At 50.0% G+C, this 53,982-nt stretch carries 48 protein-coding genes; 35 read left to right on the forward strand and 13 right to left on the reverse strand.

Features of this window, described 5'->3' with window-relative positions; all coding sequences use genetic code 11:
* Positions 1-151 precede the first annotated feature (151 nt).
* On the reverse strand, positions 152-1,141 hold the full coding sequence (locus JOD20_RS23305; RefSeq protein ID WP_204757578.1) for an extracellular catalytic domain type 1 short-chain-length polyhydroxyalkanoate depolymerase: 990 nt from the start codon (positions 1,139-1,141) through the stop codon (positions 152-154).
* A 169-nt stretch (positions 1,142-1,310) separates the two neighbouring features.
* Here JOD20_RS23305 and JOD20_RS23310 point away from each other — a divergent pair, with 169 nt between their 5' ends.
* Positions 1,311-1,730: an RrF2 family transcriptional regulator gene (locus JOD20_RS23310; protein ID WP_204757579.1), complete on the forward strand. Its 420-nt coding sequence runs from the start codon at positions 1,311-1,313 to the stop codon at positions 1,728-1,730.
* Between the two features lie 113 nt (positions 1,731-1,843).
* Complete coding sequence (locus tag JOD20_RS23315) at positions 1,844-2,863, forward strand: NAD-dependent epimerase/dehydratase family protein (protein WP_204757580.1); 1,020 nt, start codon at positions 1,844-1,846, stop codon at positions 2,861-2,863.
* Between the two features lie 49 nt (positions 2,864-2,912).
* Here the strand turns inward: JOD20_RS23315 and JOD20_RS23320 are convergent, their stop codons facing one another.
* Complete coding sequence (locus tag JOD20_RS23320) at positions 2,913-3,938, reverse strand: fumarylacetoacetate hydrolase family protein (RefSeq protein ID WP_204757581.1); 1,026 nt, start codon at positions 3,936-3,938, stop codon at positions 2,913-2,915.
* A gap of 431 nt (positions 3,939-4,369) precedes the next feature.
* Between JOD20_RS23320 and JOD20_RS23325 the strand changes: the two genes are divergently transcribed.
* Genes JOD20_RS23325 through JOD20_RS23335 form a run of 3 tightly spaced genes read left to right on the forward strand, consistent with a single transcriptional unit; the run spans position 4,370 to position 7,866 of the window.
* Positions 4,370-5,875, forward strand: a complete 1,506-nt coding sequence (locus JOD20_RS23325; protein ID WP_204757582.1) for a CHAT domain-containing protein — start codon at positions 4,370-4,372, stop codon at positions 5,873-5,875.
* The gene (mobA, locus tag JOD20_RS23330) at positions 5,875-6,486 is read left to right on the forward strand and encodes a molybdenum cofactor guanylyltransferase (RefSeq protein WP_204757583.1); all 612 of its coding nucleotides are present in this window, start codon (positions 5,875-5,877) and stop codon (positions 6,484-6,486) included. Before JOD20_RS23325 ends, mobA begins: the two co-directional genes overlap by 1 nt.
* A gap of 24 nt (positions 6,487-6,510) precedes the next feature.
* The gene (locus JOD20_RS23335) at positions 6,511-7,866 is read left to right on the forward strand and encodes a glycosyltransferase family 4 protein (protein ID WP_204757584.1); all 1,356 of its coding nucleotides are present in this window, start codon (positions 6,511-6,513) and stop codon (positions 7,864-7,866) included.
* Positions 7,867-7,868: 2 nt separating this feature from the next.
* On the opposite strand, the gene JOD20_RS23340 is transcribed toward JOD20_RS23335, so the two are convergent.
* Positions 7,869-8,663: a carotenoid biosynthesis protein gene (locus tag JOD20_RS23340; RefSeq protein WP_204757585.1), complete on the reverse strand. Its 795-nt coding sequence runs from the start codon at positions 8,661-8,663 to the stop codon at positions 7,869-7,871.
* A 125-nt stretch (positions 8,664-8,788) separates the two neighbouring features.
* Between JOD20_RS23340 and JOD20_RS23345 the strand changes: the two genes are divergently transcribed.
* From JOD20_RS23345 to JOD20_RS23370, 6 genes are all read left to right on the forward strand, one after another.
* Entirely contained in the window at positions 8,789-12,184 is a 3,396-nt protein-coding gene (locus JOD20_RS23345; protein ID WP_204757586.1) for an adenylate/guanylate cyclase domain-containing protein, read from the forward strand.
* Positions 12,185-12,338: 154 nt separating this feature from the next.
* Positions 12,339-12,701 (forward strand): response regulator, encoded by a 363-nt coding sequence (locus tag JOD20_RS23350; protein WP_054533752.1) that lies wholly within the window; start codon positions 12,339-12,341, stop codon positions 12,699-12,701.
* 26 nt (positions 12,702-12,727) lie between these two features.
* Positions 12,728-13,594: a GNAT family N-acetyltransferase gene (locus JOD20_RS23355; protein WP_204757587.1), complete on the forward strand. Its 867-nt coding sequence runs from the start codon at positions 12,728-12,730 to the stop codon at positions 13,592-13,594.
* A gap of 188 nt (positions 13,595-13,782) precedes the next feature.
* Positions 13,783-19,416, forward strand: a complete 5,634-nt coding sequence (locus JOD20_RS23360) for a PAS domain S-box protein (protein WP_204757588.1) — start codon at positions 13,783-13,785, stop codon at positions 19,414-19,416.
* 49 nt (positions 19,417-19,465) lie between these two features.
* Positions 19,466-21,103, forward strand: a complete 1,638-nt coding sequence (gene thrC, locus JOD20_RS23365; RefSeq protein ID WP_204757589.1) for a threonine synthase — start codon at positions 19,466-19,468, stop codon at positions 21,101-21,103.
* Positions 21,100-21,480, forward strand: coding sequence for a response regulator (locus tag JOD20_RS23370; protein ID WP_204757590.1), 381 nt, complete (start codon positions 21,100-21,102; stop codon positions 21,478-21,480). Before thrC ends, JOD20_RS23370 begins: the two co-directional genes overlap by 4 nt.
* A gap of 78 nt (positions 21,481-21,558) precedes the next feature.
* Here JOD20_RS23370 and JOD20_RS23375 read toward each other — a convergent pair whose 3' ends face one another.
* Positions 21,559-21,951: a response regulator gene (locus JOD20_RS23375; RefSeq protein WP_054533757.1), complete on the reverse strand. Its 393-nt coding sequence runs from the start codon at positions 21,949-21,951 to the stop codon at positions 21,559-21,561.
* 527 nt (positions 21,952-22,478) lie between these two features.
* Here JOD20_RS23375 and JOD20_RS23380 point away from each other — a divergent pair.
* The 8 genes from JOD20_RS23380 to JOD20_RS23415 all read left to right on the forward strand — a co-directional run bounded on the left by JOD20_RS23380 (position 22,479) and on the right by JOD20_RS23415 (position 31,009).
* A complete protein-coding gene (locus JOD20_RS23380; protein ID WP_204757591.1) occupies positions 22,479-23,468 on the forward strand; it encodes a sugar phosphate nucleotidyltransferase in 990 nt (329 codons plus the stop codon).
* A 24-nt stretch (positions 23,469-23,492) separates the two neighbouring features.
* Positions 23,493-24,557: an AAA family ATPase gene (locus tag JOD20_RS23385; protein ID WP_204757592.1), complete on the forward strand. Its 1,065-nt coding sequence runs from the start codon at positions 23,493-23,495 to the stop codon at positions 24,555-24,557.
* 15 nt (positions 24,558-24,572) lie between these two features.
* Positions 24,573-24,812 carry a hypothetical protein gene (locus JOD20_RS23390; RefSeq protein WP_204757593.1) on the forward strand — a complete coding sequence of 80 codons (240 nt, stop codon included), beginning with the start codon at positions 24,573-24,575 and terminating at the stop codon, positions 24,810-24,812.
* 100 nt (positions 24,813-24,912) lie between these two features.
* Positions 24,913-26,688, forward strand: coding sequence for a peptide ABC transporter substrate-binding protein (locus JOD20_RS23395; RefSeq protein ID WP_204757594.1), 1,776 nt, complete (start codon positions 24,913-24,915; stop codon positions 26,686-26,688).
* A 158-nt stretch (positions 26,689-26,846) separates the two neighbouring features.
* Positions 26,847-27,851 (forward strand): ABC transporter permease, encoded by a 1,005-nt coding sequence (locus tag JOD20_RS23400; protein ID WP_204757595.1) that lies wholly within the window; start codon positions 26,847-26,849, stop codon positions 27,849-27,851.
* Between the two features lie 12 nt (positions 27,852-27,863).
* A complete protein-coding gene (locus JOD20_RS23405) occupies positions 27,864-28,862 on the forward strand; it encodes an ABC transporter permease (protein WP_204757596.1) in 999 nt (332 codons plus the stop codon).
* A gap of 36 nt (positions 28,863-28,898) precedes the next feature.
* A complete protein-coding gene (locus tag JOD20_RS23410) occupies positions 28,899-29,972 on the forward strand; it encodes an ABC transporter ATP-binding protein (protein ID WP_054533764.1) in 1,074 nt (357 codons plus the stop codon).
* Between the two features lie 17 nt (positions 29,973-29,989).
* Complete coding sequence (locus JOD20_RS23415; protein ID WP_204757597.1) at positions 29,990-31,009, forward strand: ABC transporter ATP-binding protein; 1,020 nt, start codon at positions 29,990-29,992, stop codon at positions 31,007-31,009.
* 73 nt (positions 31,010-31,082) lie between these two features.
* Here the strand turns inward: JOD20_RS23415 and JOD20_RS23420 are convergent, their stop codons facing one another.
* The 3 genes from JOD20_RS23420 to JOD20_RS23430 all read right to left on the reverse strand — a co-directional run bounded on the left by JOD20_RS23420 (position 31,083) and on the right by JOD20_RS23430 (position 33,851).
* A complete protein-coding gene (locus JOD20_RS23420) occupies positions 31,083-31,526 on the reverse strand; it encodes a hypothetical protein (RefSeq protein WP_204757598.1) in 444 nt (147 codons plus the stop codon).
* 328 nt (positions 31,527-31,854) lie between these two features.
* Positions 31,855-33,123 carry a beta-ketoacyl-ACP synthase II gene (fabF, locus tag JOD20_RS23425; protein WP_204757599.1) on the reverse strand — a complete coding sequence of 423 codons (1,269 nt, stop codon included), beginning with the start codon at positions 33,121-33,123 and terminating at the stop codon, positions 31,855-31,857.
* Positions 33,124-33,314: 191 nt separating this feature from the next.
* Positions 33,315-33,851, reverse strand: a complete 537-nt coding sequence (locus tag JOD20_RS23430) for a DUF305 domain-containing protein (RefSeq protein WP_204757600.1) — start codon at positions 33,849-33,851, stop codon at positions 33,315-33,317.
* Between the two features lie 239 nt (positions 33,852-34,090).
* Here JOD20_RS23430 and JOD20_RS23435 point away from each other — a divergent pair, with 239 nt between their 5' ends.
* Together JOD20_RS23435 and JOD20_RS23440 are read left to right on the forward strand one after the other, a co-directional pair.
* A complete protein-coding gene (locus tag JOD20_RS23435) occupies positions 34,091-35,410 on the forward strand; it encodes a two-component system sensor histidine kinase NtrB (RefSeq protein WP_204757601.1) in 1,320 nt (439 codons plus the stop codon).
* Positions 35,407-36,564: a sigma-54-dependent transcriptional regulator gene (locus tag JOD20_RS23440; protein WP_204757602.1), complete on the forward strand. Its 1,158-nt coding sequence runs from the start codon at positions 35,407-35,409 to the stop codon at positions 36,562-36,564. The genes JOD20_RS23435 and JOD20_RS23440 overlap by 4 nt, the downstream gene beginning before the upstream one ends.
* On the opposite strand, the gene JOD20_RS23445 is transcribed toward JOD20_RS23440, so the two are convergent.
* Complete coding sequence (locus tag JOD20_RS23445) at positions 36,561-37,427, reverse strand: SDR family oxidoreductase (RefSeq protein ID WP_204757603.1); 867 nt, start codon at positions 37,425-37,427, stop codon at positions 36,561-36,563. The genes JOD20_RS23440 and JOD20_RS23445 overlap by 4 nt on opposite strands.
* Before the next feature lie 152 nt (positions 37,428-37,579).
* On the opposite strand from JOD20_RS23445, the gene JOD20_RS23450 reads away from it, so the two are divergent.
* The 3 genes from JOD20_RS23450 (at position 37,580) to asnS (ending at position 40,991) form a co-directional block, all read left to right on the forward strand.
* Positions 37,580-38,629 (forward strand): phosphotransferase enzyme family protein, encoded by a 1,050-nt coding sequence (locus JOD20_RS23450; protein WP_204757604.1) that lies wholly within the window; start codon positions 37,580-37,582, stop codon positions 38,627-38,629.
* 185 nt (positions 38,630-38,814) lie between these two features.
* Positions 38,815-39,546, forward strand: coding sequence for a hypothetical protein (locus JOD20_RS23455; protein ID WP_204757605.1), 732 nt, complete (start codon positions 38,815-38,817; stop codon positions 39,544-39,546).
* 101 nt (positions 39,547-39,647) lie between these two features.
* Positions 39,648-40,991 carry an asparagine--tRNA ligase gene (gene asnS, locus JOD20_RS23460; RefSeq protein WP_204757606.1) on the forward strand — a complete coding sequence of 448 codons (1,344 nt, stop codon included), beginning with the start codon at positions 39,648-39,650 and terminating at the stop codon, positions 40,989-40,991.
* A gap of 281 nt (positions 40,992-41,272) precedes the next feature.
* On the opposite strand, the gene JOD20_RS23465 is transcribed toward asnS, so the two are convergent.
* Positions 41,273-42,223, reverse strand: coding sequence for an ADP-ribosylglycohydrolase family protein (locus tag JOD20_RS23465; protein ID WP_204757607.1), 951 nt, complete (start codon positions 42,221-42,223; stop codon positions 41,273-41,275).
* Positions 42,224-42,448: 225 nt separating this feature from the next.
* Positions 42,449-43,183: a DUF7873 family protein gene (locus tag JOD20_RS23470; RefSeq protein WP_204757608.1), complete on the reverse strand. Its 735-nt coding sequence runs from the start codon at positions 43,181-43,183 to the stop codon at positions 42,449-42,451.
* 209 nt (positions 43,184-43,392) lie between these two features.
* Here JOD20_RS23470 and JOD20_RS23475 point away from each other — a divergent pair, with 209 nt between their 5' ends.
* From JOD20_RS23475 to JOD20_RS23515, 9 genes are all read left to right on the forward strand, one after another.
* On the forward strand, positions 43,393-43,923 hold the full coding sequence (locus JOD20_RS23475) for a DUF4405 domain-containing protein (protein WP_204757609.1): 531 nt from the start codon (positions 43,393-43,395) through the stop codon (positions 43,921-43,923).
* Complete coding sequence (locus JOD20_RS23480) at positions 43,920-44,249, forward strand: hypothetical protein (protein ID WP_204757610.1); 330 nt, start codon at positions 43,920-43,922, stop codon at positions 44,247-44,249. The genes JOD20_RS23475 and JOD20_RS23480 overlap by 4 nt, the downstream gene beginning before the upstream one ends.
* A gap of 40 nt (positions 44,250-44,289) precedes the next feature.
* Positions 44,290-44,985, forward strand: a complete 696-nt coding sequence (locus tag JOD20_RS23485; protein ID WP_110516511.1) for a response regulator — start codon at positions 44,290-44,292, stop codon at positions 44,983-44,985.
* Positions 44,982-46,361 carry a sensor histidine kinase gene (locus JOD20_RS23490; protein WP_204757611.1) on the forward strand — a complete coding sequence of 460 codons (1,380 nt, stop codon included), beginning with the start codon at positions 44,982-44,984 and terminating at the stop codon, positions 46,359-46,361. Before JOD20_RS23485 ends, JOD20_RS23490 begins: the two co-directional genes overlap by 4 nt.
* Positions 46,362-46,415: 54 nt before the next feature.
* Positions 46,416-46,799 carry a VOC family protein gene (locus JOD20_RS23495; protein ID WP_204757612.1) on the forward strand — a complete coding sequence of 128 codons (384 nt, stop codon included), beginning with the start codon at positions 46,416-46,418 and terminating at the stop codon, positions 46,797-46,799.
* A gap of 175 nt (positions 46,800-46,974) precedes the next feature.
* A complete protein-coding gene (locus tag JOD20_RS23500; RefSeq protein WP_204757613.1) occupies positions 46,975-47,427 on the forward strand; it encodes a macro domain-containing protein in 453 nt (150 codons plus the stop codon).
* Between the two features lie 130 nt (positions 47,428-47,557).
* Complete coding sequence (locus JOD20_RS23505) at positions 47,558-47,884, forward strand: hypothetical protein (protein WP_204757614.1); 327 nt, start codon at positions 47,558-47,560, stop codon at positions 47,882-47,884.
* A 32-nt stretch (positions 47,885-47,916) separates the two neighbouring features.
* Positions 47,917-48,252 carry a hypothetical protein gene (locus tag JOD20_RS23510; RefSeq protein ID WP_204757615.1) on the forward strand — a complete coding sequence of 112 codons (336 nt, stop codon included), beginning with the start codon at positions 47,917-47,919 and terminating at the stop codon, positions 48,250-48,252.
* A 60-nt stretch (positions 48,253-48,312) separates the two neighbouring features.
* Complete coding sequence (locus JOD20_RS23515) at positions 48,313-49,134, forward strand: nucleotidyltransferase domain-containing protein (protein WP_204757616.1); 822 nt, start codon at positions 48,313-48,315, stop codon at positions 49,132-49,134.
* Here the strand turns inward: JOD20_RS23515 and JOD20_RS23520 are convergent.
* Together JOD20_RS23520 and JOD20_RS23525 are read right to left on the reverse strand one after the other, a co-directional pair.
* Complete coding sequence (locus tag JOD20_RS23520; RefSeq protein WP_204757617.1) at positions 49,131-49,952, reverse strand: hypothetical protein; 822 nt, start codon at positions 49,950-49,952, stop codon at positions 49,131-49,133. The two genes, JOD20_RS23515 and JOD20_RS23520, sit on opposite strands and share 4 nt — an antisense overlap.
* Positions 49,949-50,500 (reverse strand): sigma-70 family RNA polymerase sigma factor, encoded by a 552-nt coding sequence (locus JOD20_RS23525; protein ID WP_204757618.1) that lies wholly within the window; start codon positions 50,498-50,500, stop codon positions 49,949-49,951. The genes JOD20_RS23520 and JOD20_RS23525 overlap by 4 nt, the downstream gene beginning before the upstream one ends.
* 561 nt (positions 50,501-51,061) lie before the next feature.
* Between JOD20_RS23525 and xylB the strand changes: the two genes are divergently transcribed.
* Positions 51,062-52,561 carry a xylulokinase gene (gene xylB, locus JOD20_RS23530; protein ID WP_204757619.1) on the forward strand — a complete coding sequence of 500 codons (1,500 nt, stop codon included), beginning with the start codon at positions 51,062-51,064 and terminating at the stop codon, positions 52,559-52,561.
* Positions 52,562-52,608: 47 nt separating this feature from the next.
* Here the strand turns inward: xylB and JOD20_RS23535 are convergent, their stop codons facing one another.
* On the reverse strand, positions 52,609-53,145 hold the full coding sequence (locus JOD20_RS23535) for a hypothetical protein (RefSeq protein WP_204757620.1): 537 nt from the start codon (positions 53,143-53,145) through the stop codon (positions 52,609-52,611).
* A 370-nt stretch (positions 53,146-53,515) separates the two neighbouring features.
* Here JOD20_RS23535 and JOD20_RS23540 point away from each other — a divergent pair.
* Positions 53,516-53,982: hypothetical protein (locus tag JOD20_RS23540; protein WP_204757621.1), on the forward strand; the 467-nt coding region annotated here is incomplete at its 3' end.

Raw genomic sequence — 53,982 nt, forward strand, 5'->3', positions numbered from 1 at the left:
TGAAGGATGAAGGATGAAGGATGAAGGATGAAGGATGAAGGATGAAGGATGAAGGATGAAGGATGAAGGATGAAGGATGAAGGATGAAGGATGAAAATTCCCCGTTTTTATCGATCCTTCATCCTTGTTTGAGTCTATGAATTTGAGGTTACTACTGCTCAAGCTGATGCTGTTGCATAAATTCCCAAGCAGCGTCGGCGGCATAAAAATCACGGTTTTGGGGATTCTGGCGCTGATTCACGCGGGCTGCTTGCTCTAAACTTGGCCAGTTATGACCACCACCATCAATCCGATAGAAACGAACGAGGCTATCTTGGTAGCTATTAATGGTAACTGTACTGTTGTCTGCGGGATAAACATCAGGTAGTTGGCTGATGCTTGGGGCCGTGGTTATGCCTAGCATTTCAAGCCACAGTTGGATGGTTGCTTCGGCGGAAAGCACCATGCCTTGCTTACTCTCGCCAGGAATATCAATTGCGCCACCTGCATACGGCATAACTGGGTCGGCAGTGCCAGCCAAGAGCATCAATGGCGCAGGTCTTCCAATCGCTGTGCATTGGCTATTTTGAGCCATATACCCAGCGCTACCAACCACAGCTGCAATCCGGTCGGGTAATTCGATCGCAAGCCGCAGCGCCATCATTGAGCCATTCGAATGGCCAGTCGCATACACACGAGATTGATCAATTGGATACGCTTGGGCAAAATGGTCAATTAAGCTCCTGATAAATTGCACATCATCGCTCGTCGAAGGATTATCCCAATCAGCGCGGCAATCGTTCCAACGCCGATTCATGCCATCAGGATAGACCACGATAAAGCCATACTGGTCGGCAAGCGTGTTCCAACGGCCTTGGGTGGTTAAATTCATGGCCGAAGCGCCTGCGCCGCCGCCGCCATGTAACATAAAAATCAAGGCTGCTCCAGCTGGGTCTAGTTTGGCTGGCAGATAATAGCTAAAATGGCGAGTTTCCCCAGCAACGAGCAAATCTTCTTTGCTGTGGATTGTGCCTTCGGGATTTACTGTGCTTGGTTGACTGGTTGAGTTGGGTTCAAGCGTAGATTGGCGATTCACGCGACTACAACTCAGTAGAATAATACTTAACATAACCAAAATTGAAAAACGCAATAAACGCTGCATTTGCTCGATCAACCTCTTAGCTAAAAGAATGAGTTTCATCGTAGCAAATGCTTGCTTGCTGCAACATCACCTCTATAGGCGATTGTTGTATCCACTGAGCCAAAATTCATGCTTGACAAACTGGAAACTCAATATACAATATATCTAGTATAAATTATTGCTGAGCATTATGAGTTATTCACTGGCGTTTTCGCAGGCAATTGCCATCAGCCTCTACATCACCTATAAAGTCGAGGAACATTGCTACGATTTCGTGCCAACCCACGAAATTGCCGATTTTTTAGGGATTGCCAAGCCAAGCGTGGTCAAAGTTGTCCAAGCCTTGACCAATAATGGCCTGATTGAAACCCGTGAGGGTTCAAAAGGTGGTGTGCGGCTTACCCGCGCAAGCACAGCGATTACCCTGTTGGATATTTTTAATGCGATTGAGCAAGCGAAGCCCTTGTTTCGCGTCAATATCACCTTCAAAGAGCAAAAAGAATCGGCGCTCGCTGCTCGTCAACGTATGCTCGATAGTTTTCAACGCGCTGAGGATGCCATGAAACGCGAGTTGCAAGCGGTTTCTTTGGCCGATCTTTCGATCGATTGATTTTTTTGGGATAAACTAGCTCTACTTTGTATCTAGTTTATTGTGTTCGCCATGTTTTTTTATTTGAAACTCGATAAACTATTTATCTAGTTTGTTAATTGAAAGGAACTCTGATGAGTAAACGTGTGTTGGTCACTGGCGCAAATGGTCATTTAGGCTCGGTGTTAGCCCAAAGGTTGGTTGAACAGGGCTGCGATGTGCGGGCAAGCGTGCGTAATCGCAGCCAAATCAAGCCCGAGCTTGGCTACGAGCAGGTGTATGCCGATTTGATGGATATTAATTCGTTGCAGCAATCCTTGGTTGGCATTGACACGCTGTATCAAGTGGCTGCAGTATTCAAACATTGGTCGCGCAATCCGCAGCGTGAGATCATTCAACCCAATGTTGAAGGCACGCGCAATATTCTGCGGGCAGCGGCACAAGCTGGGGTCAAACGGGTGGTGTATGTCAGCTCGATTGCGGCGGTTGATAAAAATAATCCACAGCGCCAAATCCCTGCTGATGAAACCACATGGAACCAATATACCTATGGCAATCCCTATTATCAATCGAAAATTGCCTCGGAACAGCTGGCTTGGAAGTTGGCGCAGGAATATGGTCTGGATATGGTAGCGGGCTTGCCGGGCACAATTATTGGCGACCCCAATGGCCGTACCACGCCATCGCTAGGCATTTTGGAGCTTGTGTTGAGCAATAAACTGCCGCTTGACATCAATATGGATTTTAATTTCGTTGATGTGGCTGACGTTGCCGAAGGCTTGATTGCCGCTGAGCGCCAAGGTCGATCTGGCGAACGCTATATTTTGGCCAACGATCAATCATTGCCCTTGCGGCGCTTATTTGAAATTGGCCAAGAATTCAACCCTAAAATTAAAATCCCAATGCGGGTTTCCAAAAGCATTACGCGCGTTGCCGCTGGCATGATGGAATTGCTTGCGAATCTGACAGGGCGTGAGCCGCTGATTTTGCGTAGCCAAGTGGGCTTGTATTGCGGAGTTGAACAGCGCTTATCGATTGCCAAAGCCAAGCGCGAGTTGGGCTATAATCCGCTACCTGCGGTCGAAGCAGTGCGCAAAACCTTTGGAATTCTCGCCCAACAAACTCCCAACCAAGTTGCCGTAGGCCAAGCGTAGTTTGCCGAGACGTGGTGGCAGTTGGGTTGGCTGCCACCACTGTTTGCAATTAATCGCGTTCGACGATTGTGTTGCGCAAGATGCCAATCCGTTCAATTTCTAGCTCGACCACATCGCCAACTTCGAGCCATGGGCCTTCGCCGCGGGTGGTTTCGAGCAAGCATCCAGTGCCAACCGTGCCAGAACCAATAATTTCGCCTGGCAGCAGCGTCACATCACGCGAGGCATGGGCAATTAACTCGCCCAAGGTGTAGTAAATATCGGCAAACGAGCCACGCCCGCGTTCTTCGCCATTAACCCGCACAACCATTGCCAAATCGTAGCGGCCATCGCCCAGCGCTTTATCCTCAATTTCGTCGAGCGTGATCATTGCTGGTCCAAACGAGGTGGCAAAATCTTTGCCCTTGGCTGGCCCCAAGCCAACACTCATCTCGCGGGCTTGAATATCGCGCGCCGACCAATCGTTCATAATCATCAAGCCAGCAATATAATATTCGGCCTCATCTGGCTCAATATCGCGGCATGGCCTGCCGATAACCGCCGCAATTTCCAGTTCGTAATCAAGCTGGCTGGTGCGCGGCATCATCACATCAGTATCTGGCCCAACGACCGTGGTCGGATTGCCAAAGTAAAAAACTGGCATATCGTACCAAGAATTCGGTACGTCGCGGCCATGTTGGGCGCGAATCTCACGCACATGGTGCTCGAAAGCATAGAAATCGCGAATGGTTGGGGGTTGGGGAATTGGCGCTAATAAACGCACGCTATCTGGTGGGTAAATCACAGTTTCGCCGCCCAGTGAAAGCATGCTATTGATCGCATCGGGATCATCCCATTCGATGCCATCGCCGTCACCACCAAGCACATCAACAACTGCGGCAACGATCTGGATTGCTGCATCGATGCCAAAGCCATCGGCTTCATGTTGAAGCATGCTCATCAGCGACCAATCGTGGGGCAGATCCTCAAAAACCAATGCTGCTGCCGCTTGCAGATCGATAATGCCCATTGGCAGCCAAGCCCCGGCTCGAGCCTCCGAGCCTTCGCCATACCGTCGAAATGAAACAAATTTCATAAAAAGCCCCCGTTAATTGTGTTTCAATTATAGATGAAGTGTTAGAAGCGAGAACATAGAACTGGGGATCGGTTGTTGGGGATTGGGGATCGGGGAGCAGGGATCAGGCTATAGGCTTTTGGCTAGCGGGATGTTGCGGTTCTTGCGTGGCTAGGTTTTTAACGCAGAGCCGCGGAGCAAAGGATGAGGGATGAGGGATGAGGGATGAGAATTTGTGGCTAAAAAAAGACCTTGGCGATCTTCGCGCTCTTCGCGGTTTCGTCTTTCGTGGAATTCGTGGCTAAAAAACTTAACCTTCGCGCTCTTCCGGTTTCCAGTCTTCGTGTTCCTTCGTGCTCTTCGTGGATCAAAAATTGTACCCTTGCCCTGACAAGATCTTTCAGTGTATGATGCTGCTAGTTTCGCACCTTAGCGCCATGGAGTTGTTGCTGATGAGTAGTTATGCCGATTTTGAGCTGACGATCAATCCAAAAGATGCTGAACAGAGTTTTGTTGTGCATGGGCGAACAGCTAAGGGGATGCAAGATAGTGATAGCTTGATTTTGCCCATCGATGATCCACGCTATCAAGCCTTTCAAACAGCGCTTGACTATAGCACGCCGCTAACCGAAGATCAGGTAATTGATTTTGGAATTGTGCTCTACGAAACATTATTGAAGGGCAAGATTTGGGCACTATTTATGGCTGCCCGCGATGCAGCACGCTCGCAAGGTCAGTCGCTGCGAATCAAACTTAACATTGATGCGAATAACCCTGCCTTGGCTACAATTGCGACAATTCCTTGGGAATTTGCCTGCGATAATGCTGGCATCCCTTTGGCAACAGATCACTCGATTTGCCGCTTTTTGAGTTTCCCCGAAGCGCTTCCAGTGCTTAATTTAGGCCAAGAAAAATTGCGAATTGCCTTAGTTGGGGCCTTACCTGCCGAAATTGCCAGCACCCATCCGGTTGATATTCAAGGCGAATTGGCGGCAATTCAGCATTCATTAGCGCCATTGGTCAACCAAAATCAGCTTGAAATTATCGAAGAAACCCAATTAACTGCCCCCAAATTGCAACGCTTGCTTCGCGAACAGCGGCCTCATATTTTGCATTATGTTGGCCATGGCGATTTTCAAGGCACGACGGGCGCATTAATTCTTGATGATGGCAATGGCAAGAAACATCTTACAACAGCTCGCACCTTGGCAATGCTCTTGCGCAATAGTTCCGTCCATTTAGTTGTGTTGAATGCCTGTAAAACTAGCACTGTTTCTTCGACGGCCTTGTTGCGTGGCATTGCTCCAGCCCTGATGGCGGCCAATATTCCCGCAGTGGTGGCGATGCAATCGTCAATTTTGGATACAGCAGGCAAGGCCTTTGCCGAAGAATTTTATCGGGTTTTGGTTAGCGGTACGCCAATTGATGCCTGCGTCGCTGAAGGTCGTAAATCGATTATTACCTATGGTTTTGGCCAGTTGGATTGGGGCTTGGCGACGCTCTACATGCGGGCTAGCGATGGTTTGCTCTTTACGCCACCAAGTATCTCAGGCCCGAGTAATCAGGTTATTGCCTCAACCAGCGATCCGATCTCGCCAGCAGGCAATAGCGTCAGTAATCTGGCTGGTAGCGGCAATACCTATAATGGCGCTGTTAATTTTGGCACAATCCAAGCTGGGCATAATATTCAGGGCAATACAATTAATGGCGGCAATATTGCAATTGGCAATACAGTTCAGGGCAATTTGAATCAAACAAATACGCCAAATCAGCCAAATAACTCAGATTTGGATAATTTAAAACAACGCTTAGCAATCAAACAACGGAATTTGCAAACTATCGAGAGCCAGATTGAAAGTTATGGCATTAAAATCCCGGTTTATCTCGTTAATCAACGTAATAATCTGGCTGATGAGATTGAAGCGCTTAAGCGTGAAATTGCCGAATTGAGCCGCTAATGCCAATTGATTTAAGCTGTGTGATTATTGCTGGTGGCCAAGCGCGGCGCTTTGGCAGTGATAAACGCCGCCTGCGCTTGTGGGGCGAAGCAGGTCCAACCCTGCTCGAACATACGCTGGCAGTTGCCCAAACTGTTTGCGCGCAGGTTGTCGTGAGCCTCAATGATCCCAGTGCTTGGCCCGAATTAGGTGTGCCCTTGGTGCAAGATCGTTATGCCAACGCAGGCCCATTGGCTGGAATTGTGGCTGGCATGCAGCATTTTGCCAGTGAATGGACATTGGTGCTGGCCGCCGATTTGCCCTTGCTAGCAACGCCGTTTTTGGCTGAATTACTGGCCCAACCACGCCATGGCTTGGCGGTCGTGCCCCAGATCCAAGCAGTTGATCAGCGTCATGCTGGCTGGGAACCGTTGTGTGCGCTCTATCAGCGGGCAGCCTTGCCGTATTTTGAGCAAGCGTTGGCTGCTGGCCAGCATCAATTAATCAGGATTATTGCTCAATTGCCGCCCCAAATTTGGCCGATTGCCAGCGCTAGCCCATGGCTGCAATGTTTACATAATCTCAATCGCTTGGACGATATGCAGCAACTAGCGGCATTTAAGGTACTATAGCCAAAATGTTAGTTGAGGCGTGTCATGCAGCGTGTGGCTTTTTGCACTCCGGTCAATCCAGTTGAATCGGGCATTTCGGATTATAGCGAGGAATTATTGCCCTACTTGGGGCAGTATGTTGATTTAACTGTCGTGGTTGATGATGAGGTTCAGCCAACCAATCAACAGTTAATCGCCACGCTGCCCGTTATCCGAATTAGCGATTTAGCCAAACAGCATGCGCGCCAACCCTTCGATGCAATTATTTACCACATAGGCAACAGCCCCGCTCACAGCCGCTTTTGGCAGAGTTTGCAGCGCTTGCCGGGGATTGTGGTGCTGCATGATTATGTGTTGCACCATTTAATGCTTTGGCATGCAGCCAATCGACTCAAAAATTTGGCCAGCTATCGCCAACAAATGCAGCACTATTACGCTGAACAGGGCCTACAGCTGGCCCAACGCATGGAGCGCGGCCAGCTTGGCGATGCAGTTTTTGATTTTCCGCTGTCTGAGCCAGTGATTGCCCAAGCAAGCAGCTTGATTGGCCATAGCAACTATGTGCTTGAACGAGCACAAAAGCAACGCCCCGATTTGGCAACCTCACTCGTGCCAATGGGCGTGCCGCTTTTGCCGCCAGCCGATCGTTTGGCCGCTCGCCAAGCGCTGCAACTACCCGCCGAGATTCCAATTTGGGCTAGTTTTGGCCATATCAACCCCTACAAACGGATCGAACAGGCCTTGCACGCCTTTGCCCAATTTCGCCGCAGTTACCCCGATGCGCGTTATATGTTGGTTGGCAGCGTCTCGCCAAGCTACGATCTTAAAGCATTGCTGCAACGCTTGCAATTAGGCGATAGCGTGCAGGTGACGGGCTATGTTGATCACGCTGATTTTAATCGCTATGTCGCTGCCGCCGATCTTTGCTTCAATGGGCGCTATCCTTCTGCTGGCGAGACTTCGGCCAGCTTGCTGCGCTTATTGGGCGCTGGGCGTGCCGTGTTGGTCAGCGATATTGCTACATTTAGCGAATTGCCTGCTGATGTGGTGGCCCATGTGCCAGTTGACCGCGATGAAGTTGGCTTGATTGCGGCCTATGCTGAGCGTTTATGGGCCGATGTGGCGTTGCGCGAAGCTTTGGAGCAGAATGCACGGCGCTATGTCGCCGAAAAGCATAATCTGCCCTTGGCCGCGCGGGGCTATGCCGACCATCTAAGCAAGGTTCAGGGCTGGCCGCGCTTAGAAATTCAACGTGAACCATTATGGGATCTGAATCAGGTCACGATCCAAACCTCGATTCCGCAAGTGATTGGCCACAAAGCGGCGCAACTTGGCTTGGTTGATGCGGATGCGCCGTTGCTTGATCGCTTGGCTGCGCGCTTGCGGAATCTGTTGGCATAAGCTCAATTGGTTAATTGATCATACTTCCAATGCCAGCGGGTTTGGCGTTGCTGCAAACGCCAGCCAAATCCGGCGAGCAGCAATAAACCCAATGTGCCTGCGGCCAGCTGTTGATGGGTCAGATTCACAATCGTAAACAAGGCCAAATTCAGCAAATAAATTGCGATTGGCAACGTTAAGCTCGCAGCTTCTGCTGGCTGATTAATTGGTTTGCGACACAGCGCTTCGGTTGCGAGGGCCAAAATCAAGGCCAAGACCCACCACGCTATAAAATTGGCGGTTGGAATGCCAAAGATCGGGCCTGATTCAAGCCATGTCCAATAGCGGTTGATATAAACGGCGACTGGCTCGATCACCAAATCAAACAACATTGCCAAGCTAGCAGCCCCAAGCACTCGTTGCCAAAACCCCGCCGTGGGCATCAGCATGCGGCTCAATTCGAGTGCGCCTGGCACAACCAACAACCATGCAAACGGAATCGCCAAGGGCACAACGCCCAAAATCTCTGGCAGCAGCACGCCGTTATATTGATATGCGCCGAATGGCCAGCCAGTCGTCACGCCGAGATGCTCGGTTAGCCATGAGCCAATGCCAATAATGCCAGTGCTCAGCCAGCCCATGTTGCCGTAGCGTTGAATTAACCACCAAGCAGCAAGCCCGCCCGGCACAACCAGCATCAAGGTTGCCATAAATTCGCCGCCAGCAGGCACAAGGTCAAACGCCAATAAAGGCACACTCCAAGCCCAAACAAACAAATAACCTACCCATAACCAATGTCCAAGGCGTAAAGTAGCCACAAAGTTCACCCCTGAAATAGTAAAATCGTCTCTTGCGATCTTACTCTAGTCCCGCTAGGATGGATGCATTCATTCTAAGCTTAATCCACGTTCAGCGTTGATCGTTTGATAAAGGACGCACCTGCATGGCCGCCAATCCTCAGATCAGCAGTTTTCTGCCACGCTATGTCCTGCAACGGCTCATTGACGAGCAACAACTCCGCCAACCGCTGGCCGAAGATCAATTGGCTACGGTCTTGTTTGCCGATTTTTCTGGTTTCAGTCGGCTCAGCGAGCAATTTGCCTACGATCAAACCACGATCCTCGAATATATTTCCGATGTGCTCAACGATTCATTTAGCCAATTAATTGATACCGTGATTGCCCATGGCGGCGATGTGGTTAAATTCGCTGGCGATGCATTAATTGCCATTTGGATGGCCGATGATCTTGAGCAACTGCGCCAAACAACTCAGCTTGCAGCCCAATGTGGCCTAGCGATTCAAGCAAGCTTCACCTTGCCAAGTGCTGCTGAACGCTTGGCAATTCGGGTGCAAATTGGGGCTGGCTCAATTTCAAACTTTATCGTGGGCGGCGTGAATAATCATTGGGAACAGTTGATCAGTGGCGAGGCTTTGCTGCAAGTCCATTTGCTTGGCTCGCAAACCCATGCTGGCCAAGTCGTCATCTCGCCAGAAGCGCGCTCGTTGATTCGCGAGCAAGGCCAAGGCGAGGATTTACGCGCCCAAGCCTTTCGCTTAACTGGCTTAGTTGAAAATCTGCCCTTGCCTGAAATCAATCAGTCGCTGCCCAACTACCCAACTGAACAATTGACTCCGTTTATGCCAACTGCGGTGATTGCGCGCATTAATGCAGGGTTGCACGAATGGCTGGCCGAATTGCGCCATCTGAGTGTGATGTTTATTAATGTGCCAGCCTTGAGCTTTTTCACCACCCTTGAGCAGGTGCAAGCAGCGATTAGCGCGTTGCAAACGGTTATTTTTCGCTACGAAGGCAGCATCGATAAATTATCGGTTGACGATAAAGGCGTGAGCTTGTTGGCGGCCTTTGGCTTGCCGCCGCTCTCACATCGCGATGATGCTGAACGCGCTGTGCGAGCTGCCCTCGAAGCCTCGACCGCACTGACCAAATTGAGCCTGACTCACACAATTGGCATTGCAACTGGCCCAGCCTTTTGTGGCGAAATTGGCAATAGCCAGCGGCGCGAATTTACCATGATTGGCGATGTGGTTAATCGGGCTGCGCGCTTGATGGAAGCCAATCTTGCGCCAATTTTATGCGACCAAACCACCGCCCAAGCTAGCCAACAGCAGGTGCGTTTTCAAGTATTGCCGCCAATTATGATCAAAGGCAAAAGCCAGCCAATTACGATTTATCGCCCGCAACAAACCAATTATAGCCCCGACCAGATTCGGCCTCGGCGTTTGATTGGCCGCCGCCGTGAGCGTGGCCAGATTGAGCAGCTTTTTACCCAAGCTCTGCCCACAATCCAACATCTGATGCTCACTGGCGAGAGTGGCATGGGCAAATCGGCTTTGTTGTATGAGGCGGTCGAAATTGCCGAGCACTATGAGCGCCAAGCCTTGCTGATCACCAGCAGCAGCCTGCGCCAATCGGCCCAATATCCTGGCTGGCGCTTGTTGCTTGAGGCCTGTTTGGCGGTTGAGCAATGGCCACATCAAGCCAGCCAATGCTATCAATTAATTATTCAACGCTTGCAATTGCCCGACCAATTGGCCAAATCGGTGCAGCTGTTGCACGATGTTTTGGAATTACCTGGCCGTGCCGAAAGCAACGCCACGCTTGATCAAGCCCAACAAGTGCAAATCATTCATGAATTAATTGGCCATGCACTCAGCCAACTCCATCAGCAAAAACCCTTGGTCTTGTGCATCGATAATTTGCAATGGTTTGATTCGCTGGCGCTCAACACGCTTGAGCAGCTCTTGCAACAACAGCCTGAGATTATTTTAATTACGACTGCACCGACCAAACTAGCAGGCCTTGCAGCCCAACAGCTTTTGCACTTGCAAGCGCTTGATCCAGTGGCTTGTATTGCGGTCGTCGCCCAATCGTTGGGCGTGCAGGCAATCCCACCAAGTGTGGCCGCGTTTATTAATCAACGGGCTGCTGGCCATCCTTTGTGGAGCATCGAGCTTGCTCAGGCCTTGCGCAACGCTGGCATGATTCGGATCAACAACGGCATTTGCAAGCTTGATCAATTTAGCCAGCTTGAAAAACTCAATTTGCCAAGCACCATCCAAGGGGTGTTGGTCAGCAGGATTGACCAACTGCCTCCGCAGCCCCAATTGACGCTGAAAATCGCTAGCGTGATTGGCCATGAGTTTCAGGTGCAGCTGCTTGAGGCGATTTATCCGTTAGCCCACGAACGTGAGCATATTCCAGCTCACCTCGACTTGCTTGTGCAGCAAGGGTTTATTCACGAGGCCAGCGAGGGCTATCGATTTAGCCAAGCAATTATTCACGATGTAGCCTATTCGTTGTTGCTCTTTGGTCAACGGCGGGCTTTACACCGCGCGATTGCCGAGTGGTACGCCAGTGAACATCCGCATTTGGCCGAGGCTGGCAGCAGCCTTTTGGCCCACCACTGGAGCCATGCGATTGATCCAGATGAGCCAGAAAGCCGCCAGCCAGCGATTGAGGCCTTGCAACGGGCTGGTGAGCAAACGCTGCTGCGCTGTAGCTATCGCGAGGCAATTCCCTTTTTCGAGCGCGCCTTGCATTTGTTGGCAGTTGATGATGATTTTGCTGCTCAACAACAAATTGTGCGCATGCAATTCAATTTGAGCCAAGCCCGCTGGCGTTTGGGCGACCACAGTATGGCCCTGACCAATTTGGATTCGGCGTTGGTAACCGCTCAACGGATTGGCGATGGCGTGGGTGAGGCCGATGTGCTCCGCCAATTTGGCAATATCGCCTATGTGCAAGGCGATTTGTACACCGCCCAACAACATTTTTCGGCCAGCGTCAATCGGGCGCGCCATGCCAACTACCACAGCGGGATTATTAGCGGGGTGAGCAATGTTGGGGTTGTGGCGTTTGCGCGGGGCGATTATCAGGTTGCGCGTGAAGCCTATCGCGAAGGCTTGGCAACCTCGCGCGAGCAAGGCCACGATTTTGGCATCGCGGTCAACCAGCTTAATCTTGGTGGCTTGGCAATTGTTGAGCAAGCATGGGACGAAGCACGCCATTATCTTTATGAAGCGTTAAACTTGGGCTATACCAAACATATGACCTTAGTATGTTTACATAGTTTGGTTGCTTTGGCAGAATGGCGGTTAGCAACCAATCAAGCTGAAGCCAGCGCCAATTTGATTCAGATCGTGCTGCATCACGAAGCAATTGATAGTGAAATCCATGCAGCGATCGATAAACTGAAACCACAGTTGATTCAAATTTTGGGTGAAACCCAATGGCTAATTTTGAGCCAGCGTCCAACCACGCCATTTGAGCAAATTATCCCAGCGATTGTGCAAGAATTGGCGACTGAACAGCACTAAAACTGCTCTGCGAATGGCTTGATCGTGATGAAGCATTGCCGCCTGCAACCGCCAATTTGGGCCAAATTGTTAAGATCCCGTCAGCAAATGGTCTAGGCACGATCTACCAAACCCGTTACAATAGACGACGGTACGATCAAGAATAGAGGTATTTATGCCGACGATTTTAGTGATTGAAGATATTCCTGACAATGCTGCTTTGGCGCGCCGAGTTTTGAATGCCTATGGCTATTCGGTGCTCGAAGCGGCTGATGCTGCCAGTGGCTTGGATATGGCGCTCGAACAACATCCCGACCTGATTTTGCTTGATTTGGGCTTGCCTGATGCCGATGGCCAAACAGTGGCTGGGGTATTGCGCGGTACGCCTGAAACCCAAAACATTCCGATTGTGGTTTTTACCGCTTGGCCCGAAGAAACCGCCCGCCAAATGGTTCGTGCCTATGGATGTAACGGCTTTATTCGCAAACCGCTGTCAGTTGTTGATTTTGCTCAAGCGATTGCCAGTTACCTCTCCTAAATAGGTTCCAGCTATCAAGGATCTATATGACAACAGATGGTTTTCACGATGGTTCGGCCATAGAGCTTACTCCCGCAGCCAGCTTTACCATTGATGAATTGGTCGCAATTTATAACCAGACTCGGATCGATTATATTGTGCCAATGCCAATGAACAGCCAGCGGCTCGCTGAATATATTCGGTTATATGATGTTAACTTAGATGCCTCGTTTGTCGCCAAGGCCGATGGCGACATTATGGGCCTGGCAATGCTGGGCGTGCGCCGCGACCATGCCTGGGTTACCCGGCTGGGCGTGTTGCCCAATCGGCGCAAGGGTGGCATTGGCCGCGCCTTGATGATCGCAATGGTCGAAGCTGCGCGTCAGCATTGGCTTAAATATGTGCAGCTTGAAGTTATTTTGAATAACACGCCAGCGCATAAGCTTTTTTTGGCGCTCGGCTTTGAGGAAACCAACCAACTGCTGGTGATGCGGCGGCCTCCAGGCCCAGTCAAAATTCCCGCAGTTGGCTCGGTCGAATGGCTTGATTGGTCGCAATTGCAACGGCTCGTGCGCCAACAAGCGCAAGGCGTGCCATGGACCAACCAAGCTGATTCCTATGACCATATGGCTATGGTCGAAGGGTGCCGCGTAAGTTTGCCCGATGGTGGCCGTGGTTGGTGCATTTTCCGTCGCCAACCGTTGGTCATGTCGCATATTCGGTTGCATACTGAAGCTGGCGATCCTGAGTCGGTTGGTTCAGCCTTGCTGAGCCATGTGCACCAACGTCATAGCCGCTTGGATACGCAAGCAGAAAATATTTGCTGCGATGACCCACATTTGACCGCCTATACCAACCATGGCTATATCGAAGCCTTCCAACGAATTGAAATGCTATTAAACCTTATCCAATGAGCGGGTCAATAAATATCCCCCCCAAGTTGCAACATAAACGGGACTAAGGACAATCAGCAATAGCAGTCAATTTGGGTTGGAAATAGGTATAATCACACAATGCAGTTGTTCCCTTTAGGTTAACCTGCAACAACGGTTGGCAGCATTGTTCCCAAGCGCAAATTTGGCACAGTATACGAGGTAGGGTTATGGCTAGTGGAATCTCGCATAGCACATTGAATAACATTCGGCTCAAGCGCATTCTTCGCTTTGGTATTTTTACCATGATTGTTGGCTTCATCATGGCAATTCCCTATGGCTTAGAAGCAGTGCGCGTGCCATCGTGGCAAAATTACATGAGCCTGATCAGCATTGTTGTGGCAACAATCGGTGGCTTGTGTGCAACGATCTCCGCCCGACAAGGCTGGCTGATCGCTGGGGCCTATAGTTTAATTATCGCGATTGCGGTTGCCACCTTTCCGAGCCAGCTCTTTATTGCTGAGTTTGGCTTTATGCTCTCGATTTTAAATGTCTTCTTTGTGCTGGTTATCTCGATCCAAACCCTCCCCGAACGCCATATTTTCCCAGTTATCTTGGGGATTATTAGCCTTGGCGTGATTGCAACCTTGCTCAAAACCTTCCTCAATATTCAAGAGGTTCGGGTTTCGGGCAATCAAGAAATTTATATGCCTGTGATGGCTATCGCAGCCATATTAATCTTGATTTTCTTTGTCTTTCGCGAATTTGGCACGCTCTCAATTCGCAATAAAATTCTGATCTCGTTTGTGCTGGTAACAACGCTGCCAATTGCGGTTATTTCGTTTATTACCCTGCGCTCAACCAGAACGTCGCTGACCAACCAAGCCAATAGCCTGATTTTGGTCAACGCGACCAATATTGCCAACGAAATTGACGATTTTGTCAATCGGAATATCAACCGCGTCAGCGCACTCTCGCGGATTCCTGAACTCAGCGAATATTTGCTGGCCGCCGAACAAAACACCTTGGTTCCCGACCAAGATCGCGATACCCGTAACTTGTTCCGCGCAGTTACCACCGAAAATAACGATACGCTCTCGGTTGCGTTGCTGAATAATCGCGGCATTGTCTTGGTCGATACCGTGCCAACCAACGTTGGGGTCAACGATTCAGGCCTGTCGTATTATCAAAATGCGATTCGCACTGGCCAAAGCATTATTTCGCCAGTTACCTTCGGCAATGATAATTTGCCTTCAATTTATTTCAGTACGCCGGTGCGTAACCCGCAAAGCCAAGAAATTATCGGCGTTTTGCGGATTCGCTACAGCGCCAGCATTATTCAATCGCTGGTTGCGCGCAGCAACGACCGCGCTGGGCAAAACTCATTCGGGGTTGTGCTTGATGAATATGGCATGCGCATCGCCCAAGGCAGCGAATTAACCCTTTTGTATAAAATTGCCGATAGCTTGCAACCAGATGAAATTAAACGCTTGCAAGACGAACGGCGCTTGCAAAATATCAATGCATCCAACCTGCTTGTGCCATATCCAGCCTTGATTAATGCAATCAAGGGCGTGGTGCTCGATCCCCAAAGTACTGGTCAAGTGATCACGATTCCAAGCTCGGTTGCTGAAGAGCAAAAACCAGGCGATCCTGATCCTGAAGGCAACGATATTTATGCCTACACAGCGACCAAAACCGTGCAATGGCGGATTCTCTATCACCAAAGCGAATCGACCTTCTTAGCGCCAATTCGGCAATCTGAGCGTTCGACAACCTTGATTGTGTTGGTGCTTTTGGTTGGGATTAGTATGATCGCTGTCTTTGCAGCGCGCATTCTGACCACGCCAATTGAACGTTTGACCGCTTTTGTGGAGCGCTTCCGCGCTGGCGACTTATCAACCCGTGCGCCAGTAACCTCGCAAGACGAAATTGGCCAGCTCACGACAACCTTTAATAGTATGTCGGAGCAGTTGGCCCAAACGCTGCAAGGCTTGCAACAACGCACAATCGCCTTGGAAACCTCCAACGAGGTCAGCCGCCGCCTCTCAACGATTTTGAATCCCAACCAATTGGTGTTGGAAGTGGTTGAGCAGCTCAAAAATACCTTCAACTACTATCACGCTCACATCTACTTGGTTGATCAACAAACCAATGATTTTGTGATGATGGGTGGTACGGGGCAAGCAGGTCGCACGTTGTTGGCCCGCAATCACCGCATTCCGCAAGGTCGTGGTTTGGTTGGACGCGCCGCCAGCACCAAAGATGTGGTGTTGATTCCCGACGTGAGCAAAGAAGCAGGCTGGTTGGCAAACCCATTGCTACCCGAAACGAAGGCTGAAATTGCTGTGCCAATTATGCTGGGCGATGAAGTGCTCGGCGTGTTGGACGTACAAAATGCTGAAGTCAATTCGTTGACCAACGATGACGCAACCTTGCTTCAATCGATTGCAGCCCAAGTGGCGGTTGGGTTGGAAAATGCCCAATCGTTCGAAGAAATCAATCGCACTCAAGAACTGCTGCGGATTCGTGAACGCGCAATCACCGCTAGTAATGACGGGATTGTAATTGTTGATCCCTATCAGTTTGATATGCCAGTGGTGTATGTCAACCCAGCCTTCGAGCGGATTACTGGCTATACGCCTGAAGATGTGCTTGGCAAAAATTGCCGTTTCTTGCAAGGCGATGATAGCGACCAACAAGGCTTGCGCGAATTACGTCATGCCATTCGTGAAAAACGCGCTACGCGTGTGTTGTTGCGCAACTATCGCAAAGATGGCACGTTGTTCTGGAACGAACTCGACATCAACCCAGTCTTTGATGAAAACGGCGAGTTGATCAACTTTATCGGCGTTCAACAAGATGTTAGCGAGCGGGTTGAGGCCCAACAAGCCTTGCAAGAATCCTTAGGCTTCCAGCAAACCATGCTTGATAGCGCCAACTATATGATTATTGCAACCTCGCTCGATGGCAAAATTACCTCGTTCAACCGCACTGCCGAGCAAATGCTTGGTTATGAGGCTCACGAAGTTATTGGCCAGAATCTGCTTGACTTAGCCAATGATCCTGGAGAAGTTGAGCAATTTACCAATCAATTGCGTAAGCAAACAGGCATGACCTTGAGCAACCACGATGCCTTGGTCTATGATGCCCAGCGCGGACGGCCATCAAACACTGAATGGACGTATGTGGCCCGTGATGGTCGGCGCTTCCCCGTCTTGCTGTCGATTACGGCGTTGCGTGACCGCCAAGGCGAAGTAACTGGCTACCTTAAAATCGCCAATGACATTAGCACGGCCAAGCAACAACAACAAGCCTTGCGTGATAGTGAAACCCGTTATCGCTCGCTGGCTGAATCATCACGCGATTTGGTCTTCATCTTCGACCGCGAAAATCGCTTGCAATATATCAACGATTTTGCGGCTGGGATTTTTGACAAGAAACCTGATGACTTGGTTGGCTTGCTTGATGAGCAAATTTTCTTGCCATCAACGGTTGAAGCGCGCCGCGAAGATGCAGAAATTATTTTCAATACTGGTCAGAGCCTTACTCGTGAGTCAATGTTTACCTTGAGTGGCGAGGAAACCTGGTTCGACTTCCAGTTGCTGCCAATTCTTGATGATCAAACCAACAGCCCAGATTTGATTATGAGCGTTGGTCGTAACATTACCGACCGTAAGCGCGACGAACAAGAACGTGAACAAACCTTGCTCGAAATTGACCGCCAACGCCGAACGCTGCAAGGGATTCTCGAAGCCTTGCCGGTGGGTGTAGTGGTCTATAACGCGCAGTTCGAAATGCAATTGCGCAATCAAAGCGCTGAATTAATTGTCGGGCAACCATTGGGTGACGTTGATTCCGAGCAGTTGGAATCGATTAGTGATGCCTATAAACTCTTCATTCCTGGGACGGATACCCCATTTGATCCCAACATGATTCCTGTGTTCCGCGCTTTGCAACATGGCGAGCGGGGCCAAGCTGAATTTGATATTCGTCACGCTGATGGTCGCAGCTTCACAGTGTTGGCCAGCGGTGCACCAGTATTCAACAACGAAGGCCAAGTTATTAGCGGCATTGCCTTGCTGCAAGATATTACTGACCGCAAGCTGAACGAACAAGAACGTGAACGCTTGTTGCAAGCAACAATTGAACAAGAACGCTTGCTCACAGCGATTCTCGATAACATGCCGATTGGCGTGTACGTGGTCAATAACAAGGGTGTCAGCCAGTTGATCAACCGCTCGACGATGGAAATCTTGGGCGTAGCTGGCCAGATGGGCGCTGCGGTCTTAGACCAAGCAGACTTGCCACGACCGAAGTTCTTGCATGAATCCACCGATAAAGAATTGGAAGTGCATGAAACTGGCTTGTTCAAAGCCCTAAGCAGCAAAAAGGTCACCCACGAGTTGGTTGATGTGATGCGCTTTGATGGCAGTCGGGTTTCTGTCGATTCAACCTCAGTGCCAATGTTCGACGAGAACCAACAATTGACCGGCGTGCTTTCGCTGATTCAAGATGTGACTGAACAACGCAACGCTCAGCGCGAGCGTGAACAACTGCTGACCCAAGTGGAATATCGCGCACTCGAACTCGAAACCGTGGCCCAGGTGAGTACCTCGGCGGCTGGTCTGTTGAATGTGGAAGAATTGCTGCAAACGGTGGTTGATCTGACCAAACATCGTTTCGGTCTCTACCACGCTCACATCTATTTGTACAACCCTGATGACCAACAATTTGAGTTGGCCTTCGGGGCTGGCGAAATTGGCCGCACCATGGTCAAGGAAGGGCGGACAATTCCACTAGATCGCGAGCAATCGCTGGTGGCGCAAGCTGGTCGGGCACGCCGCTCAATTATTGAAAATGATGTGCGTTCAAACCCAAGCTTCTTGCCGCACCCACTCTTGCCCGAAACCCGCGCTGAAATGGCTACGCCGCTGATCGCTGGCTCGATGCTCTTGGGTGTGCTCGATATTCAATCAGACAAAGACCACATCTTTACTGATGATGACCGCAAGATTCAAACAACCTTGGCCAGCCAAATTGCCATCGCCTTGCAAAATGCGCGCTTGTTCGTGGAGCAAACCGCCACAATGCAGCGCTTGCAAGAGCTTGACCAACTCAAATCGGCCTTCTTGGCCAATATGTCGCACGAATTGCGCACACCGCTCAACTCGATCCTTGGCTTTACCGAGGTTATTCTCGAAGGCATCAACGGGCCAATCAACGACCTGATTCATAATGACTTGAGCATTATTCATCGTAACGGTCGCCACTTGCTCAACTTGATCAACGACATCTTGGATATGGCGAAGATCGAATCTGGCAAGCTGACCTTGTTCCGCGAAACCTTCGATGTGGTTGAAGTGTTGCATGAAGTTGCTAGCACGGTTGGGCCATTAGCCACCCAGAAACATCTGGAACTGAAGGTCGATATTGAACCGCAGCTCAAACTGCCAGTCTATGCTGACCGTTTCCGCATTCGCCAAGTATTATTGAACATCGTAGGCAATGCCTTGAAATTTACCGAGCAAGGTTCGGTGATAATAGGCATTGACACAACGCCAACGACCCGTATGATTAAAATCCAAGATACAGGCATCGGGATTCCGTTGGATAATCAAGACACGATTTTCATGGAATTCCATCAGGTTGACAATTCGACAACCCGTAAGGCGGGCGGTACGGGCTTAGGCTTACCAATCAGTCGCCACTTGGTAGAAATGCACGGCGGCAAACTTTCAATGGTCAGTACTGGCAATCCTGGTGAAGGCTCGCTCTTCACAATTGAATTGCCAATCAACGCCAGCGAAGATGAAGTTGATCCTAACGAAGCGCCAGCCAATCAGCCTATATCTGTAGAGTAATGGTTATGCGCATTGTGCCAAGGCATAAGCGCGTGGTGGTAAGGGCGTTATGACAGATTTAGTTTGCCAAAACTGTGGCCATATTCAGCCATACACCTTTCGTAGCTCGAATAGCTGTGCCCAATGCGCGAACGATTGGCTTGAAACTCATTACGATTATGCGAATTTTCGCGAGTTGGTGAATAATCAACAACTGACTGGCCAGACGTTATGGCGCTATGCCAGCGTCTTGCCAGTGCCTGCGCCAAGCTCGCCAACCTATGTTGGCGGCACGCCCTTGGTGCATGCCCAGCGCTTTGGCGGTTTGTTGGGCTTGCCCCGCTTGTATATCAAAGATGAGCGCTATAGTCCAACCAACTCGTTTAAAGATCGGCAGGCGGCGGTGGCGGTGGCGGCCTTGGTTGCCAACAACATTCGCGAATGCGTGATTGCCTCGACTGGTAATGCAGCGGTAGCTTATGCAGCGGCCTGTGCAGCAGCAGGAATCAAGCTGTGGGTTTTTATGACCAGTGTTGTGCCAGAGGCCAAATTGCGCGAGGCGGCCTTGTTTGGGGCCGAGGTCATCAAAGTGAGTGGCAATTATGATCAAACCAAGCAGATTGCCGCAGATTTTGCCCAAAACCGCAATATTATCTACGACCGTGGGGCCAATAGCATTCCTGCGCGCGAAGCCATGAAAACGATTAGCTACGAGATTTGCGAGCAACTTGGCTGGCAAGCGCCCGATTGGTATATTCAGGCGGTGAGCGGCGGCCTAGGGCCGTTAGGCGTGTATCATGGCTTTGCAGAATTGCATGCCATGGGCTTGACCCAGCGGGTGCCGCAAACCGCCATTATTCAAGCTGATGGCTGCTCGCCGATGGTCCAAGCCTTTCATGCTGGCAAATCGGTGGCCGAAAAAGTTGTGCCAAACACCAGAATCGCGATTCTTTCGACTGGCGATCCAGGTAAAATTTATACCCGGCTCTGGCAGCGCATCCAAACTTCGGGCGGCACGATGGAAGCAGTGACCGATGAGGAAGCGTTTAGTGCTATGCGCTTGTTGGCCCGTACCGAAGGCATTTCGGTCGAGCCAGCGACGGCGGTGGCATTTGCTGGCCTGCAAAAGATGGTCGCCCAAGGCCAAGTTAACCCAGAAGAACTAATTGTGGTAAATTGTACCGGACACACCTTTCCGGTCGATAAGCATGTGCTGAATGATCAATGGCACATCGATGTGCATGTGAGCGATACGCAGCAATCAGCACCCCAAGAAGGCTTGCTTGCGGCGCTTGAGCAATTGAACGAAAAAGCAACAACGGTGTTGTTGATTGATGATAATCCTGACGATGCAGAATTGGTGCAACGAATCTTAGAGCGCCGCAAAGCCTATCGGGTCTATCGGGCTAACGATGGGGCTGATGGCGTGCGCCAAGCAATTGAGCGCTTGCCCGATGCAATCGTGATGGATTTAATGATGCCCAACATGGATGGGTTTCAGGTGATGAGCACTTTGCGTCAGCACCCCAAGACCCGTGATATTCCGATTATTGTGGTGAGCGCTAAGGATATTACGCCCGATGAACGCCATCATTTAGCCACCCATACCCGTGCTGTGTATCAAAAGGGCTCACTTTCACCGGTTGCCTTTGTCGAACAGGTTGTGAGTGTCATTGAACACAAAGAGCGTGATAGTGAGGACCAATGAGTACAACCGTTGTCTTATATATCGAAGATAACCCTGATAATATGTTGTTGGTGGAGCGTCTGTTAATTGCTCGTGGCTGCCAGATGGTCAAAGCGATCAATGGCTCGACGGGGATTGAACTGGCGTTAGAACACACGCCCCACATTATTTTATTGGATATTAACTTGCCGGATATTGATGGCTATGAAGTGGCGCGCCGCTTGCGCGATAACCCCATAACCGCCACGATTCCGATTGTGGCCGTAACCGCCAACGCACTCAAGGGCGACGCTGAAAAGGCCTTGGCTGCTGGCTGTGATGGCTATGTTTCCAAGCCAATCAACCTGCGCGATTTGTGGAACGCCATGTTGCAGTTTATTCAAGCGCCGTCGGCCTAAACCAAGCAGCGCTGAAACAAAAAAGCGGTAGTTGAATTGCTTCAACTACCGCTTGTGTATTTAATTGACGCTTGGAACTTAGCTATACCATGGCTTGGATTGATTGGAACCGGCGAGCCAAAGCTTGACCTTCTCCATTAATGACATAACGTCGAAGGGCTTGCTGACATAATCAGTCCAGTCGGGGGTCATCAATTGCTTGACTTCGCCAGGGCTGCAACTCGCAGTTAACGCTACAATCGGGATATGAGCCAAGTGTGGGCTAGCTTTGACCGTCCGGCAGACTGTCCAGCCATCCATGCGTGGCAAATTCAAATCAAGCAATACAAGGTCTGGTTGGCTCTTTTGAATAGCTTCCAGGGCTTCGACCCCATCACGAGCCATCTCGGTTGTATAACCAGACCGTTGGAGCATTATTCCTAAAAGCTGACGGTTGTCAGGCATATCATCAACAACTAAGATGGTTGGCATATGGGTATCTCCTAAAATTGTACCTTCTGATCTGCTCGTATCCAAATGTACTGTAGCAAACGAACCTTACTAGCTAATTTACAGTAGGACTCGTGGGCGATTGCAGGGTTTGTTATGGAATGCTTGCGCCAAAGACGTGGATTAATAAGTGACGGTTGTTTAATTAGTAAAAGTATATGCAATTTTTTGCATACATGCCATGGTTCAATGGTCCGTAGCCGCTGTGGAAGGAAAGGGCTAGTTTTGCGGCTTGTGATCTCACTCGAGAGGGTGACATAGCGCTTGAAGGATGTTGGTGCGGTGGGTTGGGCGATGGCCTAGGCTCGATTAGCAAGATTGGGATATTTGCCAATCATCAGGCTGCCTGATATACTCAATGCGTCCTCAGTGTACCGTGGGTTTGTACTCCACGCGGCAGCAAGCTGCGTGCATGCATTCCAAAACAAACGCTAAATTCTGCAAATCAATGAAAGGGAGTACGGTTGGCTAGCAGCGTTTAACGCCTGCTGATCACCGTAAAATGCAGTATGAATGTAATTATTCCTACCGCTGGTCTTGGAACCCGCCTGCGACCACATACACATACCCGTCCAAAGCCGTTGGTTCCCGTGGCGGGCAAGGCCGTGATTGGCCACTTGCTCGACAAACTCAAAGTTCTACCAATCGATGACGTGGTGTTTATTACCGGGTATTTGGGTACACAAATTGAGGAATATGTTCGCAAGAACTATAACTTCAAGAGCCATTTTGTTGAGCAAACTGAGCTTAAAGGCCAAGCCCATGCGATTGCCTTGGCCCAAGATATGGTTTCTGGCCCAACTCTGATTTTGTTTGTTGATACGATTTTTGAAGCAAACCTGAATGTTTTGAACCAAACCGACGCAGACGGCGTGATCTATGTAAGCGAAGTTGATGATCCTTCTCGGTTCGGGGTGGCATTGCTCGAAGATGGGGTAATTACCAAGCTGGTGGAAAAACCAAGCACCCCTGTTTCCAACTTGGCTTTGATTGGCGCATACTATGTGCGTGAAGTAAAAGACCTGTTTGCAGCAATCGATGTCTTGATTGAAAAGAACATTCAAACCAAAGGTGAGTTTTATCTGGCCGATGCCTTGCAATTGATGATTAGCAATGGCACCAAATTCAGCGCTGAAACTGCGACCATGTGGGAAGATTGTGGCACGGCTCCCGCCTTGTTGCGTACCAATCGCTATTTGCTGCAACATGAAACTGGCAATGTTGAACAACGCGACGGCGCGATTATCGTTCCACCAGTGTTCATCGGCGAACATGTGGAGATTAGCAACTCGATTATTGGGCCGTTTGTCTCGATTGCCGACCATAGCGTGATTGTCGATTCGATTGTCCGCGATTCGATTATCAACCAAGGAGCCACCATTCAATCATCAACCTTAGAAGGCTCACTCATCGGTGAAGGCGCGCATATCAGAGGCGAATTCCAACACCTGAACGTCGGCGATTCATCAGTGATTACATTTGGTAGTACGATTCAGTAAATGCATGATCAATCAGGGGACTGGATGTCCCCACCAACCAGCTTGCAGCGTGGCACCGGCTTTCACCATCTTATCGCCGACGAACATCGGTTGATAGCACAGGTGTTGACCTATTGTCATGCCGCCGGATATGCGATTCCGCCCTTGTTGGTGATTGATTATCTGATTGCAATCAAGACTAGCCCCTTTGTCTTGTTGTTTGGGCCAAGCGGGCAGGGCAAAACTGAACTGGCCCGCTTGTTTGCCCAGGCTTTGGTGCTGCCCTTTGATGATCAATATACCTATGTGAATCTTGGCAGCAGCCTGCAAGCGAGCGAAATACAAGATCGGTTTGGGTGGATGAAGTTTGTCGAGACATTGGAGAATGCTGCTGCGCCAGCCAACGCTGGCCGATTGTTCTTCCTCTGTCTCGATAACCTACGGCCTCACGATATTTATACCTACTTTGCGAATGTGAGTCGTGATCCTGATGGGATTACCCGTTTGGTGATGCGCGGCTACCCGCCGCATAAATGGCCAGCCTTGCCGAGTAATGTAATTATTACTGGCACGCTGGATGCTGAACATCCAGTTGATCGCGATCAAAGCTCATTGTTGGCCCAAATTAACTGTGTCTATATGCAGCCACAATGGTTGCAAAGCAACATTCGCACAGTTAAACGCCAACAACGGATGGCTCCGGTGGGCATGCAACGCTTGTTGCTTGATCAACAGTATCGCAGTGATGAGGCAGCAAGTGATCGCTTACATACGCTGCTTGGGCCGCATCTCGATGATATTTTGCAGCCACCAAGCGAATTGATGGCGATTCTGTGGCAAAGCAATTTGACCTATACCCAGACTTGGCGCAGTACCATGTTGCGGGCTGTGGCAAATAGCTTTACCATAGAGGGACACGGATTATTCATTCCATATGATGTGCTTAACAACGCCCAGTTTGCCTATTCATTTGTGATGGCACGCCAGTTGTTGTTAAGGCTGTGGGGGCAACCGCAACATAGCGCCGCAATTGAGGCCTTGTTGCATCGTCAACTTGCCCAACTACCAAGCACCACCTTGGTAGGCCTAACCGACTCTTTGCTCTATTAGGCTAGGAAGCTACGTATGCCAGTTCACAACGATCTTGATGATACTACCGTGGACATGCTCTTTCGTGATGCATTGCAGCAAGAATTAACGCATGCAGCACCAAAAGTCAGCTTACTTCAACGACTTAAATCGACCCCAAGTTATGAGCGTCGCGTGCGCGGTGGCGGGCCTGGTGGCCAACCATGCTCAAGCTTTTACTTGCTATTTTATGTGATGAATTCATCACGTGCATCATGGAGCATTTTGCCAGCCTAGGCTGTGTTTGCCAAACCTATTGAAAGGGGGTGATGGGTGACACATCAGGGATTATCGTTGTGTTGGTTTTCGTACTCGTTGAATTAAGGAGATAGCCTTCATGCTCAAACGTCGTTTGACCCGCTTATTGGCCTTAATGGTATTGACCGTACCAACCTTGGCCGCTTGTGGCGCTGGGGATGCAACTCCAACGACTGCACCTGCCGCTGCAACTGCTACAACTGCGACTGGTGCAGAAGCAACTGCTACAACTGCGCCTGTTGCTGAAGCAACCGCAACAACCGCAGATGCAACTGCAGAAGCAACCACTCCACCAGCCGCAACTGACGGAAACATTCTTCGCGTTCACCAAGTTGCCTATCCAGATGTCTTTGATCCACAGAAAAGCTCGTACAGCGCCGAAATCGTGTTGCTGTCGCAAAACTACGAAGGCCTAACCCGCCTCAATGACAAACTGGAAACCGTACCTGGTGCCGCCGAGAAATGGGAAGCAAACGCTGATGGTACCGTATTTACCTTCACCTTGCGCCCTGACCTCAAATACAGCGATGGCTCGCCGTTGACCTCGAAGAACTTCGCGTATTCGATTCAACGCACCTGTGACCCAGTGACCGCTGGCGAATATCAATCAATTCTGTTTGATATTACTGGCTGTGCTGATTTCGCTGGCACGACCATCACCGACACCGCCAAGTACGATGCTGCTAAAGCTGCGTTGGGTGTTAGCACCCCAGACGATAGCACGATCGTTATTTCAACCGTTCAAGCTGCACCATACTTGCCAACGATTGCTGGCTTGTGGGTTATGTACCCAGCCAAGCAAGAGTTGATCGAAAAAGGTGGCGAAAACTGGTGGAAAGATCCTGCTGCTCAAGTTGGCAACGGCCCATTCCAATTCAGCCGGATTGCTGAAGACCAACAAATTGACTTTGTGCGGAACGAAAATTACTGGAACAAAGCCAAACTTGATGGCATCAGCATGATCTACATCGACGATTCATCAGTTGCCTTGGAAGCATATCGCACCGGCCAACTTGATATCTTCGCTCCAGATCCAAGCCAAATTCCAGCCGTCCAAAGCGACGCTGACCTTGGCCCATTGTACATTTCATACCCAGGTGCCAACACGACCGGTTTGCAATTCAACACCACCAAGGAACCATTCAACGATCCTAAGGTGCGTGAAGCATTTGCCTACGCGATCGATCGCGATACCTTCTGCGAAGTGATTCGCAACGGCGACTGTTTGCCAACCTTGACCTGGATTCCTCAAGGGATTCCTGGTTATGATGCAACCGAAGATCGCTTTGCGTTTGACGCAGAAAAAGCCAAAGCAGCTTTGGCTGAATCAACCTATGGCTCAGCTGAAAAATTGCCAGAAATCACCATGGCTTACAGCAGCAACGACACCGCTAACCAAGCTCGCCACGAGTTCTTGGCCAACACCTTCCGCGAAGTCTTGGGTGTTGAAGTTAAGTTGCAGCCATTGCCAAGCAAAGATTTGACCGCTGCTAAGAAAGACAACTCGACCTATCCTCAATTGTCATTGGGTGGTTGGATTCAAGACTATCCCGATGCTCAAAACTGGTTGAGCGTGTTCTGGAACAGCAACGCCACCTTTGCCCAACGCCAAGGCTACGGCAACCCAGCGGTTGACGAATTCTTGACCAAGGCCGACACCAGCACCGACGACGCAACCCGTTTGGAAGCCTACACCGCTGCCCAAAAGTTGATCGTTGGTGACTTGCCAACCGCTATGATGTACAACCGGGTGAATAAATACGTGATCAACCCACGCGTAAGCGGCTTCTCAAAGACCGCTGCTGATGATCAATTCCCTGGCCAATGGACTTCATACAGCATCGAAATCAAGTAATTGATTTAACCTTCTGGGGAGTAGCGCTGGCCTGCGCTGCTCCCCACCCAAACCTAGCTCCCACTCTTTAAATTTTTTGCAAGCACCCTGTTAAAAAATTGCAATCAAGGCTCGCGAGGCAACACCCCGGCTCGCTCTCGCGCCAATGGAGGCATGGCATGATTGGCTTTATAATTCGTCGCGTCTTGGCGATGATTCCGGTGTTGTTTCTCGTGGCATTAATCACTTTTTTTCTGATGAAACAGGCCAAAGGTGGGCCATTCGATCAAGAGAAAGAAGTTGCCCCGTCAACGATTGCCCTACTTAATCGTAAATTTGGTTTAGATAAACCTGCGTGGCTCAATACTGCCGAATTTAATAATCGTATGAGTGCTGATGGCCCATTCGCGGCAGTTCGTGGCTTGTTCGATAGCCAATTTGGCAACTATATGCTGAACGCAGTCCAAGGTGATTTGGGGCCAACCTATGCCTCAAAAGGCACCGAAACGGTTCAAGATAAAATTAAACAAACCTTTCCGATTTCATTGCGGCTTGGCTTAATTTCGCTTACTTTTGCCTTAGTGGTGGGTTTTCCCTTAGGCATTCTCGGTGCTTTGCGCCAAAATACGATCTTCGATTACTTTAGCTTGATTATCTCGACCATTGGCTTCTCGGTGCCAACTTTTGTGACTGGTTTGGTCTTGCTGCTGGTCATGAGCAAAGTCTTTGGCATTGCGCCAATTAAAGATCCCTCGGTCTGGGAAGGCTTTAGTATGTCGTATTTCCCGCCAGCAATTATCTTGGGGCTTGGCACAATGGCGTATATTACGCGCTTGACCCGTAGTAGTGTGCTTGAAGTTAAACGCCAAGATTATATTCGTACCGCGAAGGCCAAAGGTCTCGGTGATCGGGTGGTGATTTTGCGCCACATCCTGCGCAATAGCCTGATTCCGGTGATCACCATTCTGGGGCCTGCGGTTGCTGGCTTGGTTACTGGTTCGTTTATTATCGAATCGGTCTTCCGCGTCCCAGGCATTGGCAGTGAATTTATTGGGGCAATTGGAAGCCGCGATTATTCAATGATTATGGGTTCGACCCTCTTTTTCTCATTGCTGGTTGCATTGGGCAATATTATGGTTGACCTTTCGTATGGCTTGATTGATCCACGGATTCGTAACAGCTAGGAGACTCGAACAATGGCAACCGCATCGAATGTGGCAGGGACGAATCCTGCCCAAGCCCAAGAATTTACGCGGCCTGTTCGGAGTCTTTGGAGCGATGCATGGATGCGTTTGCGCCGCAATCGTTTAGCAATGGCAAGTATTATTTATTTGTTTTTGCTGGCGTTGGTCGCAATTTTCGCCCCAGTCATCGCACCCCATTCGCCTGGCCGACCAACCACAACCGAATTACGCGAACGGGGCGTTTATCGCCAAGCAGCGTGGGTTGTTGATGAGAAAAATCCTAAACGCAGTGGGATTTGGAAGTTTCCGCTCGGCACCGATTCTGCTGGCGGTGATGTACTTAGTCGTTTGATTTATGGAACCCGGGTTTCGATGGTTGTGGGCTTTATTCCCATGATCTTTACCTTGACGATTGGGATTACGATTGGCTTGATTTCAGGCTTTGCGGGCGGCAAACTTGATAGTTTGCTGATGCGCTTCACTGATATTATCTTTTCGTTGCCCGATATTTTGTTCTTTATTATTGTGCAAACGGCCTTCAGCCAGACCGCATTTGGCAAGACGTTTAATGGCTTGCTGTTGATTTTCTTATCGTTCTCAGCAGTCAACTGGGCCAGTGTTTCGCGCTTGGTGCGTGGCCAAGTGCTTTCATTAAAAGAAAAAGAATTTGTTGAGGCCGCCGAGGCAGTTGGCGTTCGCCGTGGCTCAATTTTGTTCCGCCACATTTTGCCCAACACGCTGGCCCCAATTATTGTGGCAGGCGCGTTTATTGTGCCAAGCGCGATTGTCACCGAAGCAACCCTCAGCTTTTTGGGGATTGGCATCCAGCCTGATACCAACCCAAATAATCCGTTTCCTACCAGCTGGGGCCAGATGATTTTGGAAGGTAAGTCGGCGATTGATTCGCAACCATGGATTTTGATCGCCTCGGCGATTGCGATTGCTTCAATTACGATTGCCTTTGTGGCATTGGGCGATGGGTTACGCGACGCACTTGATCCCCGTCAATAGATCAAGGCAAATTGCTCGACATCATGAGGAGCACATATGGCTGAAGCACCTTTGCTTGAGGTCAAAAACCTACAAGTTCAATTTAAAACCGCTGATGGCGTGGTCAATGCTGTCAATAATGTTTCATTTTCGGTCAATCGCGGCGAAACGCTCGGGATCGTCGGCGAATCTGGCTCGGGCAAAAGCGTTACATCACTTTCGATTATGCGCTTGATTCCCTCGCCTCCAGGCAAAATTGCCGGCGGCCAGATTTTGTTCGATGGCGATAATCTGGTCGATTTTAGTGAGTCGGAGATGCGCAAAATCCGTGGTAATCGGATTTCGATGATCTTCCAAGACCCCATGACTTCGCTCAATCCGGTGCTAAGGATTGGCAAGCAGATGACTGAATCGCTGCAATTGCACATGGGGATGACTGCCAAACAGGCGCGCAATCGAGCCATTGACTTGCTCTCAATGGTTGGGATTCCAGCGCCCGACAAACGACTTGACGATTTTCCGCATCAATTTTCTGGCGGGATGCGCCAACGGGTGATGATCGCCATGGGTTTGGCCTGTAACCCTGAGCTGTTGATTGCCGACGAACCAACGACCGCACTTGATGTAACTATTCAAGCGCAAATTCTCGAATTACTTAACCGTCTCAAGAACGAGACGGGGACAGCGATTATTTTCATTACCCACGATCTTGGGGTTGTGGCAGGCATGACCGACCGCGTGATTGTGATGTACGCAGGGCGCGTGGTCGAACAAGCGTCGACCAACGAGCTATTCCGCAATCCGCGCATGCCGTACACCATTGGCTTGCTCGATTCGATTCCACGGCTTGATGGAATTCAAACCCGACTTACGCCAATCCCGGGGCTTCCACCAGATTTGTTGGAAAAGACCAATCGCTGCCCATTTGCGCCACGCTGCGATTTTGTGCAAGAGCAATGCTGGATCGAAACCCCAAGTTTGCGCCAAGTTGCACCCGATCACACGGCGGCCTGCTTATTCGATATTGATCGTGATCAGCGCCAAGTGATGGCTGAAAAGAAAATTGCCGAAGAACAAGCAGTCTTGGATGCAGCACTTGAGGATGTTTTAGCCCACGAACAAGCATCGTAGAACCAGAGGAAGGCCACATGGCAGTACAAAATGAGAATCTGCTCGATATTAACGGCTTAAAAATGCACTTCCCAGTGAAATCCAACGGTTTATTACGCCGCACGGTTGGGGCAGTTAAAGCAGTTGATGGCTTGAGCTTTTCAGTTAAACGCGGTGAAACCCTCGGCTTGGTGGGTGAATCAGGCTGTGGTAAATCGACGACTGGGCGGGCAATTTTGCAGTTGCATCGTCCAACCGCTGGCACGGTCAACTTCGATGGCAAAGAGTTGACCAAACTTCATGGCGAGTCTATGCGCCAGATGCGGCGCAAAGTGCAGATTATTTTCCAAGATCCGTATGCTTCGCTCAATCCACGCATGACCGTGGGCGATATTGTGGGCGAGCCAATTCGGGTGCACAATTTGCGCACTGGCAAAGAGGTGCGCACGCGGGTCGAGGAATTGCTGCGGGTTGTGGGTCTCAACCCGTACTTTATCAACCGTTACCCGCACGAATTCTCTGGCGGCCAGCGCCAACGGATTGGGATTGCGCGCGCTTTGGCGGTTGAACCAGATTTTATCGTCTGCGATGAGCCTGTTTCAGCGCTCGACGTGTCGATTCAAGCCCAAATTATCAACCTGTTGCAAGATTTGCAAGGCCAATTTGGCTTGACCTATCTGTTTATCGCCCACAACTTGAGCGTGGTGAAGCACATCAGCGATCGAGTAGCGGTGATGTATTTGGGCAAAATGGTCGAGTTGGCTCCTTCGAAGCAACTTTATGCCAACCCAATGCACCCCTATACGCAAGCGTTGCTCTCAGCAGTGCCGATTCCCGATCCTGAGATTGAGAAACAACGCCAGCGGATTATTTTGCAAGGCGATGTGCCAAGCCCGCTTAATCCACCTTCTGGCTGTCACTTCCATACTCGTTGCCCAATTGTCATCGAAAAGTGCAAAGCAGAAGATCCACCATTCCAAGATTATGGTGGCGGCCATTTTGTGGCTTGCTGGCGCGCAACCGAATCACAAGCGCAAATGGAGAAGAAATTACAGTAGCAATGAAGGGTCGGGGTTCAGGGCTAGGGGCCAGGAATGCTGGCCACAATTGCTGCCGAGCGATCTAAGTTACTCAATTCAAAGGCTCCACTCTGATTCGATGAGTGGGGCTTTTGGGTTGCTCTGCTAATGATTGCGTGTTTTGGCTTAGCTCAATTCGCAGGCCAACGATTTGATAATTATAATTAACAAAAACATGTAGCCATTCGCCATGGGGAAATTGCTGGGCTTGAACAACTAATTGATAGACGATCAGCCCATGCGGACATTCCAGCGGAATTTCTCCATACTCACGAATAACAAATTGGGTGAAGTGGAATAGTTGCTCATTGATTGAGATTGGAAATTCAAGCAATTGTTCTAAGAAATGGACTGGTGCGTATTCTAGGGCATATTCTGGCAATAGTTTGTGCTGATCGATAGGAAAGCTATTAAAATAATTACTAATGGGCTGTTGGTCATTTTGATCAAAGCAAAGGTCGTTAGTCAATGCGCTATGCCAAGAATAAATGTTCATTTGCTTGCTTTCTGATTTGCTTATTACTCTGCGTTAACGAATTGATCCACGAAGGGCACGAAGCACACGAAGGACATTTTAGCCACAGATTACAAAGATTAGCGCAGATTATTAATTTCCCTTAGCCAAGCGCCAAAAGCCCATAGCCTTATTGCTCTGCGCCTCTGCGTTAAATTGATTGATCCACGAAGGGCTGAAACCACGAAGAACACGAAGAGCGCGAAGAAGATTTTAGCCACAGATTACACAGATGGATTGGATTAGCTTCCTGAATTAATAACTCCTTCTCCTCTTCATCCCTCATCCTTCATCCTTCATCCTTATAGTGCTAGCCTTGCCAACGTTTGAAGATTACGCTGGCGTTGACTCCACCAAAGCCGAAGCCGTTGGATAAGGCATATTCGATGGGCATTGGCCGTGGCTCTTTTGCAACCAGATCAATGCCTTCGCTGGCTGGATCGGGATTTTCCAAGTTGAGCGTGGCGGGAGCAATTTGGTCGCGAATCGCCAAGGCGGTGAAAATTGCCTCGACCGCGCCAGCAGCACCAAGCAAGTGACCAGTCGATGATTTGGTGGCGCTCACGGCTAAACGGGAGTTTTCGCCAAATACGTGCTTGATAGCTGCCAACTCGCCGCGATCGCCAACTTGGGTCGAGGTGGCATGCGCATTCAGATGTTGAATTTGCTCGGGTGAGATTTGAGCTTGACGTAATGCTAAACGCATTGCTCGGGCTGCACCTGAGCCATCTTCTGGGCCAGAGGTGATGTGATAGGCATCGGCGGTTGTGCCATAGCCCACTACTTCGACCAAGGGCGTTGCGCCACGGGCTAAAGCATGTTCTAAATCCTCCAAGACCAATACGCCTGCGCCTTCGCTCATTACAAAGCCATCGCGCGCTTGATCAAACGGACGCGAGGCGCTGGTTGGATTGGCGTTGAATTCGGTTGCCAAGGCGCGAGCAGCAGCAAACCCACCCAAACTGACCGGATCGAGTGCTGCTTCGGTGCCGCCACAAACCGCAACATCGGCCTCGCCGCTATGAATTAGGCGTGCGCCGTCGCCGATTGCTTGCAAACTGGCGGCGCACGCGGTGACTGGTGCAGCGATTGGGCCGCGAAAGCCATAGCGAATTGAAATATGACCTGCTGCCAGATTGATCAAAAAGGCTGGGACGGTAAATGGTGAGAGCCGCTGTGGGCCTTTGCTATCTAAAGTGCGCACTGCTTGGGTAATGGTAGAAAAGCCGCCAACGCAAGAAGCAATCAAGGTTGCTGTGCGCTCTTGAGCATCTTCGGTTTCTGGCTGCCATTGCGCTTGCTGCAAGGCCTCAGCGGCTGCCGCCAAACCCAAGACGATAAAGCGATCCATTTTGCGGAGCTCTTTGCTATTGGCGATGGCGCTTGGCTCAAAGCCAGCCACTGGATCAGCTGCCAAACTTGGCACAACCCCGCCAATCGTGCTGGTCAAGCCTGCGCTAATCTGCTCTGGCAATGGCCCAATCCCCGATTGGCCCGCCAATAAGCGCTGCCAAACGACATCGACTCCGCAACCCAACGGCGAAACAATTCCCATTCCCGTAATCACAACACGACGCATAGTGCTTCCTTAACAGATGTTGCTTCGGATCGGAGCAATCACAGTCAACACTATACCGCAGTTTTTTAGGCTATGGGCGATTTGGTATTTTGTTGATCCACGCAGGACACGAAGAGCGAGGGGGCAGGATTCAGAAGTCAGGGGCCAGATTTGTATTACGCAACCCAATTATAATTCCTGGCCCCTGCTACCTACTTGATTTCCTGCAACCAACTCTGCATTTGTTGGTTTTCAGCAGTTTGGGCGGCGATCACTGCATCGGCAAAGCTTTTGAGTTCATTGCGTTGAGTGCTGCTTTTGATGCTTTGGGCCATCGCGATTGCACCGTCGTGATGGCTGATCATCGCGCTCAAAAAGCGCCGATCGTAGCTTTCGCTGCCTGCGGGAACATCCATCGAACCCATGTGCAATGCGCTCAGATCGCTGGCTGGCGCATCGCCAAACCAGGCTTTGCGCCATGCTTGCAGCTGAGTAATTTCTGGCTCTTGGGCTGCAATAATTTGCTTGGCTAGCTCTTGCACGCGGGGATCGCTGGCTTGCGTTTGGGCATCCTTGGCCATAGCAATTGCCCCCCGATGATGCTCGATCATGCCATCAAGAAACTGTAGATCGCTCATGCTCATACTGCCATGATCCATTGTGGGAGCTTCGGTAGCGTGATCGTCGTTGCTGGCGCTACAGCCTGCGAGCAAGAAAATGAGCGTTATAACCATCATCCATCGTTGCATTATTAAGTTCCTTTCAAACCAAATGTGCCTAGCCTTAGCCTACCCACATTTGGCAGCAACGGCTAGTTTTCGGCAATTTGCGGCTTTTTAGCAGGATTCGGCTGTGGCAAATGCCACATTCTGTAGCAAATGCCACATTCTGCGCTGCATTACAGTAATAATTTTATAAAAAATTGTTTGCTGAACAGAATGAATCTACAATGCTCATGACGATTGGTGTAACACGACGAGGCTGTTTTATGGTTAAGGTTGCTCAGCAACGGCATTGGTTGTGGTTTGTGCTCAGCAGCGAGCTGATTATTACGGCGCTGCATTATCTGACCAGCGCCCATCTTTTGCCCTATCATTCGATTTATCGCAGTTTGTATTATCTGCCGGTTGGTGTGGCGGCAGTGATGTGGGGCCGTACATTTGGGCTTGGGCTGGCGCTTTTTACCGCGTTGGTCTATTTACCGCATGCCCATTGGCTCGATGTCCATGCTTCTAATAGCTTACTCGATAATACGTTGGAGATGGTGACCTTGATTGTGGTGGCAGCGTTGCTTGGCAGTTTAGCCGAGCGCGAACAACAGGCCCACAGCCGTGCCGAAGGCTTGCGGGTGTACATTCACGACGTGCTAGCAAGCCTGCCGGTAGGCGTTGCCACGATTGAGCAGCAGCAGTTGAAATTGCAAAATCCAACAGCGAAACATTTATTGCAGCCAACTCCAAGCCTCGCCCAATTGCCCCAAACCAATGGCTATAGCGAAATGCAGCTTGCTAAAGGCGCGTTGGCGGTGCGGCGTTCAGCATTACATAATATTGAGGGTCAGCCAATTGGGGCGGTTTTGGTGTTTGAGGATATTCGCGAGCAGCAAGCAATCGCCGAGCGCATTCGCCAAGCTGAACGTATGGCAGCCTTGGGCCAATTGGCTGGCGGTCTCGCCCACGAGGCCCGCAATCCATTGGGCATTGTGCGTGCTACCAGCCAACTCTTGGGCCATAAATTGGCTCAACAACCAGCCTTAGCCCACTATACAAGCGTGATTAATAGCGAGGTTGATCGTTTGGATCGCTTGATTAGCTCGCTGTTAAACTATGCCCAGCCCCAAGCGTTGCAACGCCAGCCATTGGCAATCAACCAATTATTAGCCGAATTTGGGGCTACCTGTCAGCCGTTGGCAGCAGAACATGGCGTTGCCTTGCAGCTAATCCTCGATTCTACTGAACCGTGGATTGAAGCTGATCGCGATGCAATCTGGCAAATGCTATTAAACCTAAGTTTGAATGCGCTGCAAGCAAGCCAAACTGGGCAAGTGATTCAGCTTGAAAGCCTGATTGTCGGCCAACAGCTTGAAATTCTGGTGCAGGATCAGGGAGTGGGCATCGATCCGGCGATTCGCGAGCGGATTTTTGATCCATTTTTTACCACCCGAGACGATGGTACAGGCATGGGTTTGGCCTTGGTTGCGCGCAGTGTTGCCGAACATGGCGGCACAATTAGCCTCGAAGCTGGGCCAAATCAAGGCACGTTGGCTCGTTTGCGGCTACCTCTGTTGCGGCAAGGAGCACAAGCATGAGCAAACGCGTTTTGGTAATTGACGATGAGGCGAATTTGCGTTGGGTGCTGAGTGAAGCCTTGAGCGACCAAGGCTATGAGGTTGTGGTAGCAGCCAATGCCAATGATGGTTTAGCGGCGATGAGTCGCCAGCCTGCCGATGTCGTGATTCTCGATTTGAAATTAAAAGGCATGGATGGACTGGTAACCTTGGCTCGGTTGCGCGAACGCTGGCCTGATGTGGTAGTGCTGATCTTGACCGCCTATGGCACGGTTGCGAGTGCAGTTGAGGCTATGCAACGGGGAGCTGCCGATTATTTGCGCAAGCCCTTTGATTTGGAAGAAATTGGTTTTAAGCTGCAACGGGCGTTGGAGCGGGCTGCACTCCAGCAAGAGATTCGCTATTTGCGCCAAAGCCAGCAGCAAGCCACGATTGCTGGTTTAATTGGTAGCCATCCTGCTTGGCTCGCCTGTCGCGCGCAACTTGAGCGCATGATCGATCGCTTGCCATTGCTGGTGTTGGTTGGCGAAGTAGGCGTTGGCAAAGCTCAATTGGCGCGTTATGCTCATGCAATCAGCCAGCGCCACAATGCGCCTTTGATTGAGCTTGATGGAGCGTTATTAACTGAGCCGATGCTCGTAGCGGCGCTGCACGAGGCTGGCCAAGGCACTCTGTTGATTCGCCATGGCCTAAATTGGCTCGATTGGCTTTTAGACCAAACCCTCCAACCGAGGATCATAGTGACCAGCCTTAAATTGCCTGAACAACCACTGCCAACGCTTCAGGTTCCTAGTTTGAACCAACGCCGCAGCGACATTGGTTTGTTTGCTAGGACTTGGCTTGGCGCGCAATCGTTAAGTGCAGCAGCGCTCCAACAGCTTGAGCAAAGCCATTGGAGCGCCAATTTGCCAGAGTTGCGCCATGTGTTGGAGCGGGCAGCGATGGCGGCAAATGGCCAAACGATTCAGCTTGAGCATTTACCGCATGATTTGGCTTTGGCTACTGCCGAGCCAATTGCCTTGCCCGCAACTGGCCTGCAACTAGAATTGGTTGAGCGCAGTTTATTGCAGCAAGCCTTGCAACGTGCCAATGGCAATAAAACCCGCGCCGCCGAATTGTTGGGCTTGTCGCGCCATCAATTACTGTATCGGCTCGAAAAACATGGCCTGAGTTAGCCATTGATCACTTCGCCGCCATTGGGGTGTAAGATTTGCCCCGCCATATACGAGGCATCATCGCTGGCCAGAAACACATAACAATTGGCAACTTCTTCTGGCTGGCCTGCGCGTTTCATCGGCACATCACTGCCGAAGGTCGCTACTTTTTCTGCATCAAAGGTTGCGGGAATCAGCGGTGTCCAAATTGGGCCGGGTGCTACGCCATTAACCCGAATGCCTTTTTCGATTAGGGATTGCGAGAGCGAGCGGGTAAAGGCCACGATTGCGCCCTTGGTCGCTGAATAATCGAGCAATTGCGGGCTGCCACGATAGGCTGTGACCGAAGTCGTATTGATAATGCTGCTGCCTTTTTTGAGCTGTGGCAAGGCTGCTTTGGTCAGGTAGAACATGGCAAAAATATTGGTGCGGAAGGTACGCTCCAATTGCTCGGCACTAATATCAGTAATCGATTCTTGCGGATGTTGCTCAGCAGCATTATTAATCAAAATATCAAGCTGGCCGAATTTCGCTATTGTTTGCTCGACGAGGCTTTGGCAATAAGCTTCATCGCCAATATCGCCTGCTGAGAGCAAGCAGCGGCGGCCTTCGGCCTCGACTAAGCGCTTGGTTTCTTGTGCGTCGTCATGTTCATTCAAATAATTAATCACAACATCAGCGCCTTCTTTGGCATAAACAATCGCGACTGCCCGCCCAATCCCACTATCGCCCCCAGTAATCAAGGCAACTTTATCTTTAAGCTTGTCGCTCCCTTGATAGCGGCGATCCTGGGCTTTGGGCTTGGGCTGCATTTCCGATTCGATGCCAGGCTGTTGATCTTGGGTTTGGGGTGGAAATTGCTGTTTTTTTTCTTCGTTTGACATAATCTTTATCTCCTTAACACGTAACCACACTTCACTGTCTAGCGAAGCAAGAAACATACCAATTGCTGAAGTAGCTTCAGGCTTGCGATGGAGTGCAGCGCTAGGCCAATCGGCTAGACTTGCTCAGTTATGCTAGACAGGAGCCTTTGGCAATGAAAGCATTTGATCAATTAACTGAGCGTGGGCAGCATCAGCGGCGACGGCGCTTGGCCGAGGCAGCCTTGGCGGCGTTTGGCATCAAAGCTGAACAAATAACGTTTATTAATCATGGTGAAAATACAACCTATCGCGTCAAAACTGCTGCGGCAGATGGCTCACAGACTGGGTTTTATCGCACTGGCTATTATTTGCTGCGTTTGCATGGCATCAACTACAACAGCGCTGCCGAAATAAATTCGGAGCTGCAATGGCTCAAAGCCTTGGCTGAAGAAGCCAAATTACCAGTGCCCTTGCCGGTTGCTGGCTTAGATGGGCGTTATGTGCAAAGCGTGCAGATTGCCGAAATTCCTCATCGTTACAATTGCTCATTGATGGAATGGCTTGATGGCCGTTTGCAAATCAATAATCCTACGCCAGCCCATTGCCAACAACTTGGGCTACTTGTCGGCCAATTACATCAACATGCGCAAAATTGGGTTTTGCCAAGTGATTTTCAGCGCCGCAGTTGGGATTGGGAAGGCCAATTTGGGGCCAATGTGAGCAACGGCGCTGATCATGCCACGGTTTGGGCAGCGATTCCGGCGCAACATCATCAACTTTTGCAACAAACCATGGATGATTTTGCTGAAGTTGAGCGCATGCTAGGCAAAGGTCGCGATGTTTATGGCTTGATTCATGCTGATCCACATTGGGGCAATATTTTATTTGCCGATGGCGCGGCGCGTGCGATCGACTTTGATGATTGTGGTTTTGGTTATTGGCTGTATGATTTGGCGATTGCGGTGGGACGTTGGCGGATCACCCCCCAGTGGGATGGCATTTGGCAGAACTTTTTAAAGGGCTATTGTCAGCTCCAACGCTGGGACGAAGCCGCTTCCAAGCTGCTTGACGTAATTATTGCGGCACGCTGTACCAACGTGCTACAATGGTATGTCGGTCATGCAACCTACGACCCGCTTTTTGCGAGTGATGTTCATGAGGTGATCGAAACATTCACCACAAGGATTAGAACAATTTATCTCCATCCCCCACTCGCCCGCTAACTGCCCATAGTTGCTAGGCTAGCATATACCAACTGCGGTTATCCAAAAGCTACCCATGTAGATAGGGCCAAGTGCATAGATTCAATAAGCGATTTTCGCGTTATAATCGTGCTACGTTTTACCTCTTCCTAACCATGAGAGAAGGGTTACTAAGTAGAGGTTTACACCAACGGACAAGGATGCATATGGCAACACAACAAAAGTACAAAAACATCCGACGGATTGAGAACGTCGAGGCCAATTCGTATGGTTGGTGGGTGCGGGTGAGGATCGATGGTGAATTGTTCAGCAAGTTTTTCAGCGACAATGCGTTCAATGGCTCTGGTAATGCGCTGCGCAATGCTTTAGAGTATCGCGATTCAATTAAGCGCGAACGAGGGCGACCCCACATTGAAACGGTTGATCCTGAGGTGCATTACAAGGGTATCAGCCGGATAGATCGTGAGATCAAACGGACACATGGCTGGTATGTGCGGGTGTTCTACAAAGGCCAACAACGAGTTAAATTCTTCAGTGATATGCTCTACGATGGTCGCGAAGGCGCTTTGGCTGCTGCTTTGGATTTTCGTGACGAGGCCGAACGCGAGTTGGGCAAGCCACGGACTGATCGCCCGGTGGTTACGGTTAGTCGCCGCAACGCGACTGGCAAAATTGGCGTGACCAGAGTGCGCCGCAAAGATCGCAATCGCAAAGGCGAGGTTTATCTGCGTGATGTTTATGAAATCACCTGGTGTCCGCGCCCAAATGAAATCCATCGGACTTCGGTGTCGGTGCGCAAGTATGGCGAAGAAGAAGCTCGCAAACGAGCCTTTATGATTCGCGATAACAAAGAGCGCGAAATTTTTGGCAAAGTTGTTTCGCAAACCCCCAGCGCCGAAGAGTTGGCAATACTTGATGGTGACGAACTGGTGACATAGCCCATCACGTATTGGCTTGCGGCAGTACATGGTATTATTGCGAGAAACATGGCGGTGCCTTGGTGCATCGCCATCGTGTTGTTTTGTTGGAAGGAGCATCTATGGCACTGCTGCCCTCGATGTATATCCGCGATAGCGCCGACCACGTTGGCGAAGCGGTAAAACTTGCTGGTTGGGTCTATAACAAAACCGAAAAAGGCAAGTTGGTTTTTATTCAATTACGCGATGGTACCGCCACCATTCAATGTGTGGTGTTTAAAAAGAACGTTAGCGAAGAAGTGTTTGCTCGCGCCAAGGAATTAACCCAAGAATCGTCGTGCTATATCCATGGCACGTTGCGCGCCGACGAACGCTCAAGCCTGGGTTTTGAATTAGATGTGACTGATATTGAAATTGTGCATCTAACCCAAAATTACCCAATTACCCCCAAAGAGCATGGCACCCAATTTTTGATGGAGCATCGCCACTTGTGGGTGCGCTCGGCCAAACAACACGCCTTGCTGCGCATTCGCGCTCAAGTCATTGCTGCTGCCCAAGAATATTTGAATAGCGAGCATTTTGTGCGCTACGATTCGCCAATTCTGACGGCAACCGCCGCCGAAGGCACCAGCGATTTGTTTGCAACCGAATATTTTGATTTGGGCAATGCCTATTTGGCGCAAACCGGCCAGCTCTATGTTGAATCGGGCATGGCTACCTTTGGACGGGTCTATTGTTTTGGCCCAACCTTTCGGGCTGAAAAATCGAAAACCCGCCGTCACCTCACCGAATTTTGGATGATCGAGCCAGAATTTGCTTTCGCCGACCAAGACGATAATATGGAACTGCAAGAAAACTTCGTTTCATATATCGTTCAGCGGGTGCTTGATCGCTGCGAAGATGATCTCAAAATTTTAGAGCGCGATACCTCGAAGCTCGAAAATATTGTGCCACCATTCCCCCGCATCAGCTACGACGAAGCGATTGAAAAGATCAAAGAAGGTGTGGCTGCTGGCGCAACTGTCGCTCCCGATAATGCACCATTAGCACCTTTGGAATGGGGCGACGATTTTGGCGCACCTCACGAAACCTACTTGGCGAGCTTGTTTGATAAGCCCTTGTTTATCTACAACTATCCAACCAAGGTTAAAGCCTTCTATATGCAACCAGCTGAAGGCCGCCCAGAAGTGGTGCGCTGCGCCGACATGATTGCACCAGAAGGCTATGGCGAAATTATCGGTGGCTCGCAACGTATCCACGATGCAGAGTTGCTCGAAGCCCGCATTCGCGAACATGGCCTTGATGTCGCCGATTACCAATGGTATTTGGATCTGCGACGTTATGGCAGTGTGCCGCACTCTGGCTTTGGCATGGGCATCGAGCGCTGTGTCGCTTGGCTGGCTGGCACGCGCCACATCCGTGAAGCAATTCCATTCCCACGCCAACTTTACCGGATTTATCCATAAAGAACATAGAACACAGAGCATAGAACAGAGGGCTATCGGCTAAGAGCAATAGGCTATCGGAACAATGGTTGGAATTTCCAACGAATCCCCGATAGCCAAACGCCTAGAGCCAATAGCCTTAATTAGTGCATAAATTGATTTAACGCAGCGGCGCAGAGCATCAATGGCTCTAGGCTGAAGGCTCTAGGCTATCGGAACATACGGTGGTAGAATAAATAATTCCGCTAGCCAAAAGCCAAAAGCCTAGAGCCTTACTTCGTGCTCTTCGTGCTCTTCGTGGATCAAAAACTGGCTCCGCGCATTGCCAAAAGATAGAGTTTAGCCGCAAATTTTCCAATTGTGTGCTTCAGCGCAATTCTATTGGCCCATGGCAGTTGCAGTACGCTTTCGCCATAATACGCGCCTGCCAACTGACCATAAATTGCTCCCGTCGTATCAGCATCGTTGCCCAAATTGACTGCCAATAAACAGCCTTGCTCAAATGAAGTGCTGTGGTAAAACGCCCATAACGCTGCTTCGAGCGTCCGTGGTACATAGCCCAAGGCTTCGATTGCTGGTGGTTGGCGCTCGCGGAATGAGCCAGCGGCGATTTCGGCAATCTCAGGGCTGAGCGCTTGCTGCTGCCAGTAGTTGGGCAATGGATGATAATTGGCTGCTAAAAGCTGCATTTTTGGCACACCCCGTAATGCACCAATAATTAACCCAGTGAAATAGCGACAGGCATCGATCGCAATTTGATTGCCATGAGTAGTGCGGGAGCTAGCCGCAGCGTAGCTATCGGCTAATTGGGGATTATTGACATACGCAAGGGCAATTGGCGCAATCCGCATCAACGAGCCATTACCCGCCGACCAATGATCTTGGTCACCTGCATAGGCATCGCCAGTTTGAATAAAATAGTTAATTGCTTCGCGAATGGTACGCCCGCTATCGATATAGCCACCAGTGCTGCTTAAATGGCCTTCTTTGAGCCAACGCCGATAGCGCTGCATTTGATCGACCGGATCAAAGCCCTTGGATTCGATTAAACTTTCAGCAAGGCAGAGCAGCATGGCGGTGTCGTCTGTCCATTGGCCAGGAGCCAAATTGAACACGCCACCACCAAGCATATCGCTGATTGGCGCGAAGTTGCCTGGGCGCTGAAATTCTAAAGTTGCGCCGAGGGCATCGCCAATTGCTGCGCCAACCAAGCATGCCGCGTAGCGTTGCCACGCAATTGTTGCTTGTTGCATGATGATCTCAATGTTAAAGAGTGGCTATTTTTAACGCAGCGGCGCAGAGAATGAAGGATGAAATCAAAAGTCAAAAGTCAAAAGCCGATAGCCTTACTTCGTGCTCTTCGTGGTTTCAAGCCTTCGTGTGAAATTTGGTTCTCTGCGCCGCTGCGTTAAATTCCCCTATGCTCTATGTTCTATGCTCTATGCTCTATGTTCTATGCTCTATGTTCTATGCTCTTCTTATGCCCCAAACAAATAGCTCAAGAAGCGTTCGCCAACTTTTTGTTCAACTGCTTCAGTATTATTCGCTTCTTCGCGGGCAAATTTGACTGCTTGTTGCAATTTGCTAATCCGTTCGAGCAATTCATTAACGCGGCGGGCTGGCAACGCACCTGAGAATTTAATTGTGCGCCAATAACCAACAATCACATCTTCATAATACACTTCAACTTGAGCTGGGTGCTTTTCGGTTGCTTCAGCCTTAACGTGGTTACGGGGAATTTTCTTGGTGCGCACGGTTTGCACTGGCTCGGTTGCCCATGTATCGGTCGATTGATCAAGATTCCAGCTTTCTGCTGCATCAAGGGTTGGTAATTTGCGTACAAATGTTTGCAAATCAACTAATTGTTTTTCTAAAAAGAGCAAATAAGCAACTGGTACATCGCTGAGCAAGGTTTGGCCATCGACGACAACATTGGCCTTGGCAACGCAATTTGTCCAATCTTTGGTTGCAGTAACATCAAATAAACGCGTTAAAATCGTGCTTGTTTGACGAATAATTTCTTCGGCGCGCATTTGCACTTTGGTCGATTCTGGCGGTAATTGTTCGCCTTCTTCATCTTTTGGGCGATAGGTGCGGCTAATTCCGGCTAAGAGTGCTTGTTTTTGCAGCGCTTGGTGCGCTTCGGTCAACTCCGAAAATGAGCGGCTTTTGACCCCTTTTTCAACCGCGATGATTTGATTTAATTTAGCCATTCTGGAATCCTCCAACTACTAATTAATTTGAATCTGCCCGCAGTATAGCCGATGTGCCTGCGCTTGAGCCATAGCCCTCAGACCGATTGGAATCAGTCGTTGGGCTTAATCCCAATAGATTGTTGGCGAGTTCTTCATAATCTTTGAACAATTATTTTCTAAACTAGCTTTAGCGATTTGAACAACCTTGACCAATAAAGGATTAGCGTATGCAGACGGCAACCAAGCTCAAAACTGGCAATCGAAGCAAAACAAACTATATCGTCGATCTGGTGATCGGAATGAGCTTTTTAATTGCAACCGCACCCAACGCCACCGGCGAGCCAATTCACGAATGGCTCAGCATGGGCTTGTTGGTGATGATCGTGGTGCACTTGCTCTTACACTGGCAATGGATTGTGGCGATCACGAAGAAGCTTTTTGGCAACGTGGCTTGGCAACAACGAATTAATTACATGTTAAATATTGGCCTGTTTATTGATCTGACGATCATCATGTTTACTGGCGTGATGATTTCCAAAACGGTTGTGCCCTTGTTGGGCCTGGAATTACCCAGCAATATGACGTGGCGTAGCCTGCACGGGCTTGCTTCCAACATAGGTGTGGTGCTGATAGGCTTGCATTTGGCGTTGCATTGGGATTGGATTGTGCGCAGCTCGAAGCGCTATTTGATTCAGCCAATTGCCAAGCGCCTGCACAAACCAACCAATCAATTAGCTACCAAGGAGCAATCATCATGAAACTATTAGGACGCATTGTTATTATCGCGCTGGCAGCGGCCTTGGTAATTGGAAGTTTAGTTACATTCGTGCCAAATAGTGCGGCAACTGGCTTTGCTGCTGGGCGACCTGAACGCCAATTGACACTTGAGGCTGACCAACCAACCACTGAGCAATCGACCAGCGCTGCCCGACCGGAATTTGCTGGCCGCGAGCGTGGTGGCGATCATCATGAAGGTGGTTTTGGCCATATCATTCGCAATGCTGCTATTATGGCAATTATTATTGCGTTGGTGGCGTTTGGCATGCGCTGGTTGCGTCGCCGCCGCGATGTTGTTTGGCTCTAGCTGCTTGTTTGCACCCGCTGCGGGAGATTGGAAACGTATAATGGCTCAAACAATTTTAGTCATCGATGATGAAGCAAAGCTGCGCGAATTGCTGCGCAGTTATTTGCAAAATGAAGGCTTTAACGTTTTTGAGGCCAAAAATGGTCGTGAAGGTTTGTATGTGGCTCGTGAAGTCAAGCCCGATTTAATTTTGCTTGATATTATGATGCCCGAACTTGGTGGGCTTGATTTTATGCGCGCTTGGAATAAAGAAGCAGAAACGCCAATTATTTTATTAACTGCCAAAATTGAAGACCACGATAAAATTATTGGCTTGGAACTTGGCGCAGATGATTATATTACCAAGCCATTTAATGCACGCGAAGTTATGGCACGAGTGCGAGCTGTGTTGCGCCGCAGCTATAAAGCGCCAACTCAAGCCGATATGCTGCGAATTGGCGAAATTGTGCTAGAGCGTTCGGCATGCACCTTGATGGTTGGCGAGCAGATTATCGACCTCACGCCATCGGAATTTGAAATTTTGGCGACATTAATGGCCTCGCCTGGACACGTATTTTCGCGCTTAGATTTGCTTGATCGCACCTCGGGCCAAGCGTATGAAGGCTATGAACGCACAATTGATGTGCATATTCGCAATTTGCGCAGCAAAATCGAACCCGACCCAAAGAACCCGCGTTATATCGAAACTGTCTATGGGGTTGGCTATCGCTTTGCCCGCCCGAAACGGCCAGAATGATGATGCTGCGCTCATTGACTTGGAAATTGACCATTGCCTTCTTGGGCGTTGGCTTGATTGGCGCTTTAGTCGTGGCTTTGCTGGCCCGCCAAAGCGCGCGCAACGAGTTTGATCGCTTTATCTCGGAGCGCGATCAAACGGCATTAATTACTGCCGTGACCAATTATTATGTGAGCCACGCTAGCTGGGATGGCTTAGAAACCGAGATCAATCAAGCGCCCGATTTGGCCTTTTATCGGCGCAGCGCAACTCTGTTTGACCGTGATGGCAAGGTGGTTTTGGCCAATGGCCCGTATCTTCCAGGCGTGACGGTTGATCAAGCTACCTTGGATGCGACCCAACCCTTGACTGTTGCCAACCAAACTGTGGGCTATATTGCGTTTGGGATTATTCAAGGCGTGCAACCACCTGCCTTCAGCCCCGAAATGCTGACCAAAACTGGGCCATCGCCCGGCCAGCTGGCCTTTGATCAACGGATTACGTGGGCGATTACGATCAGTGCGATTTTTGCTACTAGCGTTGCTTTATTGGTTGGCACGTTTTTGGCGCGACGGCTAACCCGCTCGTTGCGCGAGTTGACGGTGGCAACCCAAGCTATGGCTGCTGGCCATTTGGAGCAACAAGTGGCAGTGCGTTCAAATGATGAAATTGGCGATTTGGCTCGTTCGTTTAATCATATGAGCGCCGATTTGAGCAAAGCCACCCATTTGCGCAAACAGATGACCGCCGATCTTGCCCACGATTTGCGCACGCCGCTGAGCATTTTGCGTGGCTATGCAGAAGGCTTGCGCGACGGCGTTTTGCAGCCCTCAGAGACGATCTACACCGTGATTTTTGATGAAGTGACGCATCTTCAGCGCTTGGTTGACGATTTGCGCGTGCTTTCGTTGGCCGATGCTGGCGAACTCTCGCTCAATCGACGTTTGGTTGATCCAGCGGCATTGATGGAGCGCACCGTTTTGGGCGCGTTTGTGCAGGCTGAGCGTCAAAATATCGAGCTAAAACTTGAAACTGAAGCAGGTTTGCCATCAGTATCGGTTGATACAGATCGCATGGCCCAGGTCTTGAATAATTTGGTTAATAATGCCTTGCGCCATACCAAAGTTGGCAGCATTAGCCTGCTTGCCAAGCGCCAAGCGCAAACAGTCCAACTGATTATTCGCGATACTGGCAGCGGAATTGCCGCTGCTGATGTGCCCTATATTTTCGCCCGTTTCTACCGTGGTGATAGCTCGCGCCAACGTGAAGATCAAGCCTCGACTGGCTTGGGTTTGGCAATTGTCAAAGCAATTGTTGAGGCCCATGCTGGCCAAATCGAGGTCGAATCGACCGTAGGTCAAGGGACGAGTTTTAGCATTACATTACCAATTGCTTGACAACAGGCGTATACTGTTTGAAACATGTGTTCGTATAGTTAAAGGGTGAATGGTATGCAAATCAAGATGACCAGCGTGTTTGTCGACGACCAAGCCAAGGCCTTGAAGTTTTATACCGAAGTGTTGGAGTTTATTAAAAAGTTTGAAGTGCCGGTTGGCGAATTTTTATGGCTAACTGTGGTTTCGCCCGAAGCCCCCGATGAAATTGAACTTGTGCTCGAACCCAACAATCATCCGGCTGCCAAAGCCTACCAAGCGGCGCTCAAAACCGATGGAATCCCTTGTTTGAGTTTGGCAGTTAAAGATATTGATGCAGAATATAAGCGCATGCAGGGTTTGGGCGTTGAATTTCGTAGCCCACCCACCGACATGGGGCCAACTCGCGCTGCAATCTTCGATGACACATGTGGTAATTGGATTCAAATGTATCAAAGTTAACGGGGAGTGCAACCGCGAAGAGCGCGAAGAACACGAAGAAAATGCATGATGGGGAAATCGAACGATCTTCACAATCTACCAAATGAATTTTAGGGGGTGCAGGGGATGAAAACCCCCTGCGTTTCCCTCCGGCGGAGGGACGGAAGGGTGGCAAACGATAGAAGTGAGCATTGCCATGCTTGAATATTGCCAAGGAAATCTGCTAGCAGCCAAAACTGCGGCCTTAGTAAACCCAGTTAATTGTGTTGGGGTGATGGGCAAGGGCCTGGCGCTGCAATTTCGCCAAGCTTTTCCTGCCAATTATCAAGCCTATGTCAAGGCATGTCGGGCTGGAGTTGTGCAGCTTGGCTCGATGTTTGTGTTTGTTGAATCAAGCGTTGAGCAGCCAGTGACAATTATCAATTTCCCCACCAAACAGCATTGGAAGCAGCAATCGCGCTTGGCCGATATTGCGAGCGGCTTAGATGCCTTAATCACTGTAGTTGCAGCGCATTCGCTTGATTCGCTGGCGCTGCCTGCCTTGGGCTGTGGCTATGGCGGCTTGGCGTGGGCCGACGTTGAGCCACTGATCATCAAGGCCTTTGAGCGCGTGCCAAACGTGCATGTTCATTTGTACCTACCGCAATAACCAAAACAAATACTCTGTTCTGTTGGAAGCACGCCTTAGGCGTGTTTTTTCTATTTAATCCTGAGTGTGCAAAATTTGGCATTTAATTGCAGCTAACCTACTAACGATGATTAACGAAAGGATTATTAAGATGGCAAAGTCGCTATTGTATAGCCTTCAATCGTCACATTGTTGTGCTAGCCGCAGCCTCATTGTTGTTAGTCGTGAAGGCGGATTTATCACTCAAAATTGTACAAGCTGTGGCAAACCCCGCGCAATCAGACCTGAGCATATTCCTAGTGCTCTATGTACTCTTTGCTCAATTCCAATGCTTGTTAAGGTCTTTAATAAAAATTATGCCTATATTTGCCAACGTTGTACGAATATTCATATGATCTACCAGTTAGTTCCAGCGTGGGAAGAATACTTTGAATATACTGGCTTTGCTATTCCAAATCTTGATAATTATAGCTTTTGATAATTGATATAAACATGAAAGGATTGATTGTAATGACCACTCAAGCTCTTCGAAAAGAAACATTTGCCAGCTATTATAAAGATTTGCTACTGTATTTATGGAATAATGGCACACCTCGAACGATTATAAAATCACAAATCTATCAATTGGTTGGCGCGAGTGCATATGGTAATCATAATAAACTGAGTTTAGCTCCTTGGGCATTAGTCGAAAATTGTGATCGTAATAAAGCTCGTTGTCTAAATCAGCGTGGAATCGAATTTATTCAAGGGCAATTACAAATTCCATTGATAATTGTGCGCGATGAGACAGAAATCTGGCGAGCTGACACAGGTACACGTTTAATTCATTTTCAGGATGTGGAATAAGTTTAATGGAGAGAGTGCTGCTTTTGTGCTATAAACGTTTATGAAAGGAGCACTCAATTTATGCCTACACAAATTCTTGATGTGGTAGTGGAGCGCTTGCGAACGGTGGCTGGAGTGGAGGCCTTGGTGCTTGGTGGCTCGCGGGCACGAGGCACGCATCACGCCGAATCGGATTATGATATTGGGATTTATTATCGCAGCGCTTTGGATGTTATGGCCTTGCAAGGCCATGCGCAGGCGCTTGATGATTTGCAGCGCGAGCAATTGCTGACCGACATCGGCGGTTGGGGGCCGTGGATTAATGGCGGTGGTTGGTTGACGATCCAGGCGATGCCTGTTGATTGGCTGTATCGCGATTTGAACAAGGTTGAGCAGGTGTTGGCTGCTTGTAACGCTGGCCAAGTGACAATTGATTATCAGCCAGGCCATCCTCATGGCTTTGTTTCGGCAATTTATCTGGCTGAAGTGGCGCTTTGCCAGCCCTTGTATGATCCCCATTTGAACGTGGCCAACCTCAAGCAACAGCTGCATGCCTACCCACCTACCTTACAAGAAGCATTGATTGGACGTTTTTGGGAAGCTGATTTTGCCCTTGCTAATGCGCGCAAAGCAGTGAAACACGGTGATTCGGCGTATATTGCAGGCTGTTGCTTTCGGTCGGTTATGGTTCTAACCCAGACGCTCTTTGCGCTCAATCAGCACTATTGGATGAACGAAAAAGGTTCGGTTGCGCTGGCAAGTGGGTTTAAGCACGTGCCAGCTGGTTACGATCAGCAGGTTGCGCGGATATTTAGCCTGCTTCAGCCGCAGCCCGAATCAATTGCTCAAGCCTTAGATGAGCTAGAACAGTTGATTCGAGCGACAGCAGCCTTGTTAGCTTAGTTGGCTTGCAAGCTTTCGGCAATTTGCACGAGCTCTGCTTGGCCCAAGATATAGCTTTCAACCGTCACGATTTGGCCGTTTTCTTCCCACAAGATCAAGTTGACTGCCACCGTTTCGAGATCATCATGATACATTTTGCCACCCAAATCTTTGATGTACAACGGTGCTTGCTCAACATACAAGCCTTGCTTGTTGCGCACAGTGATTGGAGTGGTGCTGGCTGCGCCAACGCTTAAGGTATCGCCTTCTTCGATTGATCGGACATGGATATAGATCGAATCGGCTGGATTTTCGTTGGCATAGTAGCGACCATTGTAGCTAGGTTTGGCAACGTAGCCTGCTGGTAAATAGCTTGGCGCGTAGACAAACTCGTCGCTCAACACTGGTGGGACTGCGGTTGGCTCGTCTGGAATTGGAGTTGCCTCCGACTCAGGCTCGTTGATCAATTTTTCAACGTTGGTTGGCTCATTATTGACGGTCAACCAGCCAATTTGGTACAAAATTTGGCTGGCATAGCTGCGTAATGGCGGCACGGCCACGGTTGCAACAACGAGTGCCATCATGAGCGCTAAGCCGATGCGCAATTTCGATTTCAACATAAAACCTCCATAAAGTGGTTTGCGATTACCGAGCAGCTGCTGTACTCGTTTGGCGGTAGCCGCCTGCTGAGTGCTGTTTGGCTGCAAACCGATTTGGCCTAACTGTTGGGCCAGAGCGAGTAGGGCTTGATGATCAGAGTCAGCGGACGATGGTAGTTGACCAGTGTCAAGCAAATGGTCAACATCAGCATTAAATTGCTGGATTTGCTTATCGATCATTGTTCGTATCCTGTATTTGGCAACCATTGGCGGAGGCGTTGCAGGCTGCGATAAAGCATCACCCCTACATTGCTTTCGCTATGGCCGGTAATTTCGGCAATTTGGCGATTGTTCAAACGTGCCCCGAATTTCAAGGCAATCACGTCGCGTTCATGGGCTTTGAGTTTGCCCAAAGCTTGGTGCAATTGCTGATGGGTTTCGCCGCGCACAGTATCAGCCAGCAGGTCGCTATTGTCGGCAGCATGCTCACGGATAAAATCTAATGAAAGCCAACGCTGGCGGCGTTGCCGCTGAAAATGGCTGTCAACACAGTGGCGGGCGATTCCAAAAATCCATGCTCCCAACGAGCCACGATCGGCGCGATAGGTATCGATTCGGGTCATTGCCCGCTCAAAGGTATGGGCAACGAGATCATCAGTGATACTGGGGTCGCGCACGCGATAGTCAATGTAGCGATAAATTGCCGCGTAATGCTGTGCGTACAGTTCACCAAAATCAATTTGGGTTGTGCTTGTATCAAGCGTTGGTTGCTGAATCCTAATCATCATTGCCTCACTTATCTGACGCACTTAAACTACACTCAACCAGCAAAAGTATTACAAGCAATGTTTAAATTGGCTATGGGCTATGGGCTATGGGCTATATGTACTGGTTCATTGGATTGACAACTAGGTGCATGCCCTCACCCCCAACCCCTCTCCCACTGAATGCGGGCGAGGGGACACGGATTCAGCGGTTTCCTCTCGCCTCGCGGGCGGGAGAGGGGGCTAGGGGGTGAGGGGAAATCAGTAGTTAACGTGATGAACCATTACATCTCTGTTCTCTGTTCTCTGTTCTATGCTCTTTGTTCTTTTTGACTTTTGACTTTTGACTTTTGACTTTTGACTTTTGACTATCGGGGATTCGTTGGAAACTACAACCATTGTTCCGATAGCCTATAGCCATTAGCCAATAGCCATCTGTTCTCTGTTCTATGCTCTTTGTTCTTTTTACCTTTTGACTTTTGATGGGTGTTCGTTAAACTGGCTATAGACGTGTGGCTATTGGCTATAGGTCAAATTTCGTTAGCCAAAAGGCAATAGCCAATAGCCTTTTAACGGAGCATGAGCATGGCATATGTACTTGGTTATGATATTTCAACGACGGCGACCAAGGCACTGTTAATGGATCAACAAGGCACGGTGGTGGCAATTGGTCAGGCGACCTATGATTATGCAACGCCGCGCCCGTTGTGGAGCGAGCAAGCACCGCATTTGTGGTGGCAGGCTTGCTGCGAAAGTACCCAAGAAGTGTTGGCCAAAGCAGGCGTGGCAGCCAATGAAATTGTGGCAATTGGTTTGGCGGGCCAAATGCACGGCCTCGTGTTGCTCGATCAAGCTGGCGAGGTGCTACGCCCAGCCTTGCTTTGGAACGATCAGCGCACGGCTGAGCAGTGCGCGCAAATTACCGAGCGGCTTGGCGCACAACGCCTGATCGAATTGACTGGTAATCGTGCATTAACGGGCTTTACTGCGCCCAAAATTTTGTGGGTGCAGCAGCACGAGCCAGAGCTTTATGCCCGAATTGCCCATATTTTGTTGCCCAAAGATTATGTGCGCTATTGTATGACTGGCGAGTTTGCCAGCGATGTGGCCGATAGTGCAGGCACATTGTTATTGGATGTGCGCAGCCGCCAATGGTCGGCAGAAGTGGCGCAGGCGCTTGAGGTCGACCTTGCTTGGTTGCCCCGTTTGTTTGAAGGCCCAGCGGTTACTGGCCAATTGCATGCCGAGGCTGCCGCAGCCTTGGGTTTGGTGGCTGGCATTCCGGTTGTTGGCGGCGGTGGCGATCAAGCTGCCAATGCGGTGGGAACTGGCGTAGTCGAGGCTGGCAGCATTGCGCTGAGCCTTGGCACGTCGGGCGTGGTTTTTGGAGCAACAGCCAGCCCAATTATCGAGCCAGAAGGCCGCTTGCACGCCTTTTGTCATGCAGTCCCTGGGCGTTGGCATTTGATGGGTGTGATGTTGAGCGCTGCTGGTAGCTTGCGTTGGTATCACGATACCTTTGCCCCGCAACTAAGCTACGATCAATTGCTGGAGCCTGCCGAACAGGTGGCGGTTGGCAGTGCAGGCTTGTTCTTTGCGCCCTATCTGACTGGTGAACGCACGCCGCACCCCGACCCATTAGCCCGTGGTGGTTTTATTGGCTTGACGGTGCGCCATACCCAAGCGCATCTTACCCGCTCGGTGCTTGAAGGCGTGGCCTTTGGTTTGCGCGATAGCCTTGAATTAATGAGCCAAGCTGGAATCGGTACCATTGGTGCGATTCGGGCTTCTGGTGGGGGCACGCGTAATCGGTTGTGGCGGCAAATTTTGGCTGATGTGCTTGGCGCTCCATTGGTTGGGGTGAGCACGACCGAAGGTGCTGCTTATGGAGCTGCTTTGTTGGCGGCGGTTGGAGCTGGCTGGTTTAATGATGTTGATCAAGCAGTTGCGGCAACCGTGCGCTTGAGCGACCCTACCGAGCCAAGCGCCGATCAAGCGCGTTATGCTGAATTATACGCAACCTATCGCGCAATTTATCCCGCTTTGCAACCATTGTACCCAGCCTTGGCAGCCGCCGAAGCCTAAATTTAACTAAAAGTTGCGCTGCTTGAATTTCAGGCAGCGCAGTTTTTTTAATAGCGGATTTTGTTGCGATTGGGAATAACCATTAATACGATCATGCCCAAAACCCCTAAGATTGATACCAAACCGAGCCATGGCGAATAGCCTTTGCTTTTGGTTGAAAAGCACCATGCAGTGACCCATGCAATGCCAGCAAGCGCAAAAGCGATCAAGGATAGCGTTCTTTCAGGCTCAATACGATTATTATTGAGCAGAAAACCACCAATAATCGACCCCACAATACACAATCCAAAGGCAATATTCGAACGTCGTCGATCGATTTTGGGATCGATCTGCAGGAGATTCGGCACCTGATAAGGATAATTGACTGGCTGATATTGAGCTTGGTATGGATTTTGGCCATACGGCGCTTGTGGTGGATATTGGGCTTGATACTGATTTTGACCATACGGCGCTTGCGGTGGATATTGAGCTTGGTATGGATTTTGGCCATACGGCGCTTGCTGATATTGGCCTTGATAGGGATCTTGGGAGTTTGGTTGGTTGTTGGGTGGCGTTGGCGGGTAGTAATTGGGTTGGTTACTCATGATTATTCTCCTCAAAACGCGAATGGCTGACTATAGCATTGTTGCGTTGCCAAATTAATCCCAGTTAGTGTTGATTGTAGGCGCTATCTTTTTTGGGACGATAGTTTTGATGTTGGGAATTGAAAAAAGACATAGTGCGTTTTTTAACCACGAAGAACGCGAAGAGCACGAAGAGGAGAGGGCTATAGGCTATAGGCTTTGATAAGTTTCATCCCTCATCCTTCATCCTCCATCCTTCATCCCTCATTCTTTATCCCTTGTCCCTCTTACTGCATGACATCGATTGCTCCTTGGAACTAAAAAGCTGACTCCATCAACGCTATCCGCTATGATATGGATGCTTAAACCTTAATCCTAGCAGGAGTTCGCGATGGAATCAGCCCCTTTAGTATACGCCGATTCGCCAACAGCCCAGTGTATTAGTCCATGGATTCGGCTGCATCTTCCCACCCTGCATCCCGTCGTCCAGCATCGCCTCATCCAGCTCACCACGGGTTTGATGGAAACCGTTGATGTGCGCGTTGAGCAGCTTGCCACGGGGAGCGCCTTCCGCGCAACTCCGGTTAGCAATGCCACCCAAGTCCGCCGCATTCTCCGCGATGAGCGTCTCACCGTTGAGACCGTCCTTGACCCCTTGATCCGCTCGGTCTTGGCGGCCCATCGCGCCGATACGCTCTGTCTTTGCATCGATGAATCGCATCACACCGACCGTGTACGTATCCTCCAAATTGTGATTGCCACCGATGCCATGGCGTTACCGATTCGCTTCTTTCTCTATGACCCCCATGCGGCGTGGGCTGACGATGCCCGTCAGTGTCTGTACGCCCTCGCCCAGGT

Origin of the sequence: Herpetosiphon giganteus, from assembly GCF_016907925.1 — a bacterium.
Classification (GTDB): Bacteria; Chloroflexota; Chloroflexia; order Chloroflexales; family Herpetosiphonaceae; genus Herpetosiphon; species Herpetosiphon giganteus.

Coding starts and splice junctions, on each gene's coding strand:
- JOD20_RS23415 (WP_204757597.1), top strand. CDS start 29,990: ATGGCAGTACAAAATGAGAATCTGCTCGATATTAACGGCTTAAAAATG.
- JOD20_RS23490 (WP_204757611.1), top strand. CDS start 44,982: ATGATGATGCTGCGCTCATTGACTTGGAAATTGACCATTGCCTTCTTG.
- JOD20_RS23375 (WP_054533757.1), bottom strand. CDS start 21,951: ATGCCAACCATCTTAGTTGTTGATGATATGCCTGACAACCGTCAGCTT.
- xylB (WP_204757619.1), top strand. CDS start 51,062: ATGGCATATGTACTTGGTTATGATATTTCAACGACGGCGACCAAGGCA.
- JOD20_RS23335 (WP_204757584.1), top strand. CDS start 6,511: ATGCAGCGTGTGGCTTTTTGCACTCCGGTCAATCCAGTTGAATCGGGC.
- JOD20_RS23385 (WP_204757592.1), top strand. CDS start 23,493: ATGTCCCCACCAACCAGCTTGCAGCGTGGCACCGGCTTTCACCATCTT.
- JOD20_RS23350 (WP_054533752.1), top strand. CDS start 12,339: ATGCCGACGATTTTAGTGATTGAAGATATTCCTGACAATGCTGCTTTG.
- JOD20_RS23480 (WP_204757610.1), top strand. CDS start 43,920: ATGAAACTATTAGGACGCATTGTTATTATCGCGCTGGCAGCGGCCTTG.
- JOD20_RS23355 (WP_204757587.1), top strand. CDS start 12,728: ATGACAACAGATGGTTTTCACGATGGTTCGGCCATAGAGCTTACTCCC.
- JOD20_RS23445 (WP_204757603.1), bottom strand. CDS start 37,427: ATGTCAAACGAAGAAAAAAAACAGCAATTTCCACCCCAAACCCAAGAT.
- JOD20_RS23525 (WP_204757618.1), bottom strand. CDS start 50,500: ATGATGATTAGGATTCAGCAACCAACGCTTGATACAAGCACAACCCAA.
- JOD20_RS23360 (WP_204757588.1), top strand. CDS start 13,783: ATGGCTAGTGGAATCTCGCATAGCACATTGAATAACATTCGGCTCAAG.
- JOD20_RS23315 (WP_204757580.1), top strand. CDS start 1,844: ATGAGTAAACGTGTGTTGGTCACTGGCGCAAATGGTCATTTAGGCTCG.
- JOD20_RS23320 (WP_204757581.1), bottom strand. CDS start 3,938: ATGAAATTTGTTTCATTTCGACGGTATGGCGAAGGCTCGGAGGCTCGA.
- thrC (WP_204757589.1), top strand. CDS start 19,466: ATGACAGATTTAGTTTGCCAAAACTGTGGCCATATTCAGCCATACACC.
- fabF (WP_204757599.1), bottom strand. CDS start 33,123: ATGCGTCGTGTTGTGATTACGGGAATGGGAATTGTTTCGCCGTTGGGT.
- JOD20_RS23535 (WP_204757620.1), bottom strand. CDS start 53,145: ATGAGTAACCAACCCAATTACTACCCGCCAACGCCACCCAACAACCAA.
- JOD20_RS23450 (WP_204757604.1), top strand. CDS start 37,580: ATGAAAGCATTTGATCAATTAACTGAGCGTGGGCAGCATCAGCGGCGA.
- JOD20_RS23485 (WP_110516511.1), top strand. CDS start 44,290: ATGGCTCAAACAATTTTAGTCATCGATGATGAAGCAAAGCTGCGCGAA.
- JOD20_RS23420 (WP_204757598.1), bottom strand. CDS start 31,526: ATGAACATTTATTCTTGGCATAGCGCATTGACTAACGACCTTTGCTTT.
- JOD20_RS23310 (WP_204757579.1), top strand. CDS start 1,311: ATGAGTTATTCACTGGCGTTTTCGCAGGCAATTGCCATCAGCCTCTAC.
- JOD20_RS23440 (WP_204757602.1), top strand. CDS start 35,407: ATGAGCAAACGCGTTTTGGTAATTGACGATGAGGCGAATTTGCGTTGG.
- JOD20_RS23435 (WP_204757601.1), top strand. CDS start 34,091: ATGGTTAAGGTTGCTCAGCAACGGCATTGGTTGTGGTTTGTGCTCAGC.
- JOD20_RS23430 (WP_204757600.1), bottom strand. CDS start 33,851: ATGCAACGATGGATGATGGTTATAACGCTCATTTTCTTGCTCGCAGGC.
- JOD20_RS23405 (WP_204757596.1), top strand. CDS start 27,864: ATGGCAACCGCATCGAATGTGGCAGGGACGAATCCTGCCCAAGCCCAA.
- JOD20_RS23390 (WP_204757593.1), top strand. CDS start 24,573: ATGCCAGTTCACAACGATCTTGATGATACTACCGTGGACATGCTCTTT.
- JOD20_RS23395 (WP_204757594.1), top strand. CDS start 24,913: ATGCTCAAACGTCGTTTGACCCGCTTATTGGCCTTAATGGTATTGACC.
- asnS (WP_204757606.1), top strand. CDS start 39,648: ATGGCACTGCTGCCCTCGATGTATATCCGCGATAGCGCCGACCACGTT.
- JOD20_RS23515 (WP_204757616.1), top strand. CDS start 48,313: ATGCCTACACAAATTCTTGATGTGGTAGTGGAGCGCTTGCGAACGGTG.
- JOD20_RS23505 (WP_204757614.1), top strand. CDS start 47,558: ATGGCAAAGTCGCTATTGTATAGCCTTCAATCGTCACATTGTTGTGCT.
- JOD20_RS23345 (WP_204757586.1), top strand. CDS start 8,789: ATGGCCGCCAATCCTCAGATCAGCAGTTTTCTGCCACGCTATGTCCTG.
- JOD20_RS23500 (WP_204757613.1), top strand. CDS start 46,975: ATGCTTGAATATTGCCAAGGAAATCTGCTAGCAGCCAAAACTGCGGCC.
- JOD20_RS23370 (WP_204757590.1), top strand. CDS start 21,100: ATGAGTACAACCGTTGTCTTATATATCGAAGATAACCCTGATAATATG.
- JOD20_RS23470 (WP_204757608.1), bottom strand. CDS start 43,183: ATGGCTAAATTAAATCAAATCATCGCGGTTGAAAAAGGGGTCAAAAGC.
- JOD20_RS23410 (WP_054533764.1), top strand. CDS start 28,899: ATGGCTGAAGCACCTTTGCTTGAGGTCAAAAACCTACAAGTTCAATTT.
- JOD20_RS23465 (WP_204757607.1), bottom strand. CDS start 42,223: ATGCAACAAGCAACAATTGCGTGGCAACGCTACGCGGCATGCTTGGTT.
- JOD20_RS23305 (WP_204757578.1), bottom strand. CDS start 1,141: ATGCAGCGTTTATTGCGTTTTTCAATTTTGGTTATGTTAAGTATTATT.
- JOD20_RS23495 (WP_204757612.1), top strand. CDS start 46,416: ATGCAAATCAAGATGACCAGCGTGTTTGTCGACGACCAAGCCAAGGCC.
- JOD20_RS23325 (WP_204757582.1), top strand. CDS start 4,370: ATGAGTAGTTATGCCGATTTTGAGCTGACGATCAATCCAAAAGATGCT.
- JOD20_RS23380 (WP_204757591.1), top strand. CDS start 22,479: ATGAATGTAATTATTCCTACCGCTGGTCTTGGAACCCGCCTGCGACCA.
- JOD20_RS23510 (WP_204757615.1), top strand. CDS start 47,917: ATGACCACTCAAGCTCTTCGAAAAGAAACATTTGCCAGCTATTATAAA.
- JOD20_RS23400 (WP_204757595.1), top strand. CDS start 26,847: ATGATTGGCTTTATAATTCGTCGCGTCTTGGCGATGATTCCGGTGTTG.
- mobA (WP_204757583.1), top strand. CDS start 5,875: ATGCCAATTGATTTAAGCTGTGTGATTATTGCTGGTGGCCAAGCGCGG.
- JOD20_RS23520 (WP_204757617.1), bottom strand. CDS start 49,952: ATGATCGATAAGCAAATCCAGCAATTTAATGCTGATGTTGACCATTTG.
- JOD20_RS23475 (WP_204757609.1), top strand. CDS start 43,393: ATGCAGACGGCAACCAAGCTCAAAACTGGCAATCGAAGCAAAACAAAC.
- JOD20_RS23455 (WP_204757605.1), top strand. CDS start 38,815: ATGGCAACACAACAAAAGTACAAAAACATCCGACGGATTGAGAACGTC.